A 57,671-nucleotide genomic window follows, 5' to 3' on the forward strand; every position below is an offset into this window, starting at 1 on the left:
TGCCGGCCGTTGCGCCTGCTGTGGTTGCGCCCTTGGCTGTGGACAACCTTGATATCCAACCGACCCAGACCTTTGCCGAATGGCAGGCTGGCTTTCGAGTGGAAGCCCTCAAAGCGGGTATCACCGCTGCCGTTTTTGATAACGCCTTCGCTAACGTCACCCCCGATATGGCGGTGATTCGCGCAGACCGCAGCCAACCGGAATTTTCCCGGCCAGTATGGGAATACCTCGACGGTGCCCTGTCGCCAGTGCGCGTGCGTAACGGCCAGGCCTTGCTGATCAAGTACGCCGATATCCTGCAAAGTATCGAGCAACGTTATGGCGTCGACCGCCAGGCGTTGGTGTCGGTGTGGGGTATGGAAAGCAACTTTGGCCAGTTCCAGGGCAATAATTCGGTGATTCGCTCCCTGGCGACCCTGGCTTATGAAGGCCGTCGCCCGGCGTTCGCCCAGGCACAACTGCTGGCGGCGCTGCAAATCATCCAGCATGGCGACATCCAGGCCGACCAGATGAAAGGCTCCTGGGCCGGTGCCATGGGCCAGACCCAGTTCATCCCGACCACCTACAACACCCACGCCGTCGACTTCGATGGCGACGGTCGTCGCGATATCTGGAACAGCCCAGCCGACGCCCTCGCCTCCACCGCGCACTACCTGCAAAGCTCCGGCTGGCAGAAAGGCCAGCCGTGGGGCTTTGAGGTGAAACAACTGCCGGCGAACTTCGATTACGCCCTCGCCGATGGCGGTATACGCAAAAGCGTTGGCGAGTGGATGAAGCTTGGCATCCAACTGCCACCGGGTGCGAGCATGCCGCCAAACGTCGACTCCTTGTCCGCCGCCCTGCTGCTGCCGGCAGGCTACCGTGGCCCGGCGTTCCTGGTGCTGGATAACTTCCGCGCAATCCTCAAGTACAACAACTCGTCGTCCTACGCGCTGGCCGTGGGCCTGTTGTCAGAGCGGTTTGGTGGCGCGGGTGTGATTCGTGGCGATTGGCCAAAAGATGAACTGCCGCTGAGTCGTTCCCAGCGCATTGATTTGCAGACGGCGCTCAGCGCCAATGGGTATGACGCTGGTAACCCGGACGGCATTATCGGCGCGAATACGCGTAAGGCGATCCGGGCAGCACAGCAGTCGTTGGGTTGGCCGGCGGATGGATATCCGACGGTGAAGCTGTTGGAGTCGTTGCAGAACCGTTAAATCGGCTTACGGCGACTGCCGCTTTCGCGAGCAAGCCCGCTCCCACATTAGACCGCACTCCAAAGTATGGACACGGTTGAATGTGGGAGCTGGCTTGCCTGCGAAGACGGCATGACAGGCGAAAATTACTTCAGAACAACATCCTGTTCCAGCCCCACCCGCTGCTCCACATTAGACTGCACTCCAACGTATGGACACGGTTGAATGTGGGAGCTGGCTTGCCTGCGATAGCGGCCTGACCAGCGACAAAAATCAGCAGCTGGACACGACATCCTGTTCCAACACCACCCGCTGCTCCCCGGCATCCAACCGCACCAACGCGCCCATTGGCAGCGTGAGGTTCGGATCGCAGTGGCCACTGCGCCAGCCGGACAACACCGGAATGCACAGCGGTTCGAAGGTCTGCTTCAGCAGTCGCGAAAGCGCAGCGTTATCCACACCCGACACATCCCCCACCAACACACCCGCCACTTGGGCCAGCTTGCCCGCCAGGCGCAAATGGGTCAGCAGGCGGTCAATCCGATAAATCGGCTCGTTGACGTCTTCGATAAACAGGATGATGCCTTCAGCGTCGATTTCGTAGGCTGTGCCCATCACCGCCGCGATCATCGACAGGTTCCCCCCGAGCAAACGCCCACACGCGATACCGGGCTCAATCGTCGTCAGCGGATAAGCCACCGGGTGCGCGAGCACACCACCGGCGCAGAGTTGGCCACGTAGCATGCTGAACAAGGACGACTCGGTAGGCTGCTGCTTGTCACCGAGCAGGTCGGCGTTAAGCATCGGCCCATGAAAGGTCACGAAACCCGCATAACGGTTGATGGCAAGGTGCAGAGCCGTGATATCGCTATAACCCACGAACGGTTTGGGATTGGCGCGAATCAGCTCGAAATCCAGCCGGTCGAGCAAGCGCGGTGTGCCGTAGCCGCCACGCAGACAGAAGATGGCATCGATTTCAGGATCGGAGAAAGCAGCATGCAAGTCACGCAGGCGCACGTCATCACTGCCGGCCAGGTAGCCGTCGCGCTCATACACACCCGAAAATATTCGCAGTTCGTGGCCACGGGCGCGCATCCATTGCCCGGCTTTTTCAACATCCAGTGCGGCAGGACCGGCAGGGGCGATCAGGCCGATCACACCTTCGGCACGTAAAGCAGGCACCGCCGCCGCGAGTTGAGTCTTCATCCATGCTCTCCCTCTATATAACAACGCAGAACGAAATGTGGGAGCGGGACCTTGTGGGAGCTGGCTTGCCTGCGAATGCATCACCTCGATAAACGGATAGATCGAGGTGTCTGTATCGCAGGCAAGCCAGCTCCCACACAAGCCCGCTCCCACATTGGATAAGCGGCGTTACGCAAACCCCTATCAGGAAACCAGGCTTGCCTTGACCAGCTTGGCCTGCTCATCAGCGTGGTACGAGGAACGTACCAGCGGGCCTGACGCCACGTTCTTGAAGCCCATCTTGTAACCTTCCTCGGCAAACCAGGCGAAGATGTCCGGGTGCACGAAACGCTGCACCGGCAAGTGGCTGCGGGACGGTTGCAGGTACTGGCCCAGGGTCAGCATGTCGATGTCGTGTTCGCGCATGCGCTTCATGACTTCGATCACTTCTTCGTCGGTTTCGCCCAGGCCCAGCATCAGGCCGGATTTGGTCGGGATGTGCGGCATCATCTGCTTGAATTTCTGCAGCAGGGTCAGCGACCACTGGTAGTCCGAACCCGGGCGCGCCGCCTTGTACAGGCGTGGCACGGTTTCCAGGTTGTGGTTGAACACATCCGGTGGCTCGGCCGCGGTGATTTCCAGCGCGACGTCCATGCGACCGCGATAGTCAGGAACCAGGGTTTCGAGCATCACGTTCGGCGACAGCTTGCGGATTTCGCGGATGCAGTCGGCAAAGTGCTGGGCACCGCCGTCACGCAGGTCGTCGCGGTCTACCGAGGTGATTACCACGTACTTGAGTTTCAGGTCGGCAATGGCGATGGCCAGGCTTTCCGGCTCGTTGACGTCCAGTGGCTTCGGCCGGCCATGGCCAACGTCGCAGAACGGGCAACGACGGGTGCAGATGTCACCCATGATCATGAAGGTGGCCGTGCCGCCGGAGAAGCACTCACCCAGGTTCGGGCAGGACGCTTCTTCGCACACGCTGTGCAGCTTGTGTTTGCGCAGCAGGGCCTTGATACGGTCGACTTCCGGCGAGACCGGGATGCGCACGCGAATCCAGTCCGGTTTTTTCGGCAGTTCGGTGGTCGGGATGATCTTGACCGGGATGCGTGCAACCTTCTCGGCGCCGCGCAGCTTGACGCCGGCTTCCACCTTGGCACGCGGGGCCGGGGCCGGACGTTCGGTAACATCCAGCGTCGGGATCATGGTTTGCACTGCATCAGTAGTCATAATCAGTCGATTCCGCCCGTGAGGGTCGTCTGCTCAGCATAGTCGAGGTGTTTGACGAGCTGCGCACGCAGCCGGGCACTTACCTCGGCAAATTTAATCGGTGTGGCGTGGTCGCTCAGTTGGGTCATCGCCAGCCCGGCGTAACCGCACGGATTGATCCGCCGAAACGGCGCCAGGTCCATGTCCACATTCAGGGCCAGGCCATGAAAGGAACAACCGTGGCGAATCCGCAAACCGAGTGAGGCGATTTTCGCGCCGTCCACGTACACACCGGGTGCATCGGGCTTGGCCGCAGCGCTCACGCCGTAACTGGCCAACAGCTCGATCAGGCAAGCCTCCATGCGGCTTACCAGGTCACGTACGCCAAACCCAAGCTTGCGCACGTCCAGCAATAGATACGCTACAAGCTGACCCGGCCCATGGTAAGTCACTTGACCGCCTCGGTCGACCTGCACCACCGGGATATCCCCCGGCAGCAGCAGGTGCTCGGCCTTGCCAGCCTGGCCCTGGGTGAACACCGGCGGGTGCTCCACCAGCCAGATCTCATCCGGTGCCGAACTGCCGCGCTCATTGGTGAAGCGCTGCATGGCGTGCCAGACGGGCTCGTAGGCCATCTGGCCGAGCTCGCGAAAGCCCAGGACCTGTGACATCACAGCACCATGTGCACGAAGCCGGTGGCCCGCAGTTCGCTGTTGATGTCGTAGAGCTGGTCTTGACCGGTCGCAACGATGTGCAACTGGATCGTGGTGTATTTACCGTTGGAGCTCAAACGCTCGTCCACCCGGTTGTCGTTGATCGTCGCGTGTTTACGCACAATCTCGAGAATCTTGTCTTTGTTGCCCACACCGGTATCGCTGATCACCTTGACGGGATAGTCCACGTTTGGGAATTCGATCTTTGGCGCCTTTACTTCTTTATCGGTCATGGCGTAACGGCCTCGTAAGCGTAAGCCGTGGCGACGGGCAAAGCCCCGTGTCGGATCAACACGGGGCTTTGCAGGTGCACACTTATCAGTTGAACAAGCTGTAGAAGAATAGACGGATGCTATCCCACACGCGGCGGAAGATACCACCTTCGTCGACGGCGTCCAGCGCGATCAGGTCGGCGCTGTGCACCACCTTGTCGTCCAGTTTCACTTCGACTTTACCGATAACGTCACCCTTGGCGATTGGCGCTACCAATTGCGGGTTCATGGTCATGCTGGCAGCGAGCTTTTTCAGCTGGCCTTTAGGCATGGTCAGGGTCAGGTCTTCAGCCAGGCCGGCTTTGACTTGATGGGTTGCGCCTTTCCATACCGGCGCCTGCGCCAGTTCAGTGCCCTTCTGGTAGAAGGTCTGGGTTTCGAAGAAGCGGAAGCCGTAGGTCAGCAGTTTTTGCGTTTCGGCCGCACGGGCCTGCTCGCTGTTGGTACCGAATACGACGGCGATCAGGCGCTGGCCATCACGTACGGCGGACGACACCATGCAGTAGCCGGCTTCGTCGGTGTGGCCGGTTTTCAGGCCGTCGACGGTCTTGTCGCGCCACAGCAGCAGGTTGCGGTTAGGCTGCTTGATGTTGTTCCAGAAGAATTCCTTCTGGGAGTAGATCGCGTAGTGCACCGGGTCGACACGAATAATCGCGCGAGCCAGCAGCGCCATGTCGTGAGCCGACGAATAGTGCTCCGGGTTCGGCAGACCCGTCGGGTTCATGAAGTGGCTGTTGGTCATGCCCAGGTCGCCAGCGGTTTTGTTCATCATGTCGGCGAACGCATCTTCGCTGCCGGCGATGTGCTCGGACAGGGCCACGCTGGCGTCGTTACCGGACTGGATGATGATGCCGTGCAGCAGGTCGCTCACGGTGACTTGCGAACCCACCTTGATGAACATCCGCGAACCGCCGGTGCGCCAGGCATTTTCGCTGACGGTGACCGGGTCGTTTTCGCCGATCTGCCCGCGACGGATTTCCAGGGTCGCGATGTAAGCCGTCATCAGCTTGGTCAGGCTGGCCGGTGGCAGGCGCTGGTCACCGTTGTTCTCGACCAGCACGTTGCCGCTGGCGGCATCCATGAGAACCCAGGCCTTGGCGGCCAGTTGCGGGGAAGCCGGCACCATTTCAACCGCCCAGGCGGCCGGAGTGATGATCAGCGAAAGAAGCAGGCACGTGCGTTTGGCTAAGGTGGTGATGTTCATCCGTCTCTCGAAATTGCTTATGGAAACTTGCCCTCGCGGGCAAAACTATTCAGACAGCCCGCTGCCAGACTGTCACGTGTTCGGTTGCCCGCTCACCCCTTGCCCCTGGGTTTTTATTGTTCAACGAGCCAACAACCAGGGCCCAGGCCCGCGTACGCGCCTGAGCCATCAATCTTTGTTATTCGGCGGTGACCACGCTGGGTTGCCCCAGATTGGCCAGGCGCACGCTGTTCTGAACCTGCGCCACTTCGCTTGGCGACCCGATCGGCCCCATGCGCACACGGTGCAAGGTCTGCTGGTTACGCACGATGGAGCTGATGAAAACCGGCGCGTTGACCATGCCGCTGAGCTTGGACCTTAACAGTTCTGCCGCATCCGGGTTGGCGAAAGCACCCACTTGCAGGTACTGACCGCCCACGGTAGAAGCCCCCGGAGCCGCGCGAGGCACGACAACGGTGTCCGGCGCGTGCTGCGCCGGAGGTGGCGTCCACTGTTCGATCTTGCCGGCGGAAGCAGTCACTTGCGGTTGCGGGGTTTGCGGCTCGTTGAGCATCAACGGTGCCGGTTTGCCACGCTGGGCCCAATACTGCGCCGGGTCGATGCCTTCTACTTTCACCCGCGCGGTGCCGATTTCGGCATAACCGAGTTTCTTGGCCGCGGCGTAGGACAAGTCGATGATCCGATCCGAATAGAACGGACCACGGTCGTTGACCCGCAGGATCACCGAGCGGTTGTTGTCCAGGTTGGTGACGCGTACGTAGCTGGGCAGCGGCAACGTCTTGTGGGCCGCGCTCATGCCGTACAGGTCATAGACTTCGCCGTTGGCGGTGTTCTGGCCATGGAACTTGGTGCCGTACCAGGACGCCGTGCCCGACTGGACATAGGTCTTGGAATCCTGCAGCGGAAAGTAGTTCTTGCCCAGCACGGTATAGGGGTTGGCCTTGTACGGGCCGGTGTGCAGGGTTGGCGTGGCATCCGGGATTTTCGAAACGTCGACATCCCACCACGGCGCGCCATCTTTGTGCGCGCGGTTGATGTCCAGCCCAGGCTTGGCACGGACGATAGCGCCGCCCTTTTGCGCTGGCGCGCGGCTGGTGGTGGTGGATGAGCAACTGACGACCAGCAAGGACAACGCGGCGAACGCCACCAGCTTGAGCGGTTTATTGAACGGCGGTACCCGCATTACTTGTTGCCCCGTGCTTGGACCAGCATGTCTGACAGCTGATGCACGGCCATGGCGTACATCACACTGCGGTTATAACGCGTGATTGCGTAAAAATTCTTCAGGCCCATCCAGTATTCCGGGCCGTTTTCGCCTTCAAGGCGGAACGCCGTCACCGGCATATCGTCGCGTGGCGCATTCTGACTCGACCAGCCCAGCGCTCGCAACTCCCCAACGGTCTTGACCGGCTCGATTCCCTGGGTCAGGCCCTCATCGGCGCGATCACCGGTGACATCGGCACGGATCACCACGGGCTCGCCAGCCACCCAGCCGTGGCGCTTGAAGTAGCTGGCCACGCTGCCAATGGCGTCGTCGGGGTTGCTCCAGATATTGATGTGGCCGTCGCCGTCGAAATCCACTGCATAAGCGCGAAAGCTGCTCGGCATGAACTGCGGCAAGCCCATCGCACCGGCGTAGGAGCCTTTGAGGGTCAGCGGGTCGACCTGCTCTTCGCGGGCCAGCAACAGGAATTCGCGCAGCTCCTTGCGGAAGAACTCGGCGCGCGGCGGGTAATCGAAGCCCAGGGTCGACAAGGCGTCGATCACCCGGTAGCTGCCGGTATTGCGCCCGTAAAAGGTTTCAATGCCGATGATCGCGACGATTACCTGAGCGGGCACGCCGTACTCCTGCTCGGCACGGGCCAACACGGCTTCGTGCTGGCGCCAGAAATCCACACCGCGGGCCACGCGGGCGTCGGTGAGGAACATCGGGCGATAGTCTTTCCACTGCTTTACGCGCTCGGCGGGACGCGAGATCGCGTCGAGGATCGCCTGCTTGCGCTGGGCTTCACGGAATATGCCCATCAACTGCTCACCGGCGAAACCGTAGTCGCGGGTCATTTCACCGACGAATTCGGCGACCTGGGGTGAGCCATCGTAGTCACCGGCCTGCACCTCTTGCGTCGCGCCCAGCAGCCCAATCAGGCCCATCCAGGACGCGTGCCGAGTCGCCCAGCCGCGCATTACTTGCATTGACATCTTCACCTTATTCAAACCTGCGCGATCCACTTGCGATGCGTATGAATCGACATCAAAACCCCAAACGCTGACAGCAATGTCACCAGCGAAGTTCCGCCGTAGCTAATGAACGGCAACGGCACCCCAACCACCGGCAACAGGCCACTGACCATACCGATGTTGACGAAAACGTAAACAAAAAAAGTCATGGTCAGGCTGCCGGCAAGCAATTTGCCGAACAGCGTCTGCGCTTGCGCGGTAATCACCAACCCGCGACCAATCAACAGCAAATAAATCAGCAACAGCGCGCAAATGCCCACCAGGCCGAACTCTTCGCCCATTACCGCAATGATGAAGTCCGTGTGGCTCTCGGGCAAAAAGTCGAGGTGCGACTGAGTGCCCAGTAACCAGCCCTTACCAAATACACCGCCAGAGCCGATGGCGGCTTTGGACTGGATGATGTTCCAGCCGGTGCCCAACGGGTCGCTCTCCGGGTCGAGGAACGTCAAGATCCGCTGCTTCTGGTAGTCGTGCATAAAGAAGAACCACATGGCCACGGCCACCGGGATCGCCGCAGCCAGCACGCTGAGGATCCAGCGCCAGCGCAAGCCGCCCATAAACAGCACGAACGCACCGCCCGCGAGGATCAGCAGCGAGGTGCCGAGGTCCGGTTGGCGCACGATCAGAATGAATGGCACGCCGATCAATATCAGGCTGATCCCCACGTGCTTGAGCTGTGGCGGCAAGGTGCGCTTGGACAGGTACCAGGCGATGGTCGCCGGCATCAGGATCTTCATGAATTCCGACGGCTGGAAGCGAATCACCCCCGGAATGTTGATCCAGCGCGTCGCCCCCATGGCGTTGTGGCCCATCACGTCCACCACCACCAACAGCAATACGCCGGCGACATAACCGAGTGGCACCCAGCGCGCCATGAAACGTGGCTCCAACTGGGCAATCACCACCATCGACAACAGACCCAGGCCGAACGACGAGGCCTGCTTGATCAACAGGTCCCAGTTCTTGCCGCTGGCCGAATAAAGAACGAACAGGCTGCCGGCTGCAAGGGTCAGCAGCAGGATCAGCAACGGGCCATCAATGTGCATGCGCTGCAGCAACGTCGCACGCCGACGCATCACATCTTCGCTGGAGAGGATGCGGTCAAAATTACTCTTCACGGGCCGTAACCTCGGTGCTTGAAGGGGGGCCGCCATATTCGGGCTTGAGCTTGCCGTCGTCGGCCAACAGCCAGGCGTCCATCACTTGGCGCACCACGGGCGCTGCGACGCCGGAGCCGGACTCGCCGTTTTCAACCATCACCGCCACCACGATTTTCGGGTCGTCGGCCGGAGCGAAGCCGACAAACAAGGCGTGGTCACGGTGGCGCTCTTGAACCTTGGAACGGTCATATTTCTCGCCCTGCTTGATCGCGACCACCTGAGCGGTACCGCTCTTGCCGGCAATGCGATACTGCGCGCCGACCGCGGCCTTGCGCGCGGTACCACGGGCGCCGTGCATCACCTGCTGCATGCCGTGGTTGACCTTGGTCCAGTCGGACGGGTCGCGCAGCACAATGTCGGGAATCGGGTTCTCATCCAAAGGCTTCTCGCCCTCAATGGTCTTGGCCAGGTGCGGGCGGTTCCAGATGCCTTTGTTGGCCACCAGCGCCGTGGCCTGGGCCAGTTGCAGCGGCGTCGCCTGCATGTAGCCCTGGCCGATCCCGAGAATCAGGGTTTCACCCGGGAACCACGCCTGGCGACGGGTCGCGCGCTTCCACTCCCGCGACGGCATCAAGCCGGGGGACTCTTCGAACATGTCCAGGGAGACTTTCTGACCAAGGCCGAACTTGCCCATATAGGCAGATAGCCGGTCGATCCCCAGCTTGTGGGCCAGGTCATAAAAATAGGTGTCGTTGGAGCGCATGATCGCGGTATCCAGGTCGACATAGCCGTCACCGGTGCGGTTCCAGTTACGGTATTTGTGATCGTAGTTGGGCAGCATGTAGTAGCCCGGGTCGAACACACGGCTCGATGCGGTCACGACGCCCGAATCCAGGCCGGCAATCGCCACCGCCGGCTTGATGGTCGAGCCTGGCGGATACAGCCCGCGCAGCACGCGGTTGAACAGCGGCCGGTCAACCGAATCACGCAGCTCGGCGTAGGCCTTGAAGCTGATCCCGGTCACAAACAGGTTAGGGTCGAAACTCGGTTGGCTGACCATCGCCAGCACTTCGCCGGTCTTGGGGTCCAGTGCCACCACGGCGCCACGCCGACCGCCGAGCGCCATCTCGGCCGCTTCCTGCAGCTTGATGTCCAGGCTCAGCACAATGTCCTTGCCCGGCACCGGGTCGGTGCGCTTGAGCACCCGCAGCACGCGGCCTCGGGCGTTGGTCTCGACTTCCTCGTAACCCACCTGGCCATGCAGCTCGGGCTCGTAGAAACGCTCGATGCCGGTTTTGCCGATGTGGTGGGTGCCGCTGTAATTCACCGGATCGAGGCTTTTCAGCTCTTTCTCGTTGATTCGGCCCATGTAGCCGACCGAATGCGCAAAATGCGCCCCTTGCGGGTAGTGCCGCACCAACTGCGCCACGACTTCCACACCGGGCAGGCGGAACTGGTTCACCGCGATCCGCGCGATCTGCTCTTCAGTCAGTTCAAACAGGATCGGCACCGGCTCGAAGGGCCGGCGCCCCTGCTTCATGCGTTTTTCGAAGATCACCCGGTCTTCCGGCGTCAGTTGCAGCACTTCGACGATGACATCGAGGATCTGCTGCCAGTCGCCGGAACGCTCACGGGTCATGCTCAGGCTGAAGCTGGGCCGGTTATCCGCGACCACCACGCCATTGCGGTCGAAAATCAGCCCACGGGTCGGCGGAATAGGCTGCACATGCACCCGATTGTTCTCCGACAGCGTGGAGTGATAGTCGTACTGGATCACCTGCAGGAAATACAGGCGCGCAATCAGCACCGCAATCAGACCCACCACCAAAAACGCGCCGAAAACGACCCGCGAGCGCACCAGACGTGCGTCTTTCTCGTGGTCCTTGATGCGGATCGGCTGGGTCATCGGGAGGGGCGCAGATTATTTGTGGTAAGGGTGCCCGGACAGAACTGTCCAGGCGCGATACAGCTGTTCACCGATCAGAATCCTTACCAACGGGTGCGGCAACGTGAGTGCCGACAGCGACCATCGCTGGTCCGCCCGCGCACACACTTCCGGCGCCAGCCCTTCGGGGCCGCCGACCATGAAGTTGACGGTGCGCGAATCCAGGCGCCAGCGGTCCAGTTCCACCGCCAACTGCTCGGTGCTCCAGGGCTTGCCGTGCACTTCAAGGGTGACGATACGCTCGTTGGGGCCGACCTTGGCCAACATGGCTTCGCCTTCCTGACGGATAAAGCGCGCCACGTCGGCATTCTTGCCCCGGGTGTTGAGCGGTATTTCCACCAGCTCCAGCGACAGCTCAGCGGGCAGACGCTTGGCATACTCGTGCCAGCCTTCTTCCACCCACTTGGGCATGCGTGAACCGACAGCGATCAGACGCAGGCGCACAGCCGTTCCTTATTCCTGGTCTTTGTTGAGCTTGTCGAAGTGCGCGTGGCCCACTTCCGGGCTGTGGTGCTTGCCATCCGCCGCACGGCTCTGCTCGGCGCCTTTCCACAGACGCTCCAGGTCGTAGAACTGACGGGCGTTGGAAGTCATCATGTGAACGATCACGTCGTCCATGTCCAGCAGCACCCAGTCGCTGTCGCCCTTGCCTTCTTCACCCAGCGGCTTCACGCCTTGGGCTTTGACGGCTTCGCGAACCTTGTCCAGCATCGCGCCGATCTGGCGGTTGGAGGTACCGGTGGCGATGATCATGAAGTCGGTGATGCTCTGCTTGTCGCGTACGTCCAGAACCTGGATGTCCTGGGCCTTAACATCTTCCAGGGCAGCTACGGCGACTTTTACCAGCTCTTCGCCAGCCAGCTCAGGGCCGGTGTGCGCTTCAACTGGCAGCGGGGCGCTTTTGAAAGTGCCTTTACGCTTAACTTTGCTTACGTCTTTGTTCGTCATATAAAACTCGTTTTGCTCGTATGTTCGGGCGCTCGCTGCACGATTGTTCGTGCGTTCAAGCGCGCCTTTTCAGTTCGACGCACGGTAAAGCCCGTGCGCATCGATGTAGGCCAGGACCGCGTCAGGCACCAGGAAACGTACCGACTTCCCGCTGGCCAGCAGTTGACGGATCTGGGTGGCAGACACCGCAAGCGGGGTCTGCCAGACGAATGCAATATTCCCGTTCGGCCCGGTCAGGGCCAAGGGGTCACTTACCGACCGCGCGGCCAGCAGGTTGCGCAAGGCATCCGGCGGTTCGCTGTCGGCATCCGGGCGTTGCAAAACCAGGATGTGGCAATGCTGGAGGAGTTCCTCCCAGCGATGCCAAGAGGGCAGGCCGCAAAATGCGTCCCAGCCCAAAAGCAGAAACAACTGGTCATCTGCGGCCAGCTCGGCACGCATCAGCTCCAGGGTATCGACAGTGTAGGACGGTTTATCGCGCTTGAGCTCGCGGTCGTCCACCACCAGCGGCGGTATGCCGTCTACGGCAAGGCGCACCATTTCCAGGCGCTGCTGCGCTGACACCTGCGGCGTATCGCGATGCGGCGGCCGGGCATTGGGTGCCAGGCGCAACTCATCCAGCGCGAGGGCATCCGCGACTTCCAGGGCACTGCGCAAATGGCCGATGTGCACGGGGTCGAAAGTACCGCCGAGCAGCCCGATGCGTTTAGCCATCAAGTGCGCACATGACCGTCGCCGAACACCACGTACTTCTCGCTGGTCAGGCCTTCCAGGCCAACCGGGCCGCGAGCGTGAAGCTTATCGGTGGAGATGCCGATCTCCGCCCCCAGGCCATACTCGAAGCCGTCGGCAAAACGCGTCGAGGCGTTGACCATCACCGAAGCGGAATCCACTTCGTTGAGGAAACGCCGGGCATCGCTGAAATGCTCGGAAACAATGGCGTCGGTGTGCTTGGAGCCATACTTGTTGATGTGTTCGATGGCCTGGTCCAGGTCATCGACGATGCGGATCGACAGGATCGGCGCCGTGTACTCGGTGTACCAGTCTTGTTCAGTCGCCTCGATCACGTCCGCGCCCAGCAGCGCACGGGTACGCTCGCAACCACGCAATTCCACACCCTTGTCCCGGTAGATGGCAGCCAGCGGCGGCAGCACGCGATCGGCAATGCCGACGTGCACCAGCAGGGTTTCCATGGTGTTGCACGGGGCGTAGCGGTGGGTCTTGGCGTTGTCGGCGATGCGGATCGCCTTGTCGATATCGGCGGCGACGTCGATGAACACGTGGCACACGCCGTCCAGGTGCTTGATCACTGGCACTTTGGCATCACGACTGACGCGCTCAATCAGGCCCTTGCCACCGCGCGGCACGATCACATCGACAAATTCCGGCATGGTGATCAGCGCGCCTACGGCGGCGCGGTCGGTGGTTTCCACCACTTGCACCACTTCGGCAGGCAACTCGGCCACCGCCAGGCCCTGCTGAATGCAGGCGGCAATGGCGCGGTTGGAATTGATCGCCTCGGAACCGCCACGCAGGATGGTCGCGTTGCCCGACTTGAGGCACAGGCTCGCGGCGTCGATGGTCACGTTCGGGCGCGACTCATAAATGATGCCGATGACGCCCAGGGGCACACGCATCTTGCCGACCTGAATGCCGGACGGCAGGTAGCGCATATCGCGGATTTCACCGATGGGGTCAGGCAGCTTGGCCACCTGACGCAGGCCTTCGATCATGTCGTCGATACGCGCGGGCGTCAGCGCCAGGCGGTCCAGCAGGGCTGGCTCGAGGCCATTGGCGCGGCCGTTGGCCAGGTCCAGTTCGTTGGCGACAGCCAGCTCGGAGCGCGAAGCATCCAGAGCATCGGCGGCGGCCAACAGGGCGCGGTTCTTCTGCGCAGTGCTCGCACGGGCGATCAACCGCGAGGCCTGCCGGGCAGCGCGACCCAGGCGGGTCATGTAGTCAAGAACGGACTCAGTCATGGTCAGGGAGTCTTGGCAAAGAGGAAAGCGACAGATTATAGCTGTGACGCCGCCCGACTGACAGCGGTGTGGGGCGGATGGTCGAAATGAACTGTAAAAACCTGGGGTTCAGCCGTAATTAAGGCGGGAGTTGTTATTATTCCGTCACATTTAGCCGTATTAACCCCAGACAACCATGCCCAGTTTTGCTCCGCAGCCCCCCGCCAGCGCCCTGCCCGACAGCTTCTTCGACCGTGACGCGCAAGTTCTTGCGCGAGAACTACTCGGAAAAGTCATACGCCATCGCGTCGGCGATTTGTGGCTTTGCGCGCGAATTATTGAAACCGAAGCCTATTACGTGGCCGAAAAAGGCAGCCATGCGTCGCTTGGCTACACAGAAAAGCGTAAAGCTTTGTTTCTGGATGGCGGCCACATCTACATGTATTACGCCCGTGGTGGTGACTCGCTGAACTTCAGCGCCCAAGGCCCCGGCAATGCCGTGCTGATCAAATCGGCCTATCCCTGGGTCGATGCCGTGTCTGGCCCGGCCAGCTTGGCGCAGATGCTGTTGAACAACCCGGACGCCAGCGGCCACCCTCGCCCATCGCAGAAACTCTGCGCCGGCCAGACCCTGTTGTGCAAAGCCCTGGGCCTGAAAGTGCCGATGTGGGATGCCAAGCGCTTTGACCCCGCGTTGCTTTATGTCGAAGACGTAGGCCAGGCCCCGACGCACATTATCCAGACCACCCGCCTGGGCATTCCCAGCGGCCGTGATGAACACCTGATGTACCGCTTCGTCGATGCTGGCTACGCGCCCTATTGCACTCGGAACCCGCTGCGCCGGGGCCAGGTCGAAGGGCGTGATTATTTTTTGATTTGAATTGAACATTGAGACCGGCCGCGCAGCGGATCGAATGTGGGAGCGGGCTTGCCCGCTCCCACAATTGATCTTCAGCGTCTCAGGTTATGTATTGAATAAAGGGAGTTGATTGTATGGGCCAATGGCTCGATAGCATTACCGGCTGGCTAACCCTGAACCCCGAATGGCTGGCCGTGGCGGTGTTTGTGGTCGCGTGCGTGGAATGCCTGGCCATTGCCGGGCTGATCGTGCCGGGCACGGTATTGCTGTTTGCCATTGCCGCACTGGCGGGCAGCGGTGCGTTATCCCTGAGTGAAACCTTGTTGTTGGGTTTCCTCGGCGGTTTGCTCGGTGACGGGGTTTCCTACTTCCTGGGCCGACACTTTCATCAGAACATTCGGCGGCTTCCAGGTTTGCGCCACCACCCTGAGTGGATGAATGGCGCAGAAACCTACTTCCATAAATACGGTATCGCCAGCCTACTTGTAGGGCGCTTTATCGGCCCGTTGCGTCCGATGCTGCCGATGGTGGCCGGGATGTGCGACATGCCCTTCCCGCGCTTTGCCGCCGTGAGCATTGTGGCCGCAGCCGGTTGGTCGGTGGCTTATCTGCTGCCGGGCTGGGCGACCGGTGCCGCGTTCCGCCTGCCGCTGCCGGAAGGTTTCTGGCCGGAGGCCGGAATAGTCACTGCCTGCCTGGCGGTGTTGCTGGGGCTGAGTTTGAACAGCAGCCTGCGCGGCCATCTTCGCGCCACGTTGTGGATTGGCTGCGCCAGCCTGACGTTGTTGATCGCGCTGTTTATCGGCTACCCGCACCTTCATAACTTCGATCAGGGCCTTAGCGCACTGGTGCAGGAACACCGCAGCCCATGGCTGGACGAGGTGATGGTGCGGATTACCCAATTGGGTGAGTTCAAGAAGATGTTTGTCGCCAGCGCGGTGTTTACTGGCGTGTTGCTGCTGGCACGGCAATGGCGGCACGCCGTGTTTGTCGGTGCCACCTTGGCCGGGGCGGCGGTGATCAACACCGGCACCAAACTGTTTTTTGCCCGTGGTCGACCGGAAATCCTCACAGACCCGCTGACCAGTTTCAGCATGCCCAGCGGTCACGCCTCCGGCGCCTTCGCGTTTTTCCTGGCTCTGGCCGTGCTGGCCGGTCGTGGGCAACCCACGCGCTTGCGCCTGACCTGGATGTTGCTGGGCTGTATTCCGGCCGCCTTTATTGCGCTGTCACGGGTTTACCTGGGGGCGCATTGGCCCACGGACATCCTCGCCGGCACGCTGCTGGCAATGACGGTGTGCGCATTCAGTTTGACCGTCATCCAGTATCGAAGCCCGCTGCCGGCCATGCCGCAAAAAACCTGGTGGCTGCTGCTCCCGGTGCTGGTCGCGGTGCTCAGCGTTATCGCCCTCACCGGCACACCTCACGCCCTGTTGCGCTACGCCTACTGAGGGAACAGTTCGCCCTGCAATTCGTCGAGCAACATCTGGATTGCATCCAGGCGTTGCTGCGGATCGTCGAGTTGCAGCAGGTCGATCTTGTCGGCCTCGGTGAACGGCAACAGATAAGCCAGCTGATTGCCCAGGGCTTGCTGGCCATCGGCGTGGGTGCCCATGTCCAGCGAGGCGACCATCGGGTGCTCGGCCAGGGCCTGCAGCAACGCCAGCAGGTCAGCGTCCTCTTCTTCCAGAGGCTGGTCCGGCACTTCTTCGAGCCATTGCACCTCGGCCACCAGCAACTGGTCCTTCTGCACCCCGGCGTCACGCACGCGAAACCGGCGCCCGCCTTCGACGCGAATCCCCAGCAGGCCGTTATCCTGCTGTTTGAAATCGCGAATCAGCGCTTCACAGCCGACCAATGCGTAGCCGTCCGGGGCCACGCCCACTTCCCTGCCGTCGAGGATGCACACCACGCCAAAGCTTTCGCCCTTTTTCATGCAGCGGCTGATCATGTCCAGGTAGCGCGCCTCGAACAGTTGCAAATCGAGGGTGCAGCCAGGGAACAGCACGGTATTGAGCGGGAACAGCGCCAGACTCATAAAGGTTTCCTTAAACCCGGTTTAAACGATCACGGACACGGCAAGCGGCAGAAAAACCGCCGTGGCCACGCCCATCAGACTCATGGCCAGCGCCGCAAAGGCGCCGCACTCTTCGCTTTCCTGCAAAGCCACCGAAGTGCCGACGGCGTGGGCGGTCATGCCCAGGGCCATGCCGCGCGCCTCGGGGCTGTGCACACCCAATCGTGACAAGTAAGCCGGGCCGATCATCGCACCGATCACTCCGGTAATCAGCACAAACACCGCCGCCAACGCGGCCACGCCGCCGATCTGCTCGGCCACCAGCATGGCAATCGGTGAGGTAACCGACTTGGGCGCCATGGTCATCAGCATCCTGTGTTCGGCGCCAAACCACCCGCCCAGCAAGACGCACAAGCCGGTAGCCACCACACCGCCTATCACCAGCGTAGTAAAAATCGGCCAGAACAATTGGCGAATCCGCCGCAGGTTCAAAAAGAGCGGCACCGCCAGGGCCACGGTCGCGGGGCCGAGCAGGATGCCCATGATCTCGGTGCTCTTGCGGTACTCGGCGTAAGTCAGGCCGCAGGAGAGCAACACGCCGATGACCAGCAGCATCGACACCAGTACCGGTTGCAGGAAGATCCAGCGGGTTTTCTCGAACGCCGCCAGCACCAGTTGATAGGCTCCAAGGGTGATACCGATGCCGAACAGCGGGTGATGAATCACTGCCGTCCACGCGCCCTGCCAGTCGACGGTCATTGATCCTTCTCCTTGCGCTTGACCATGGACTGCATGAGTACGCCGACAAAGCCCATGGCAATCACCAGCGACAACACCAGTGCGCCGACAATGGCCCAGAAGTCCGCGGCGATGTCCTTGGCATACACCATCACGCCCACCGCCGGCGGCACCAGCAGCAACGGCAAATAACGCAACAGGCTGCTGGCGGCCAGGCTCAAGGGCTCGCCGACTTCACCGCGCCAGATCAGAAAACCGAGCATCAGCAGCAAGCCGATGATCGGCCCCGGCAGCACCGGCAACAGCAAATGATTGATGGCGGTGCCAATCAATTGAAACAGCACCAGCCATGTCAGGCCACGTAACAGCATGCGTTCTCTCCCCCTCGACGCTCGCCCGCATTATAAGCACGCCGGCCCTATGCTCCGGCATTCGCCAAAAGCATGGTGGGTTGACCGGGCTGGTTGCCCATGATGATCTAAGATGGATTTCGCACACCTATAAAAAACGATGAACCAAGGAGAGTCGCAATGCCCTATGTACCTGTAGCGCAACTCAAAGATTATGTCGGCAAGGAACTGGGACGTTCCGAATGGCTCACCATCGACCAGGCGCGTATCAACCTGTTCGCAGAGGCCACCGGCGATCATCAGTTCATCCACGTCGACCCGGTCAAGGCCGCCAAGACGCCATTCGGCAGCACCATCGCCCACGGTTTCCTGTCGCTGTCGCTGATGCCCAAGCTCATGGAAGACATCCTGATCATGCCCGAAGGCCTGAAGATGGCCGTCAACTACGGGCTGGACAGCGTGCGTTTCATCCAGCCGGTGAAGGTTGACTCCAAGGTCCGGCTAAACGTGACCCTCAACGACGTTACCGAGAAAAAACCGGGCCAATGGCTGCTGAAGGCCACCGCCACCCTGGAAATCGAAGGCCAGGAAAAGCCTGCTTACGTCGCCGAGTCGTTGTCACTCTACTTCGTATAAGGCTATGCCTGTGGCGAGGTGAGAAACCTTGCCACAGTGTATGTAAATTTATGTATGAAACTCGCAGCTGCGGCATACTCGGCGCTTAATTATCCGGATCCCGCTATGCGCCCACTCGCTCCCCTTGCCCTTGCCCTGTTGCTCACCGCTTGCGGAGACGGCGAATCGCTGTTGCCGCCCGATGCGCGCCTGCCCGACGGCGGCCGCTACCGTGGCGATGTGGTCAATGGTTTGCTGCAAGGCCAGGGCCGCGTGGACTACCCCAACGGCAGTTGGTACGCCGGCCAGTTCGACAAAGGCCAGTGGCACGGCCAGGGCGAATGGCATGGCAGCAACGGCGAGGTTTATAAAGGCCAGTTCCAGCAAGGCCTGTTCGACGGCCAGGGCAGCCTGACCACGGCGGGCAGCAGCTACGTCGGCGGTTTCAAGAACGGTCGACGCAATGGCGAAGGTACCCTCAAAGAGGGGCAAATGACCTATCGCGGCGAATTCAAAGACGACCAGTACTCCGGCCTCGGCCGCCTGGAATTGGCCGACGGCAGCCAATACCAGGGCCAGTTCGCCCACGGCAAACCGAATGGCGAAGGCCAGCGCAACGACGACAGTGGCAACCAGTTCAGCGGCCACTTTGTCGACGGCCAGCTCGAAGGCAACGGCACCTTCAACAGCGCCGACGGCGATATCTATGTCGGCCAGTTCAAACAGAACCAACTCAATGGCAAAGGCCGTTATGAAAACGCCGACGGCGACGTGTGGATCGGCCAGTTCAAGGAAGGCGCACTCAGTGGCAAAGGCGAGCTGATTGGCGTCGATGGCAGCCACTATGTCGGCCAGTTCAGTGAATGGCGCTTCTCTGGCCAAGGCCGTCTGAACCTCACCGATGGCAGCTTCTATATCGGCGGCTTCGACAGCGACAGCTATCAAGGCATCGGCACCCTCGTACTCAGCGACGGCACGGTACAGGCCGGCACCTGGGTCAACGGCATGCGCGTGCGCGATGCCGACGGCAAGCTGCTGCCCGACCCGCTGGAAATCGGCGTACTGGCCCAAGGCCGCTTGCTCGATGCCGCCCTCGCCGCCGTGCCGCCCTCAACGGGCGCCGTCGAGTTGTACACCCTGGCGCTGGCCGGTGATGGCAAGCAAAGCGTGTTCCTGCGTGAAGCCGATTACGTCAGCAACATGCTCGCCACCCGCTTCGGTGCGCGCGGGCAGATTCGCCTGGTCAACCACCGCGACCACATCGCCGACCGCCCCCTGGCCACCCGCGAAAGCCTGCGCCGTGCCGTGCAAACCCTGGCCGAGCGCACCGGGCCGCAAGACCTGGTGTTTATCTACATGACCAGCCACGGCACCCACGAGCACGAACTGGTGCTGGACCAACCGCGCATGGAACTCGCCGACCTGCCCGCCGATGAACTGGCAGCCGTGCTCGCGCCGCTGAAGAACCGCGACAAAATCATCGTGATTTCCGCCTGCTACTCGGGCGGGTTTATCCCGGCACTGAAGGATGAGCGCACGCTGATCATGACGGCCTCCCGTGCCGACCGCGTGTCGTTCGGTTGCTCGGAAGAGGCGGACTTCACCTACTTTGGCGATGCCCTTTTCGCGCAAGCCTTCAACCAGACCGATGACTTGCAGCAAGCCTTCAAACTGGCCCAACTGCATGTAGCCGAACGCGAACAGGCGGACAACTTCGAAGCCTCCGAACCGCAGATCTGGGCCCCCAAAGGGGTGATCGCCCATTGGCAACTATTACGTAAACAGCAGGCACGAAAGGCGCTCGAAAGCGTCTCAATGAATAGCAAGGAAGCCAAAGGCAACTAAGCTGTAACGTGTAACAAGGGGGAAACACCATGTACCTGACACCTCAGCATATTTTGCTTGCCGGGGCCTCCGGGCTGACGGGCGAGCACCTGCTGGACCGCCTGCTCAATGAGCCCACGGTGACCCGCGTACTCGCGCCGAGCCGCAAACCACTGGCCGAACACCCACGCCTGGAAAACCCCGTGGGTGACCCGGCGGTGTTCCTGCCGCAACTGAGCGGCCAGGTGGACATCGCCTTCTGCTGCCTGGGCACGACCATCAAGCAGGCGGGTTCCGAAGCCGCCTTCAGCGCTGTCGACCTGGACATGGTGGTGGCCTTCGCCAAGCGCGCACGGGAAATGGGCGCACGGCACCTGATCGTCATCAGCGCCATTGGCGCCGACCCGAAATCCTCAATCTTCTACAACCGAGTCAAAGGCGAGATGGAACAGGCGTTGAGGGCGCAGGACTGGCCACAACTGACCATCGTGCGACCTTCATTACTGCTGGGCGAACGACTGGAACCGCGCTTGGCCGAGCAGGTGGTCGGGACATTGTCGCGCTTGATTCCGGGCAAGTATCACGGCATTGAAGTCTGCGAACTGGCCCGTGCCATGTGGCGCCTGGCGCTGGAAGAGCAGGACGGCGTGCGGGTGGTGGAGTCGGATGAGTTGCGTAAGCTCGGTAAATAACCGCGCGCTGCGCGTGCCGGCGTCATCGCAGGCAAGCCAGCTCGCGCATTTACAATGCGTTGTCCGGTGGGAGCCGGGCTTGCCCGCGATGGGGCCAGCACGAGCGCCCTCGGCTACAGACCGCCCGTTGCGTTAAACCCCACACCCAACACCGTCAACGCCGAGAGCGGCAACAGCAAGGTGTCGAGCACCGCACTGGCCGGCAGATCGACATGTGGATAGCTCGGTGCCTCAGCGCCAAAGCGATCTTTGGCGCAGCAGCCGCCGTTAATAGCATACAAATCCAGGCGCGTACCGGCATACACCACCGGTGCGCCAGGCTGCGCGGCATCCAGTGTGCGCGCCGTGGCGCAGCCCGTCAGTTGCAACGCCAACACCACCAGCAGCACCTTATTCATCACTGCTCAAATGGTGCTCGCCCCAACGCGGCAGCATGTCCTGAGGAATATTCAGCAGGTTGAGAATCCGCGCCACGACGAAGTCCACCAAGTCATCGATGGTCTGTGGCTGATGATAGAACCCGGGCGATGCCGGCAAAATGGTCACGCCCATGTTCGACAACTTGAGCATGTGCTCCAGGTGGATACTCGAATACGGCGCTTCGCGCGGCACCAGGATCAACTGGCGACGCTCCTTCAAGGTCACGTCCGCCGCACGCTCGATCAGGTTGTTGCAGGCACCGGTGGCAATCGCCGACAAGGTGCCGGTGGAACAGGGCACCACCACCATCGCCGCCGGTGCGCCCGAGCCGGAGGCCACTGGCGACATCCAGTCCTCTTTACCATAAACCTTGATCTGACCCGCCGCCGCACCGGTGTATTCGGTGAGGAACGCCTGCATCATCTGCACCTTGGGCGGCAGCGCAACATCGGTCTCGGTGGCCAGCACCAGTTGCGCGGCCTTGGAGATCAAAAAGTGCACCTCGCGGTCTTCGCGCACCAGGCAATCGAGCAAGCGCAGGCCGTAGGGCGCGCCGGAAGCACCGGTCATCGCCAGGGTGACGCGTTCCGGGCCACTCATTTCAATGCCTCGGCCAGCTTGCCGTGCAGGCCGCCGAAACCGCCGTTGCTCATGACCACCACATGGGTGCCGGGCCTGGCCTGATGCTTGACGTGTTCAATGATGCCCTCGATGGAATCGCAGACGGTTGATGGCACCGTGCAAAGCGCGGCGATGGCCGGCAGGTCCCAGCCGAGGTTGGCCGGTGCGTACCAGACCACCTGGTCGGCGTCATTGACGCTTTCCGGCAGGCCATCACGGTGTGCGCCAAGCTTCATGGAATTGGAACGCGGCTCGACAATCGCGATGATATTGGCCTCCCCGACACGCTTGCGCAGGCCATCCAGCGTGGTGGCAATCGCCGTCGGGTGGTGGGCAAAGTCGTCGTAGATGGTAATCCCATTCACGTCGGCGACTTTTTCCATACGCCGCTTCACGCTCTTGAACGCGCTCAACGCGGCGATGCCCATGGCAGGCACCACGCCCACGTGCCGCGCGGCTGCCAGGGTCACCAAGGCATTCGCGACGTTGTGCTGGCCGGTCATGCCCCACTCGACAATGCCCTGTGCTTCGCCTTCGAACAGCACTTCAAACCTGGAGCCGTCTTCGCTGAGCAACTTGACCTGCCACTGCCCGCCCGCACCGGTCGTTTGCACGGGGGTCCAGCAGCCCATCTCGATCACCCGCTGCAAGGCAGGCTCGGTGGTCGGATGGATGACCAGGCCTTCACTCGGGATGGTGCGCACCAAGTGGTGGAACTGGCGCTCGATGGCCGACAAATCGGGGAAGATGTCAGCGTGATCGAACTCGAGGTTGTTCAGGATCGCGGTGCGCGGGCGGTAATGGACGAACTTGGAGCGCTTGTCGAAGAAAGCGCTGTCGTATTCATCCGCCTCAATCACGAAAAACGGTGTATCGCCCAAACGCGCCGACACCGAGAAGTTTTGCGGCACACCGCCAATCAGAAAGCCCGGGCTCATGCCGGCGTGTTCCAGCACCCAGGCCAGCATGCTGCTGGTGGTTGTCTTGCCGTGAGTACCGGCCACCGCGAGCACCCAACGGCCTTGCAGTACATGGTCCGCCAGCCACTGGGGGCCGGAGACATAAGGCAAACCTTTATTCAGTACGTACTCGACCGCCGGGTTGCCACGCACCATGGCGTTGCCGATCACCACCAGGTCCGGGACCGGGTCGAATTGCGAAGGATCGTAGCCTTGGGTCAACTCAATACCCTGGGCTTGTAGTTGCGTGCTCATGGGCGGGTAAACGTTGGCATCGGAGCCGGTGACGTGATGGCCCAATTCTTTGGCCAGAACCGCCATCGAGCCCATGAATGTGCCGCAAATACCGAGAATATGAATATGCATGGTTGACCTCGTAAAACATCGAGGCAGGTTAGCGCAGGGAGGGGCAAATCGCACTATTTATAGGGCCTGTCGGCAGCGAGGCGCATCCCTGCACTTCGTTTGGTCGCATTCACGTCAGGCGATGGCCATGAATATCTGGCGTGGACAGGGTTGCGAGTGGCCTGACAGCAGCAGGCTTGCTGCCAAACCTGGAAAAGAACCTCGCAGCCCTGCCAGATTGATCATCACCCTCAGGCAGTACGGGTTGTCTTACCAGCGCCTATCGGGCTGCCTGCAGGTGAGAAGGCTGCTCGGGCGGAGTCGGACCCGATTCGTTCTCCTGAAACTCTCCGACCGTCTCAACAGGTCCAGAACCATCCTTTATAGAAGTACCCATGTCATAACGAAGATTACGCAACTCTTTCACCGTAATGGGCGTGAAGTCTTTCAACACAGGGCCATAGGGCTTCAGTGTCTGGGGATCTAAGGCGTACCAGTTGTTGCCTTGTTTCCCCGCAACGACGGGCGTGTTGCTACTCCTTTCACCTGGCCGCCGATAAGTGCCTTCGGCGATGCTCTGTTTGGAACCACCGTGAGGGATGCTCCAACCACGCCCAGAGATGCGAAGTTTATTCGCAAACGAGGACAAGGTGGCAGGGACCCCCGCATTCAAAGCAGTCTTGCCCAATTTGAATAAACCACTCCCCACATCATAAACAGCCCCTAACGGGTTTGCAGCCTTGAGCCCTGACTTGGCAGCCCCTTTGAGAAACGTCAAGGATGAACTTACCCCTTTGGCACCGACGCTAACCGCTTTGAAGCCGCCTTTAGCAGCAGGATTAAACAAACCGATAAAGTCAAAAACCCCGCTAACAGCGGCATCATGTTTATTGCCTTCGATTATATTTTTCACCAGGTCGTGAAAGGGAAGAAGGCTCAGGATGAAGTTATTGAAAATTTTTGCTCGAGCGCTGCTTTTTTCGGAGTCGCTCATGCCATTGGCCGCGTCTTTAAGCTGACCGACAGCATGTTTATAAAGATGACTTATCTGCCTGGCAAACATGCCGGACCTCTCCGATGAAGTATTCCTCGGCTTAAGCGTATGGGGCTCTTCCAGTTCGTTAGCACCGCCCGTACTCCAGATAGTTGTTAAGCCGTAACGCTCCGCCCCAACATTCAAACTGAAAAAAGGTGCACGGCGACTGGACTTTACACTCCACCCCTCAGGGACGCCAGGCAGAGGATCGCCCTCCTTGATGATCCCGCCTGACTGTGGCGAGTAAATATACTTAACCGTTTCACCTTTCAGTGCAGTGGTGATGAGAAACGCACCACTTCCGAACATCTGAAATAACTCATTACTCTCACTGTCTTTAGGAAAATCAGACGCTTCCACCTGGCTCAAATACCTCGTTTCTACACCCCCGAACTCAAATCGCTTCCGATCTTCATCCCGCAACTGCGATACGTGATACTGGAACATCTCACCTGCCGTCTTGCTGAAGCTGTCGGTGTACGCATCAAACTTCTCAAAGAAATCTTTCTTGATATCAGGCAGCGCTTTCATGCCTGGATGTAAAATCTCATTAGGAAAGGTTGAAATAGTAGAATTCCAGCTGGCGTCAAGTGTTCCAGACATATAAAGATTCAACAGAGAGTCTGTGAGTCTACTTATCCCCGATTGGCGGGTGAGTATTTGTTTTTCAAACAGGTGCGCGTGTTCTTCGCCGTATACCCGCGTTAATTCCGCCCGCGCCAACTCCCGGCGAGTCGGCAGTGAAGCCGTAATACCTTTCAGAGTCGCCGCCAGGCGATTGGCCTCTGCTTCCATGGCAGCCGTTACGCTCGCGATGGTTTCAGCGGAATAGCCCTCACTGTTTTGCTTGATAATGCCTTTAGCTATACCCCAGTCGACCACTGCCTGCACGGCAGCCGCTTTCGACTGATACTCTTGCTCCAGTGCAACGGGCTCCAGAGCCCCATGCTCCCTGATCTGATCATAGCGCTTGCCCGCCGACGATCCCGGGGTGCTCTGCTCGCGGCGAAATACTTCAGCGCTGAACATTACCCATTGCAGGGAGCCAAAAACCACTGATGGCGGCACATCCTTGACCAAAAACTCCGGAGCCGACATAGCCAGCAATTGGTAGGCAGCTACTTTCGCCATCTCGGGGCCGACGATACTTTCCATATGGGTTTCAAAACGCTTGACGATCTCAGCTGGCGTACGCCCCACGTTGTCTTGTTGCCGCAAGTTATACCCGGCTAAATGATCGCGCTCCACCCCCGCTGATGACCGGTTGGCTTCCAGCCCTAACGCCGTGAGCAGTGCTTCATGGCCACTGGTAGCGGTGGGCAATGCGCCAATCGCTTCCTGCAGCTGCTTACCCAATGCACGGGCTTGATGGGTGTCGATCAAGGCGTTGAGAAACGCTTCTGGATGGGTAGCGGCCAGCGCCCTCACAGACTCTGGAACTGCACGTTTCAAATACTCGAAAAGACTGGGGGCCTTACCCTCTGCGTCCAGCGGAACCTGAGTTTGAAGCGCCTTCCAGGCACTGACGGTTTCGACTATCTTTTCCTGAGCATCCTCGCCCAGTGGCACACTTTTAGTCAGCAACCCGCCACAATTACCTTCACGTGGCGCACTTAATGGCGGTGCAAACAATACGCGCTCCAAATTGGCAAGTGCTTCCAGTGTGGTTGGCACGTGCAAACCGTAAGCGGCCATCAATTGCTTGAGGTTCATCGTGACAGGCTGCGGCTGGTCTTCGCGCCAAAAGACAGAGTGCGGTGCGATCTCTACGACGATGGATTCCAGATCCGGCTTCGCGCCGGGCGCCTCAATCTGTTCTTTCAAAGCGGCGAGCAGGTTGTGCTGCGTTTCGGCTTCACCCGTTTTATTTAAAATTTCGGCAGGCACATGATGGTCGGGCAACGCTTTCGGACGTTGGCCATAAATAAATTGACGAACAACGTTTGAATCGACCGTGTTCGGAGTGTGTCCTGGCCAGTCACGTTGATAAACGTCACGGCGGCTCAAGGTGCCATAAGGCGCCAATTTTTTAGCGATGACCATCAAGTTATCAAACAACGCTTTACCGCCCGGAATATCATTGAGCTCAGGGGAATCTCTATTTATTTTATTGAGCCCGTCGTCAAACCAGATTTCAGCTTTGTTAGGTTCAATATGGGTAAACGCACCATACCCACCAAACATGTCCTCCAGTTGCTTGAACGCAGAAGAATGGGTCGCACACTTCAGTGCTTCAACCCAGCGGCCCAAGGTCGACTCGGGTGGAACCGTTACGCGCGATCCGGCTGAAGACTGCTTCAAAGAATCTTGCTCGACACGCGCATCGGCCGCCGCTCGGGCCGCCTCAGGGTCACCCGACGAAGTGTGCTCACTCATCGTCGACGGTGCACTGCCCACGTTACGGTTCAGTTGAGGAAAACCATTCTTTGGCAAGCCAAAGGGTGCAACATTTATAGTAGGCACAGTCATATTTTCATCTCTCTTTCAGGCATTCGATGAACGGCTCGCAAACGCACCTGAATCAACAGCACGCATCGCGAAAACTTTTTATAAGGCCAGCCACGTTTAAGGCTTACTTAATAAGCGCCAACCTTCAAAGTCAATCATTCGAACAGCCCAAACTGGCGAGCTATTTTAATTCCCTATACCCTGAGCGCAGACCCACTGACCAGAAAACCAACCAGACAGTGCTTGACATTGAAGAGCGGCTTCCCCGGCACTCGAACATTAAGTGGCCCACACCACCCAATAAGTTCCAGAACAACTAAGCCATGAGACAGTTATATCGATTGAATATAACTAACAACCCCATAGAGCCTACCTATTAACGGAAAACTGCTCTTTGAGAATAGTTCAACGGGTGAAGGCGGTCGTCCGGCGTATCCATTGCTGGCCATGTTGCAGGCTCATCGGATGCAGAGCGGGTTCGGTTACAGCGATCCGGCGTTGGAAGAAGCACCTTACGAGACCACGATCCTGCGCCAGCTTTCGGGGCTGCATCTGGATCGGATTCCCGATGAAACCACGACCCTCAACGTCCCGCGCCCACTGGAGAAACATGTGTTGGCGAGCGGGAGTTTGCAGGCCATCAATGGCTATCTGGGTGATCGTGGTTTGCTGCTGCGTCGCGACACGCTGGTCGATGCGACGATCAGTTACTGCACGGCGAGGAAACTTATGTGTGCGGGGATGCGCAGGTACGGGCCAAGGTTGAACATCCGTTTCGCATGATCAAGCGCCGGTTTGGCTATACGAAAGTGCGCTTTCGTGGCTTGTCGAAAAACATCGCTCAACAGACAACCTTGTTCGCTTTGTCGAATCTGTGGAGGGTGCCAAAACGGTTGATGGGTACAGGCGAGGTGCGTCTGTAATGCGGGCTGATCGCCTTGAAACAGCGCGACCAGAGGAAAGAATTATGAATTAAGGGCAAGAACGTTCTGTTGTTCGCCGGACCTTTGATTTTTAAGCCTCAAGTAGCGAGGGCATGAAAAATCGGTGGTTACTTCAGAACTTTCCTAAAGGCTGATCAACCGCCTCAGCCCCCTATGACTCAGGTTGGGCGGTGGACTCTTCGGCGAGCACAAGTAATGAGGAAAGACAGAAACAGGCAACGTCAGAATAATCAAAGTATTCACCCGCGCGAGGGTTGCTGTATGAAAACACGGTAAGCAGTTGCCCCTATTACGCGAGCAACTGCTTACGCAGTGGATCTGTCGGAACAACCCACTACAACGGGTACAACGCTGGCATTATCTATAGCTTGGCTTTGATAGCGTTCATCAGCCCGGTGATATATGCCATTCTGGATTCCATGCCAATAGCCCGGCTCTTGATATCATCTTCTTGCGCACCGGGTGTCGGGTCCTCAACTTTAACATTCAGCGCTTTCGCTTCTTTAGCAAATTCTACTTCAAGGAAGTCAAGCATCTCATCAAGATAGTCCATCCGCTCTTCATTTGTCTTGGCCAACCATTCCACGCTTGGTTTGACACCCTCCTCTGAGCGAAGGCCACCCAACGTATTGGCTAATAGGAATACGCCCTTCTGAGCATCATCGACCAGCCGCGACTCCATAACATGTTGCTCTGTGGCCGGAGTTTTCGGTGGATTGATTATGGGTTTAAGAAATTCAATAGCGACGTTGGCGGCGAGTGTCCCGGTAACTGTTAAGGGTACTGTGATCGCTGCCGTAATTCCGGCGACCTTGGCAATATTTCGCATTTCAAGCGGAAGTGCTCGATCCGCCTTCGCAGCTTTAGCCTTCACCACCGCCTTGGCGCTTTCTTCCAGGTTACTCTGCGAAAAAGGCTCCACCTCCTTTCCGTCTACTCGACCTGCCGTCGGCTGATCAAATAGCTTATCCCGGGCGTCAGCATCTTTTTGAGCTTGCCACTTCTTCCTGTTGGCTTCTCTGTGTTGAGCCACTTCCGGAGTAACTGGGGCCTCTGTATCAGGGGCATCCCCAGTCTGGCGATGACCCGTGGCTTGCCCCGGCCCGTCGAAACCCACTTTTTTATCAACAAAACCCTGATCAAAATTGTTATTGCTACCGTCTGCCGGCTTGGACCCTCCCGGGACTTCTACCTTAGGTGCTTCACCTGTCCTTATAGAACCAGGCGTTTCGGTCCTGGTGAATCCACCACTGAAAAACTCCCCAATCTTTGAGAATACTACCGGCCTTGCCGCTGCATTTGAAAACATCATAATGATCTACCTAATGATTGATGTGCATTAGAAAGCCATCCATTTCTTCCACTTACTGTGTAACAGATAGGCCGCAAGCAGTTCCAAGCTACAAAACAAATAGTTCAGCCCTATGACAAATACGCAATAATCCTGGAGAATACTTTCCAGGCGCGCAGGCACACTTTACCAGCCAGCCTGACACTAATCAGCCTGCTAAATTGCTCAAAGATGCACATCGCTTATAAAGCACTCACACTGATGCGGGGAGCGCTCGCCAATCCACCCGACTGAACATCATTACGTTTTATTCGACGGTGCCAGTGCGCTCAGCACACCAAATTGCGCTAACTGAGGACCAAACGGTGTATTCATGAGGGAACTGTACGCATACCAAGCCCCCTTTTTTAAGACAGCGACTATTGGCCTACGCACACCCTCTGATTCCACCTGATAGAAGCCCTTGACGACATCACCGTCCTTATAAGTCCTTGTCACTTCATAAGACCTATAGTTGCCTTTGAGTCGAGGAAGCACCTCATCTGCATGCTTGTACACCCTCTTTATATCTTTACTTACAGCCAGCACCCCCCGCTTAATATTTCTCGGAAGGTTAATAACATCGGTAACGCCCACCGAAGCGCCGAGACCCGCAAAAAAAGAGCGCTTGAGTACTTTGCCTGCTGACTTGCCCAGTTTCATCGCCTTGTTCGCGGCACTTGCCCCGGGAAGAAAGAACCCCAAAATATCAAACCCGATATTAAAAACTGCGCCCGCAACATTCCCCGATATTGCATCCTTAATACCGTCGTAGAAAGGAATAAGCGAAAGGAGAAAATCATTGACGGCATGAATACCTGCTGTATTTTTTTCAATCCTCGTTTCACCGACAGCCTTGGCTTTCAAATACCCATAATCTTTAGTGAAAAACTTACCCACCACGGTAGCCAGCGAACCGTTGCGTCGAGAAAAATAAGGAACTCGTCCTTCACCGGTGACCTCCGGCAAATCACGGTCCTGATGGGTGACATCAAATTTCGTAAAAACATTATACGTGCCGGGTACGCGAGCTTTGGAATCCGGGGAAAAATACTTGCTGTCGTCAAAATGTGACTGTTCTTCAGCCCCCCCCTTTTCCTTAACGATTTTTCCTAGGCCTGGGAAGTAACTATAGTACTCGACCTTACTATCAGCTCCCTCCACTTTCATCAGTACACCTTGCCCCCCTTCCAACTCTTTGAGTTCATGAGGGGTCGGCGTTCGTGGTCGGCGCCCGGGGTACAGTTGGCTGCTGTTCGTTTCTTCTGTACCCAAAAAAGGGCGAGACACGCTCATGAACGTGACATCCGCTTGGTTTATACGCTCTTGTTCGACTCTAGGCAGCAGAGAAACCTGGTACTTGAACTGGATAGCCCAGGCCGCCGCTTGAGTCTTTGTATAGTCTTCAAACGTTTCAGAAAATGTTTTATTGATGTCTGGATCAAGCTCGGAAAAGCGAGATTTAATCGTTGTCCAAGGTAACTCCTTTTCATTTAGCGGCGCCCACCATTCCAGATTAATGGGCGTCGTCATGTAGACTTCAAGTGGCGATACAAGGTACGTGTCATCCCGAGTACTTCTTAATGTTTTCTTCGTCGGGTCAACACCCGGGAACACCCGCTTGAATTCAGCCAGCGCCAACGCCTCCCGAGTGGGCGCTGGCTTCATCAGCTCAGCGCGTGCCCACGCCAATTCCTTTTTCTGCTTTTTTAACACCGTTAGTGATTGCTCAACGTCTTCGAACGCATACTGACCTTGGGGGTTGCTTTTAATCACCTGATTAGCGAGGCCCCACGCAATAAGCGAATCGGCTGACGCGGCAGCTAACTCGTCCCCACCGTCAAGAATACTAAGCTGCGCATCCGCATAGTTCATGACTTGACTGAGCGTCATGTTCCCTGAGGCGCCGGGCGCTTCTTGCTCTACCAGGGCAACCGCTATAGAAAAATCCGCCCAGGTATGAGACCCATAAACAAGTGCAGCAGGAATGCTTTTTACCAGGAGTTCAGGGGCGACGGCTGACAGTAATAGTTGCGCAGCAAGAGGCGCCGCTTCAACACCCACCTTAGTTTCAAGGTAAGCGGTAAAACGTTTGACGATTTCAGCAGCGGAGGCACCCACATTGTCGCTTTTATAGAGGTTATAGCCCGCCAAGTTGAAAGGTGATTTTCCTGGGTTAGGGTCAAGCTCTTGCAAAAGCGCCGCAGTCAAGGCCTCAGTTGCACCGGTCGGCGACGCTGCTGATTTGATTCTAGCTTGTATAGTTTTGCCCAACGCCTGCGCCTCGGGCGACCGAATGAGTTGGTCCAATGCTAATGAAGGGTTGTCCGCAATCACCTTCTTTGTAGACGTCGCAAGTGTGCTGATCAGGCCGCGTAACAAACTGCCTGCCCCAACCCCTGCCTGCGGATCAGGAGCCTGACTTGCATGCTTCAACTTCCACTGGTCCACCACCGCTTTCATCTTGCGTAATTCAGTTGTGTTCAGCAGCGCACCAATATGCCTGACGCCCCCAGCGTCAGCCCCAGGCACCCTGTGCGCAAGGTCAAAGGTCAGTGCGTTAGCCAGGCCATGCGCCTCCGTGCTGTTGACGGGTAGTTTATGCCCTTGCCTTTCGAGCAGTTGTGCAGCACTTATCTCCCGGCGCTGATCGGTAAGAAATAAACTTGAACGTCGGTCAATCGGGACCCTAACGTTATTCAGGTCGATCTTCCCTTCGGCATCGTCTACCGGGGACCTCAGTGCAGCGATAAGTGCATGACGGTTAGCGTCATCACCCTGCGCCTTGCCCTGCTCCGCTAATGCTTCTACCGATCGCTGCGACGCATGCCCCACAGGTGCAAACTCAAACGCGGCGCCATCTTTTAATTTCTTACGGTGCGAGGCAGCTTGCGAAGGGGAGAGATCGATAGGCTCTCCGTAAAATCGCCCCACCGTGTACAACGGCACCTTACCGTCCGGCCAGGGGTAATTGAACGCCTGCCCGGGCATTGGAGCGATCCCCCTGGCAATCGACAACAGCACGCGAGAAACATCTGACCAGCCCGAATCATCTTTTAGGGAAAACGTTTGCATCTTGCCATTTACAATGCCGGTCAACTCCCCGAGGAAGGGATCCAGTTTGAGGCTCCTGGTATCAAGCCCCTGTTCTTTCGCCCACGATAAAAATCCAGGGCTTTTGAAAGCACTGTCCAATGGGTTCCGCCAACGCCCGAGTGTGGACTCAGGGGTAACTTGAACGTCAGGCGGCGCTATTGAGGTGTGATAGGAGCGCGTCGCTAATGCGATCGCGTAGGGCTTCGCCAACTGAGCGTCAGCCATTGCACGCGCTTCGGGGGTGTCAGGCATTTGCGCGTGTGTGTTGCTGTGAACGACTGCATTATTGATGCTCACCCTGGCGGCAGCCGCAGGAGGTTCGCCTACCACGTTGCCTGATAAGGTAGGCGTGACTCTAACGCCTTCAAAATTTGTCATTTCCACACTCGCGCACGATTCAAATGAATAACTGTTCGTACGCTGAGTGGTGCAATGCCTTACAAATCATACAAAAAAAATTCGGAAAAATTTATCCAGATATTTCAGCTATAAACACTGCCCTCATCAGTGACTAATAGTCAGGTTTCATACGTGCTGCGGTAACAACGAGCAGATCACGCTTGTGGACACCGTTCGATTCCATGCTTGCGTAACTTCCGGTAAAGCGTATTCCGGCTCACTCCCAAACTCTCTGCTGTGTGGGACATGTGCCAATGTTGATGCTTCAGTGCGTTGAGCAACACTACGCGCTCTGCATCGTCCAGAGCGCCCCCCTGCCGGGGCTCGATAACCATCGCCGCTCGCGCCTGGCGAATGAGGGGCGGCAAATCGTCTAACCTGATTCGCCCGTTCTCGCACAAGGCCGCCAAGGTGCGAAGTACGTTGCGCAATTGCCGGACGTTGCCCGGCCAGGCGTAGTCGAGCAACGCGTGGTGCGCCTTCTCTTCAAGCAACACAACCTGCCCTGCTGCTTCTTCCGCCAGCAAAAACGCCAGTAATTGCGCTTTGTCGCTACGCTCACGCAAGGGCGGCACGGCAATTTCAAGACCGTTGAGACGATAGTAAAGATCTTCGCGGAAGCTACCATTGGCAACACGTGCTAACAGGTCACGATGGGTGGCGCTGATGATTCTGACGTCTACCGCCTGCGGCGCACCGCCGATGGGCACCACCACGCGATCTTCCAGCACCCTTAAAAGACGGGTTTGCAACGCGAAAGGCATGTCCCCAATCTCATCGAGAAACAGCGTGCCGCCGTCGGCTTGCTGTAATTTGCCGCGCATACCTTCTTTCAACGCGCCGGTAAAGCTGCCGCCGCGGTAACCGAACAACTCACTTTCAATCAGGTTTTCCGGGATGGCGGCACAGTTGAGAGCGACGAAGGCGTTGTCGGCACGCGAGCTGGCCTGATGCACGGCCTTGGCGAACGCCTCTTTACCGCAGCCGGTTTCGCCGTTGATCAGCAGCGGCACGTCGCGTTCGAACACCCTCAGCGCCTTGTTAAAATCACTCTGCAACGCAGGGTCACCCAGGCAGATACCCGGCAGGCGTGGCGCCTCGGGCTTGGGCAGCGACGCGGGCAAACTCCGCGCCTGCCCGCGCAGCGCGGCGAATAACTGCCGGCCATCCCGCGTACGCAACGGCCAGCTGGCCGTGGCATTGGCGCTGGCACGGCCGAGCAGTTGGTCCAGCGAACACTCGAAAAACGCCTCGACCGGCTGCCCCAACAAGCCGCCGCGAACCTGCCCCAACAGGTTCAGCGCGCTCTGGTTGACCGCACAGATCCGGCCTTCCCCATCAAATGCCAGCAACCCTTCGCTGAACAGCCCCACAGATTCTGCCTGCAGGTGAAAACGCAGCAGCCAGTGGTTCTCAAAATGACGCAGGAAGTAACAACTCTCGATCATCTTCGCCGACAGGTTCACCAGCGCCATGGTGTGGAACTGGCTCTGGCGCGACACCGCCTCACGCGCCGACGACACGTCCAGCACCGCCAGCAACTCACCCTGGGGATCGAACACCGGGCTTGCCGAACAGGTCAGCCCCGTATGGCGGCCACGAAAGTGCTCATCGCGGTGAATCGTCAGGGACTGGCGCTCGACCAGGCAGGTGCCGATGCCGTTGGTGCCTTCGCACGCCTCGCTCCAGTCCGCACCCAGCCACAGCCCGGCGCGCTCGAAAATCTTGCGCTCGGACGGCGCGGTGACGCAGTTGAGGATCACCCCGCGCGCATCGGTGAGCAGCACCGCATGGCCAGCGCCGGAGAGCTGTTGATGCAGGCTGTTCATCTCACTGCCGGCGATGCTCAGCACTTGTTGCAGGCGTTCGCGGCTTTCCAGCAGGCGGCCGTGCTCAAGCACGGTGGGGGCGATGCTCAGCGCGGGGTCGAGGTGATAATCCTCCAGGCAGCGCAGCCAGGAGCGGGCGATAGACGGGTCGCTGCCGGGGCCTTGGGCAAGGTCTTGCCCGCGGGTGACGGTCAGGACTTGCTGGGCATGGCGACTGAAATGATCGTTGTGCATGTTCTTATTATTCTCTCTGCGTGAGAACAGCCAGCATCCCCCAGCCATCCGACCATTGCAATCCCGGGCAGACCCACCGGTCACAGGCTGTACCGTTTATGGCACAAACTGTCACCCCGCCTGTACCACGACTGTCACAGCAACGCCTTGCGACAAACCCCAACCCCTTGATTTACCTGGCCTGCAAAGCAGTGGCCCAACCTTTGCTCTACGCTTTATCAAGCGCAACACCGCTGTACTCCAATAAACATAAAAGTCAGGAGATACCCACCATGCGTTATGCACATCCCGGTACTGAAGGCGCGATCGTTTCGTTCAAGGCCAAGTACGGTAACTACATCGGCGGCGAATTCGTTGCGCCGATGGATGGCAACTACTTCACCAACACCTCGCCGGTCAACGGCAAGCCCATCGCCGAATTCCCGCGTTCCACTGCCAAAGACATCGACAAAGCCCTCGACGCCGCCCATGCCGCCGCGGATGCCTGGGGCAAGACCTCGGCCCAGGACCGTTCGCTGGTGCTGCTGAAAATTGCCGACCGCATCGAACAGAACCTCGAACTGCTGGCCATCACCGAAACCTGGGACAACGGCAAGGCCGTGCGTGAAACCCTCAACGCCGACATCCCGCTGGCCGCCGACCACTTCCGCTACTTCGCCGGTTGCATCCGCGCCCAGGAAGGCACCAGCGCCGAGATCAACGAACTCACCGCCTCCTATCACTTCCACGAACCGCTGGGCGTGGTCGGCCAGATCATCCCGTGGAACTTCCCACTGCTGATGGCCGCATGGAAACTGGCGCCGGCCCTGGCCGCCGGTAACTGCGTGGTGCTCAAGCCGGCCGAGCAAACCCCGCTGGGCATCAACGTGTTGATGGAGCTGATCGGCGACCTGCTGCCGCCAGGCGTGCTGAACGTGGTGCACGGTTACGGCAAAGAAGCCGGCGAAGCCCTGGCCACCAGCAAACGCATCGCCAAAATCGCCTTCACCGGCTCGACCCCGGTGGGCTCGCACATCATGCACGCGGCGGCCGAGAACATTATTCCGTCCACCGTCGAGCTGGGCGGCAAGTCGCCGAACATCTTCTTCGCCGACATCATGAAAGCCGAACCTTCGTTCATCGAAAAGGCTGCCGAAGGCCTGGTGCTGGCGTTCTTCAACCAGGGCGAAGTGTGCACCTGCCCATCGCGCGCACTGGTGGAAGAGTCGATCTACGACGACTTCATGAAAGTGGTGATGAAAAAGGTCGAGCAGATCAAACGCGGCGACCCGCTGGACACCGACACCATGGTCGGTGCCCAGGCGTCCGAGCAGCAATTCGACAAGATCCTCTCCTACCTGGAAATCGCCAAGGGCGAAGGCGCGCAACTGCTGACCGGCGGCAAGGTCGAGAAGCTCAGCGGCGACATGGCCGGTGGTTATTACATCCAGCCGACCCTGCTCAAGGGCACCAACGAAATGCGCGTGTTCCAGGAAGAAATCTTTGGCCCGGTGGTGAGCATCACCACGTTCAAGGACGAAGCCGAAGCCCTGGCGATCGCCAACGACACCGAGTTCGGCCTGGGCGCCGGCGTGTGGACCCGCGACATCAACCGCGCCTACCGCATGGGCCGTGCGATCAAGGCGGGCCGCGTGTGGACTAACTGCTACCACCTGTACCCGGCGCATGCCGCGTTTGGCGGTTACAAGAAGTCCGGCGTGGGCCGTGAGACGCACAAGATGATGTTGGACCACTACCAGCAGACCAAAAACTTGCTGGTGAGCTACGACATTAATCCGTTGGGCTTCTTCTAACTAAACCCTGTAACAGGCGCCCAGTTCTCAACTTGAAATGCAATCAAGTGTGGGAGATGGCTTGCCTGCGATGCAGGCACCTCGGTGTGTCAGGCACAGCGAGGTGATGCTATCGCAGGCAAGCCAGCTCCCACACAAGCCTGCTCCCCTATTGAATCTCCACATGTCCTTGCAACTCGCATTCGGCACAAAGATGCCGAATTAGAACAATAACAATGGAAGGTACTTCCTCATGCCTAGCGAACATACTGGCTCTTCCGTCGACTTCGAAAAAGTCGGCAGCGACTACTTCCAACAACGCGAACTTAAAAAAGGCGCCGCCGGCTGGGTGCTGTTAGTCGGCCTTGGCGTTGCCTATGTTATCTCCGGCGACTATGCCGGCTGGAACTTCGGCCTGGCCCAGGGTGGCTGGGGCGGCATGTTCCTCGCCACCTTGCTCATGGCCACCATGTACCTGTGCATGTGCTTTTCCCTGGCTGAACTGTCTTCGATGATCCCCACCGCCGGCGGCGGCTACGGTTTTGCCCGCAGCGCTTTTGGCCCTTGGGGCGGGTTCCTCACGGGCACCGCCATCCTGATCGAATACGCCATCGCCCCCGCCGCCATCGCGGTGTTTATCGGTGCTTATTGCGAGTCGCTGTTCGGCATTGGCGGCTGGATGATTTACCTGGCGTTCTACATCATCTTTATCGGCATCCACATCTTTGGTGTGGGCGAAGCCTTGAAGTTGATGTTTGTGATTACCGCCGTCGCCGCGATTGCCTTGGGTGTGTTCCTGGTGTCAATGGTGCCGCACTTCAACGTCGCCAACTTGCTGGATATCCCGGTGACCGAGGCCAAGGGCGCCAGCACGTTCCTGCCGTTCGGCTACGTCGGTGTGTGGGCGGCGATTCCCTATGCAATCTGGTTTTTCCTTGCAGTCGAAGGCGTGCCATTGGCCGCTGAAGAAACCAAAAACCCTAAACGCGACCTGCCACGCGGCCTGATTGGCGCCATTGTGGTGCTGACCAGTTTTGCCCTGCTGATTCTGGTGATTGCACCGGGTGGCGCGGGGACTTACGCGCTGATCAAATCAGGCAACCCGCTGGTTGAAGCACTGGCACTCTCCTACGGCGGTTCAACCTGGATGGGCGGCTTCGTCAACCTGGTCGGCCTGGCGGGATTGATCGCGAGCTTTTTCTCGATTATCTACGCCTATTCGCGGCAGATCTTCGCCTTGTCCCGTGCCGGTTACCTGCCGCGCAAACTGTCCCAAACCAACAAAAGCAAAGCGCCAGTGCTCGCGTTGGTGATCCCCGGCATCATCGGTTTTGGCTTGTCGCTGACCGGCCAGGGTGACTTGCTGATCCTGGTGGCGGTGTTTGGCGCAACCATTTCCTACGTGCTGATGATGGCCGCGCACATCACGTTGCGCATCCGTCGCCCCAAAATGGACCGTCCGTACCGCACACCGGGCGGCATTTTCACTTCCGGCGTGGCGCTGGTGCTGGCGTGCGTGGCCGTGGTGGCGGGCTTTCTGGTGGATCCACGGGTGGTGATTGGCGCTGCGATCATCTATGGAGTATTAATTGCTTACTTTGCTTTCTACAGCCGGCATCACTTGGTAGCAGGCACGCCGGAAGAGGAATTCGCGGCGATCCAGGCCGCAGAGGCCGCCTTGCACTAACTGCCGTAAACCTCGACGCGGGCGCTTTACTCACAGCCTGCCCGCGTCGCCAAGGAGACACTGTATGGCAAGCTTTTCCCACGCGGTGGGTGCTCAAACCTACCGCTTTGACAGCCTCAAGGACGTGATGGCCAAGGCCAGCCCCGCACGTTCCGGAGACTTCCTGGCCGGTGTGGCCGCGCAGAACGACGGCGAGCGGGTGGCCGCGCAGATGGCGCTGGCGAACATTGCGTTGAAACACTTCCTGGAAGAAGCGCTGATCCCCTACGAAAGCGACGAAGTCACGCGGCTGATCATCGACACCCACGATAAACAGGCGTTTAGCGTGGTCAGCCACCTGACCGTCGGCGGCCTGCGTGACTGGCTGCTCAGTGACGCGGCCGACGAACAAAGCCTACGCGCCCTGGCGCCCGGGCTGACACCGGAAATGGCCGCCGCCGTCTCCAAGATCATGCGCGTGCAGGACCTGGTATTGGTCGCGCAGAAGATCCGCGTGGTCACTCAGTTTCGCGGCACCATGGGCCTGCGCGGGCGCCTGTCGACCCGCCTGCAACCCAACCATCCTACGGACGAACCGGCGGGCATCGCCGCGAGCATTCTCGACGGCCTGCTCTACGGCAACGGCGACGCCATGATCGGCATCAACCCGGCCACCGACAGCATCGCCTCGATCTGCGCCATGCTGGAGATGCTCGACGCGATCATCCAGCGCTACGAAATCCCGACCCAGGCCTGCGTGCTGACCCACGTCACCACCTCCATCGAAGCCATCAACCGTGGCGTGCCGCTGGACCTGGTGTTTCAGTCGATTGCCGGCACCGAGGCCGCCAACGCCAGTTTCGGCATCAGCCTGAGCGTGCTGCAGGAAGGTTACGAGGCGGGCTTGAGCCTGAATCGCGGCACCTTGGGCCAGAACCTGATGTATTTCGAAACCGGACAGGGAAGCGCCTTGTCGGCCAACGCGCACTTTGGCGTTGACCAGCAAACCTGCGAAACCCGTGCCTACGCCGTGGCGCGGCATTTCAAACCGTTCCTGGTGAACACCGTCGTAGGGTTTATCGGCCCCGAGTACCTGTACAACGGCAAGCAGATTATCCGCGCCGGCCTCGAAGACCACTTCTGCGGCAAGCTGCTCGGCGTGCCGATGGGGTGCGACATTTGCTACACCAACCACGCCGAAGCCGACCAGGACGACATGGACACCCTGCTGACCCTGCTGGGCGTGGCCGGGATCAACTTCATCATGGGCATCCCCGGCTCCGACGACATCATGCTCAACTACCAGACCACCTCGTTCCACGACGCCCTGTACGCCCGTCAAACATTGGGTTTAAAGCCGGCACCGGAATTTGAACAGTGGCTGGCGAAAATGGGCATCTTCACGCAAGCCGACGGCAAAGTGCACTTCGGCAACAGCCTGCCACCGGCGTTTCGCCACGCCTTGAAGCAATTGGGATGAAGGAGCCGCCCGTGCAAGTAGAACTGCCTGATAATCCGTGGCTGGAACTGCGCCGCCTGACCCCGGCGCGCATTGCCCTGGGCCGCACCGGCACCAGCATCCCCACCAGCGCGCAGCTGGACTTCCAGTTCGCCCACGCCCAGGCGCGCGACGCGGTGCACCTGCCCTTCGACGCTGCGGGCCTGAGCAGCCAAATGGCCGAACGCGGGCGTGAGAGCCTGTTGCTGCACAGCGCTGCGGTTGACCGCCATATGTACCTGCAACGCCCGGACCTGGGGCGGCGCTTGAGCGATGAGTCGGCGCAACGCCTGCGCGACTACGCCGCTGCCAACCCTGGCGGCGTAGACCTGGCGATCGTGGTGGCCGATGGCCTGTCGGCACTGGCTGTGCATAAACATACGTTGCCGTTTCTTACACGCATGGAGGAACAGACCCACGCCGAAGGCTGGTCCTTGTCGCCCGTGATTCTGGTGGAACAAGGCCGTGTGGCGGTCGCCGATGAAGTCGCCCAGTTACTCGGCGCCAAGATGGTGGTGATCCTGATCGGCGAACGCCCGGGGCTCAGTTCGCCGGACAGCCTGGGCCTGTATTTCACCTATAACCCCAAGGTCGGCCTGACCGACGCCTATCGCAACTGCATCTCCAATGTGCGCCTTGAGGGGTTGAGCTACGGCATGGCCGCGCATCGCCTGCTGTACTTGATGAAAGAGGCGTGTCGTCGGCAGCTGTCGGGGGTCAATCTCAAGGACGAGGCGCAGGTTATGACCCTCGAATCCGATGATCCCGACCTGATGAAAGGCAATTTCCTACTCAGCCCACCGGATGACCAATAGCAGCGCGATTGCACTTTTTTTCACCATTAGGCAGCATCCAGTCACGGCCGCTTGTGTGGTCATACCCCTTTGGAAGTTGAGGCCTGGCATGCGGATTACTCAAGCGACCCTGGAACACCTGGACCTGTTGACGCCACTGTTCGTCAAATACCGCGAGTTCTACGGGGCTTTGCCCTTCCCGGACTCGTCGCGGGCCTTTCTGGAAAAGCGCCTGCGCCGAAAGGAGTCGGTGATCTACCTGGCGCTGGCCGATGACGACGACAAGCGACTGCTTGGGTTTTGCCAGCTGTACCCGAGCTTTTCGTCGCTGTCGCTGAAACGGGTATGGATCCTCAACGACATCTACGTGGCTGAAGACGCCCGCCGGCAGTTGGTGGCGGATAACCTGATGCGCACGGCGAAAAAAATGGCCAAGGAAACCCATGCGGTGCGGCTGCGGGTGTCGACCAGCAGTAACAATGACGTGGCGCAGAAGACTTACGAGTCGATCGGGTTTCGTGAGGACACGGAGTTCAAGAACTACGTGTTGCCGATCAGCGAAGACTGAGAGAACGCAGCTGATCCCTTGTGGGAGCTGGCTTGCCTGCGATAGCGGTGGGCCAGCCAGCACTGTGTTGACTGACACTCTGCTATCGCAGGCAAGCCAGCTCCCACATTTAGACCTGAGTCATCTTTAAGAGCGAGCATGCCCGGAATACCCACGACATCCCCCGCTACAAAACCAACACGCTTTTCACCTCTCAATCCGTATAATGCCGACCCTTCAAGGTCGTAAGAAATACGGCATACACTTGTAGCCTTACTTACCCGTAGCCCCCGCACTGGCCTGCTGAGCCGGGCCATTCACACAGGTGCCATCCATGGATTTCAACCCGCTCGACCTGATCCTGCATCTCGACGTGTACCTCGACATGCTGGTGAGAAACTACGGAGTGTGGATCTACGCCATTCTGTTCCTGGTCATTTTTTGCGAAACCGGGCTGGTGGTCATGCCCTTCCTGCCGGGTGATTCCTTGCTGTTCATCGCCGGCGCTGTCGCAGCAGGCGGCGGCATGGACCCGATATTGCTGGGCGGCTTGCTGATGCTGGCGGCGATCCTCGGCGACAGCACCAACTACGTCATTGGGCGAACGGCCGGGGAACGCTTGTTCAGCAACCCGAACTCGAAAATCTTCCGCCGCGACTACCTGCAAAAAACCCACGACTTCTACGACAAGCACGGCGGCAAAACCGTGACCCTGGCGCGCTTCCTGCCGATCCTGCGCACCTTTGCGCCGTTCGTCGCCGGTATCGCCAAAATGCCCTATCCGCGCTTCTTCGGCTTCAGCGTGTTCGGCACCATCCTGTGGGTCGGCGGCCTGGTAACCCTGGGCTACTTCTTCGGCAACGTGCCGTTTATCAAGAAAAACCTGTCGCTGTTGGTGGTGTTCATCATCCTGCTGTCGCTGGTGCCGATGATCATTGGCGTATTCCGCAGCCGCTTTGGCCGCAACTCCTCCGAAGCCAAGCCGCAGTAACCCGCGATGTGGTCCCTCAGCGCCTGGCGTCGCCGGCGCCTGCTGGCCAAGCACCCGATTGCCGATGACACCTGGCAACGGGTGCGCCACCACCTGACCTTCCTCGACGGCATCAGCGCCGAGCAAGACCAGTGGCTGCGTGAAGCCTGCGTGGTGTTCCTCAGCGAAAAACACCTCACCGCCCTGCCCGGCGTCGACCTGCACCAGGAACAACGCCTGCTGCTCGCCGCCCAGGCGCAATTGCCGCTGATGAACCTCGGCGACCTCGATTGGTACCAGGGTTTCCACGAAATCGTGCTGTACCCCGACGACTTCCTCAGCCCGCAGCGCCATCGCGATGCCAGCGGCGTCGAGCACGAATGGGATGGCGAACACAGCGGCGAAGCCTGGCAACAGGGCCCGGTGATCCTCGCCTGGCCCGGCGTGTTGGCCAGCGGCCAGTGGGAAGGCTACAACCTGGTGATCCACGAGCTGGCGCACAAGCTCGATATGCTCAACGGCGACGCCAACGGCCTGCCACCGCTGCACCACGACATGCGCGTGCAGGAATGGGCCAGCGTGATGCAAAGCGCCTTTGACGACCTCAACCGTCAGCTGGATGCCAACCCGCACGCCGACACCGAGATCGACCCCTACGCCGCCGAAAACCCGGCGGAGTTCTTTGCGGTCACCAGCGAGTATTTTTTCAGCGCCCCGGATTTACTGGTCAGCACGTATCCCCAGGTGTACGCGCAACTGAGCCGCTTCTATCGCCAGGACCCGTTGGCCCGCCTGACCCAACTGCAAGCCAGCGACGCCCGCTATCAGACTGAACGCCACGCGCCACACGACGTCTGACGCATAGCGTCGGCGTCAGAATATGCCTATAATCGCCGCCACTTTTAGGCCAATCCGGCCATGTTCCATGGCCAACTACGGGGGCAACGCCCAATGAGCTACAGCAAGATTCCGGCTGGCAAAGACCTGCCGAACGACATCTACGTCGCCATCGAAATTCCGGCCAACCACGCGCCGATCAAATACGAAATCGACAAAGACAGCGACTGCCTGTTCGTTGACCGTTTCATGGCCACCCCGATGTTCTACCCGGCCAACTACGGTTTCATCCCGAACACCCTGGCTGACGACGGTGACCCCCTCGACGTGCTGGTTGTAACCCCTTACCCGGTTACCCCAGGCTCGGTGATTCGCGCACGCCCAGTCGGCATCCTGAACATGACCGACGACGGCGGCGGCGATGCCAAAGTTATCGCGGTACCCCACGACAAGCTGTCCCAGCTGTACGTGGACGTGAAGGAATACACTGACCTGCCGCCACTGCTGCTGGAACAGATCAAGCACTTCTTCGAGAACTACAAAGACCTCGAAAAAGGCAAATGGGTGAAGATCGACGGTTGGGGCAACGCAGACGCCGCCCGCGCCGAGATCATGAAGTCGGTCGCTGCCTACAAAGGCTGATACCCGCTCCTCATTGCCCCGGCAATCAAAAAAGCCCCGACTATTCGGGGCTTTTTTTGTGGGAAAAATTAAACTCCAAGTTCAATGTTTAATGCGCAGCGTTTAAAAAAGTTAGATGACTGAAATATCGGACTACAACTAAGCAAATCCCTACACGCGCAATTCAACGCATGGTTTATTTGATGTATTTTTCCGGCCAGTAAACTCTGCGTTTATGAATACATCAGGTGATCGACTAAAAGCGTTATTACGGGAAGTTCATCTTTCCGCCTCCGACTTCGCCAAGAACCGCGGTGTCACGCCTCAACACGTGAACAACTGGTTCAAACGCGGCGTGCCCATGGGCCGACTCAACGAGATCGCAGAACTGCTCTGCGTCTCCAGCCGTTGGCTACGCACCGGCGAAGGCCTCAAACACCCACCGGCCAACTTCCTGCTGGAAGGCCCAGACACCGCCAAAGGATTGCGCACCCGCGAAGACAGCGGCAAATACCTCACAGGCCCCGCCTGCCTCCCGGAAAAAATCGACGTGGAGATCGCCCTCCACCCCACCTTCACCTCCACCGAGCGCATCCGCGTCTCCCTGCACACCCTCGAAACCCTCAACGTAAACCCCGACCGCGCCGTAGGCGCCTACATGGTCGACAACAGCATGATCGACATCATCCAACAAGGCGCCACCCTCGCCATCGACCGCGGCCGCAGCCAAATCACCGACGGCGAAATCTACGCCGTCGAACACGACGGCATGCTGCGCATCAAATACCTCTACAACCGCCCCGGCGGTGGCCTGCGCATGCGCAGCCACAACGCCAGCGAACACCCCGACGAATACCTCACCCACGAGCAACGCTTCGAACAGAACTTCGAGATCGTGGGCTGGGTGTTCTGGTGGTCCACCCTCAACAACCGCCGCCCGGTGCCACTGGACGAACACCTGCTGGGCTGGGAAGGCTCTAAATCGGACCCGGAGGTAGGCATTTGAAATGAATGTGGGTATCATGCGCCGCACATTTGGCAGGGGGTGGCTTTGCGCTATCCATCCTGCTCGGCGATGCGGAGGAGTTCCCGCTGATGCCCCTACTATTCAGCCAGACGTGATGTGGGCTGAGCGATTTGAAGGCTGGTGAGGTTTGTCAAAAACAAGCTGAGGCAGTCCCCGAGAAGCCGGCCACAAGCCGGCTTTTTAATGTCTGGAATTCCCCAATCAGCACGGCCTGCTAAATCAACTAGCCTCACGCCTAACACCATTCTCCAATGCCTGAATGGCGCCCAAAAAAACTGACCTTACGCTCAGACTGCAAAAAGCTCCCACCCAGAACGAATTCTCTTACAATCCCTGTCTAGTTTTCCAAATCCACTTACGGATGCGATAACGATTGGCGATCAAGAGGCGAGCCTGTGAGCAAAGTAGGTAGCACATCCGAGCACCTGGTGAACGTTGAAAATCTTTCTGCTTCATTGCAGCGCTTTGCTGATGATCGTGACTGGCGACAATTTCATTCTCCGAAAAACCTTCTCTTGGCACTGACGGGTGAAGTGGGCGAACTCTGCGAAATTTTCCAGTGGATGAGTGAGGCCGAATCAATGGACGCAGCAAAACGTCCCGAAACAGCCCAAGCCGTAAAAGACGAACTCGCAGACGTCCTCATGTACTTGGTCCGCTTGGCCAGCGTGCTGGACGTCGACCTCAACGAAGCCACCAAAAGCAAACTCGCACTTAACGGTTTGAAGTACCCCGTCGATAAAGCTAAAAGCACCAGCAAAAAATACGACCAACTCTGACATCCCACGCCTAAGGACTTCTCGTGATCGTTTACGCTGCGACCAAACAGCAATTCCTCAAAGACAACGATAACGACGACATCGAAGAGGTCATTCTCAGGCACTACAAAGAAGCTACAGGCAAGCGAGTTGGAGCGTCGGAAATTAAATCCTGGCAAGGCTCACTGACGTACATGGCGAAGGTGCTTCGAGATGAGGGGCTACCGAATGACGCCGGATTGGCTATTGAGCTACATATTCCCCAATCCTCAAAGCGTATCGACTTTTTGATGACTGGCAGGGATGCAAATCAGGGTAAAAACGCTGTCCTGATTGAGTTAAAGCAGTGGAGTAAATCGACTGCTACCACCAAGGACGCGATAGTCAAAACCGCCTTGGGTGGCGGCATAGTGGAAACCATCCACCCTTCTTACCAAGTCTGGTCGTACGCCGCATTGCTGGAAGGCTTCAACGAGGCTGTCTATGACAAAAGCATTGAGGTTCGCCCCTGCGCTTATCTTCACAACTATGTCAGTGATGGGGTCATAAATTCGGCGCATTACGAGACGTACATCAGCAAAGCTCCGCTCTTCCTCAAAGGACCGGATGAGCTAGAAAAGCTGCGCGCTTTTCTCAAGACACACATCCTTCACGGCGATAACAAGGAAATACTCTATGAGCTTTCCAATGGAAAAATTCGCCCGTCGAAGGCTTTGGCTGACGCACTTAAAGGGCTTCTGAAAGGCCAGCCTGAATTCATATTGATCGACGATCAAAAAGCGACGTTTGAATCCGCACTTGCAGCGGCGAGCACCGCCTCTGAGGCTGCGCCGAAGGTGATTATCATCGAGGGCGGCCCAGGGACTGGCAAAACAGTCCTGGCAATCAACTTGCTCGTGAGGCTTACAAGCCTTGGATTACTCAGCAAGTACGTCTCAAAAAATGCTGCACCGAGAAAAGTTTATGAAAGCAAATTGGTGGGTACGGTCAAACGGAGTCACTTCTCGAATCTATTCTCAGGCTCAGGCGCCTTCATCGATACCGCCCCCAACACCTTTGATGCGCTCATCATCGACGAAGCCCATCGGCTGAACGAAAAAAGCGGGCTTTACGCCAATTTGGGTGAAAACCAAATCAAGGAATTGATCGAGTCGGCCAAGTGCTCAGTCTTTTTCATCGATGAAGATCAACGAGTCACCCTGAATGACATTGGCAGCAAACAAGCCATCCGCGCCTTTGCAAAAGCAAAAGGCGCGGAGGTCGAGGAATACACGCTGTCATCACAGTTTCGTTGCAGTGGGTCCGATGGCTACTTGGCTTGGCTGGACGACGTGCTGGATATCCGTGCAACTGCCAACCCACTGCTTGATAACAGCGAATATGAATTCAAAATATTCGACACGCCTCAAGCCATGCATACGGCCATCGAGCAAAAGAACCACGGCAACAAAGCCCGAGTGGTAGCCGGTTATTGCTGGCCGTGGCGCAGCAAGAAAGATGCTCGAGAGTCCGACATCGTCATAGGCAGCAACTACGAACGCCAATGGAATCTGGATCAGGATGGCAGTTTGTGGATCATTGCGGAGAATTCGGTTGATCAGGTCGGGTGTATCCATACTTGCCAGGGCCTGGAAGTCGATTACATCGGCGTGATTATCGGCCCGGATCTCATCGTACGGGATGGACGCGTTCTTACCTCGGCTCTTGAGCGAGATAAAAATGACAAGTCCATTCGAGGATGGAAAAAGATGATGAAGGAGCAACCCGACCTGGCCAAACGGGAAACGGACCTGATCATTAAGAACACGTACCGGACCTTGATGACTCGAGGAATGAAGGGCTGCTACCTCTACTGCACAGATCCTGAAACTGCTCAGTACTTTGCTGGCCGGCTTACAAATCAAAACCAAGATTGATAGCTCGTTGGCGCTTGCTTCGATTACACGAAGCAAGCGCCTCGCATCACCTCGGCTGCAAACACTCCACAGCCCGATCCGCAACCAGCTTCGCCATCTCCACCAAATGCATCACAGCCCTATGCGGCGCCCCCAGCGGTTCACCAAGCACTTGCGACGTAGCCACCGCACACTGCAGCAACTCAGCCACCCGCACCCAGGCATCCTCGAAGCTCAGCTGTTCATTAACTGTAAATGGCTCAGTCGCAGCCGACGTCAGCGAATTCGAAACAACGTTATCCATAGCAAAGCTCCAATCGATAATTTGGAGCTGCCACTACCCGCGACTAAACGAAAGGCGGCAGCCGTACGCAGGTTAGTCGACCGGTCGATTGGGAACCCGGCGCACCCGGAGGTGCCCTGCGCACAGCCACCATAAGATGCAGGCGAAGGGGTGCCTGACTCATGAATTGCTTATGCGCCAATCGAATCCGGGCGACTAAACCCGATCACTGAATAGGCAGTGACGGTCCGCAGCCTAGTCGCGGGATTTTGCTGGCGCAAGCCGCTGGGATTCTCTAGGAAACGTCCTGCAAATGAAAGGGACCGGTACTGCTGGCCCTCCCAACATTGTCATCCCTGAGTTGACAGTCTTACCCCTCCCACCCGATTTATCCCCCCACGCTCCACCCATTAATCTGTGCCCACGTTGAACGCAACGCCAAACCAACCTAAACAAAAAAGGATTTCAACCATGAGCATTCCAACTCTCAGCCGCTTGAACAAAGACGACGCCGTAGTCCTGCTGGTCGACCACCAAACCGGTCTGATCTCGCTGGTGCAGGACTTCTCCCCCAACGAGTTCAAGAACAACGTGCTGGCCCTGGCTGACTTGGCCAAGTTCTTCAACTTGCCGACGATCCTCACCACCAGTTTCGAGCAGGGCCCTAATGGCCCGTTGGTGCCGGAGTTGAAGGAGATGTTTCCGGAGGCGCCGTATATCGCTCGTCCTGGTCAAATTAATGCGTGGGATAACGAGGATTTCGTTAAGGCGGTCAAGGCGACTGGGCGTAAGCAGATCATCATTGCGGGTGTGGTGACGGATGTGTGCGTGGCGTTCCCGACGTTGTCGGCGCTGGCGGAGGGGTTTGAGGTGTTTGTGGTGACGGATGCGTCGGGCACGTTTAATACCACGGTGCAGCAGGCGGCGTGGAGCCGGATGACGCAGGCGGGGGCGCAGTTGATGAATTGGTTTTCGGTGGCGTGTGAGTTGCAGGGTGACTGGCGCAATGACATGGAAGGGTTGGGGAATTTGTTGTCTCAGCGGATTCCTAACTATCGGAATTTGATGAATGGGTATGCGGCGGTGACGGCGCGTCAGGGCTGAGGTTGAGGGGCTGTGTGGCCGGCAAAAAACTGTCGGAGTGGGCTTGCCCGCGATGGCGGTGGGTCAGTCAATCTATTCGGTGACTGACACACCGTCTTCGCGGGCAAGTCGAATCGTCGCACCGCCGCTCCCACATTTGATCTTGGCTGCTTTGAGCATTGCGTTGGTGTTTACCGCTAACTCACTCAGTCGAGGATCAGGTGCGGCAAGAACCGGCTTGAGTCCTTGGTGATCAAGCTATTGTCTTCGCGCACGCCAATGCCGGCGGCCTGATCGCCAATCACCCACGACCCAATCAGCGTGTAGCTGTCGCCAAAGCGCGGCAGCGGTGCAAACTCCTGGAGGATAAACGGCGCATCCGTGTAGGGGCCGTCTTCTTTTACGATCAGGCCGTCGGCGGTTTGCAGTTCGATGTTGGCGCCCTCGCGGGAGAAGAACGGTTTGCGCACCCAGCCCTTTGGCACGGCTTTGCCGGGGTCGGTATCCAGGTGGGACGCGAGCAGGTTGGGGTGGCCTCGGTTGAATTCCCACAACAGCGGCAGGATGCCTTTGTTGGAGAGGATGGCTTTCCAGGCGGGCTCAAAAAACTGCGTATCGCACTGGGCAATCGCGGTGCCGAAGGGCTCGTGGAAGATGAATTCCCAGGCGTGCAGTTTGAACAGGTGCGGAATCCAGCGATCTTCGAGGTCGACGAAACGGCCGTCGCTGGTCAGGCCGATGTCTTCGATGTCGATGTGGCGTGATTCGATGCCAACCTTTTCCGCGACGAGGCGCAGGTAGTCGGTGGTGCCTTTGTCTTCGACCGAGTCTTTCATCGAGGCGAAGTAGAACGGCTGGTTGACCTGCAATTGGGCGAAGGCCTGGTGCAGTTTGGTGTCGATGCTGTTGAACTGGTCGGCATGCTTGGGCAGCAAGCCGCGTTCGATGCATTGTTCCAGCCAGCCCCATTGAAACGCCGCGGCCTCATAGAGGCTGGTCGGCGTGTCGTAGTTGAGTTCGAGGAGCTTGGCGGGCCCGCTGCCGTTGTAGGAGAAGTCCATGCGCCCGTACAGGTGCGGGTGGCCTTCGAGCCATGAGGTTCGAATCATGTCAAAGAAGGGCGCGGGAATGCTCAGGCGTTCCAGCAGCTCTTCGCTCTGAACCACGCGGGCCACGAGGTCCATGCACATGTCATGGATCTCGGTGGTCGGGTCTTCGAGGTCGCGCTCGATTTGCTGGAGCGTGAATTGGTAGTACGCGCGCTCGTCCCAGTAGGGTTCGCCGTCAATGGTGTGGAACAGAAAGCCGAGGCTGTCGGCAGTCTGTTTCCAGTCATGACGTTCTGCGCATTGGATTTTTTTCATGGCCCGGTTTCCTTAGCTGCTCGACCCGCCGCCGCCCCAGCCGCTGCGGGCGCTGGCTTTGCTGCCGAAGCCGCCGCGGGAGGTAGAGGACGCCACGGACACCGGCTTGCTGGAGGAGCGCAGCGTGTTGGTGTAATTGCTGCTGCCGTACCGGGACTGGTTGGAACGGCCGAATGTCGCGCCATTCGAGACCCGCTGGTTAAGCGTCGAGTTGCCGTAATTGCCGCGATCATCGCGATAGCGATACACCGGCTCGGAGCGGTAGCTGTTGCGATTGTTGCTGAGCATGTTGCCGATCAGCAGGCCGGTCAGCAGGCTGCTGGTGGAGAAGCCTGAGCCGCCATTGTTCGCTTGAGAACCGCCGGCTTGCGCATTGGCCGCATCGACCTGGGATTGGGTCACCTGGCCGGCGGCGGTCAGTTCGAAACCGCCCAGCTTGGGGATGAACTTGCCGGTGGAGTCCTGCTGGCACCAGTTGGCGACAAAGTCGGCATCGCAATCGGCCTGGCTGTCGTACACCGGGGCAATGCGGCGATGCTCGGCCATGGCCGTCATGTAGGCGTCCGAGCACACGTCGACCGGCAGCTTTTCATCGGCGCATTGCTGAACAGACTGGAAGTTGTACTTCTTCTGCAAATCGTAGGTTTTTTCGGTCGGCCCACAGCCGGATATCGCCATGGCGACCGACGCTGCCAGCGACAGCTGGACGTACTTGCTTCGTTTCATCGGGAGCTCCGTGCGCGATCAGTTCTGGGTAGGCGTCATGCACGCGGCATTCAACATGCCGACGCTGATGGCCACGGCGGCCACGTAGATACCGGCCGCGAGTTCGCCATTCTTGATGCGCTCGGACGTGCCTTTGAGCACCAGGCTGGTCAGCAGAAAGGCCAAAAGTTGGACGCCGGCAGCGATCACCGCCCAGACGACGAAGTCGAGGATGCTGATCGAGTAGGCAATCACGTTGCTGGCCGGAATGGCGAAACCGATGATGGCACCGCCCAGGGCGACCGCCGCCGACACGTTGCCCGCACGGATCAGTTCGAACTCCTTGTGCGGTGTGACGCGGGTGTAGATGAACTGGAACAGCGCGAAGATGACGGCAGCCCCCAGGATGTAAGTGACAAACCCGAACACGGCCGCTTTGTTCAGGGAGATGGAGAGAGCTTCTAGCATGGACTTCTTCCTTTTTTAGAGCGCATTCAGGTCGGTTGTGTACAGCGAAATGCCCAGCGAGGTGCTCAGGCTGATGGTGCCTTCTGCGTCTTCTTCGACGGAAAACAGCAAAAACTCTCGACGATCGGTCAGGCCTGTGTCGCGGGCGTACAGCATCGAACGGTGCTCGACGGTGTAGGCGGTCTCGGGGTTGATGACCTGTTCGGTCATCGCCACCAGTTCTGTCTGGCCAGCCTCGCTGCCCCACACACGGGCGTATTCAACGCCGTCGTGGGTGTAGGTCGGCAGCCCGATCAGGCTTTGTGGCCCGGCCAGCCGGCGCAGTTCCGCTTCACTGCTGAGGGTGACGACGCTCAGGTAGTTGAACAGGATCACCGACTCGACCTGCCCGGCGATCTCGCCGGTGGTGTGCACCTGCAGCCAGTAATCTTCGTCGTTCATGTAGTAGCGCGACAGCCAGGTCGATTGCCCGAGGTCAACGGTGCCGTTGGCCCAGATCTCCTGGGAGCCGGGGATCACCACCGTGGTTTTCTCATCGAGCAGCAGTTTCAGGCTGGTGTCGAACATCACGCCTTTGCCCGGCGCCAGGCCCAACGGGCCCGTAACCGGCAGGGTTTGGCCTGCGGTCCATTTCGATTCTGTATTCGCTTGCGGGGCCTCAAGCCCCATCAACTGTTTAAACCATCCCATTGGAGATTTCCTTGAGGCGGGTGGAGGCGATGTAGAAGAGTTCGCCGCCTTCAACGCGCGTGGCGCCAGGCGGGTTGATTGACGGTTGTTGAGCACCTTTGGCGCGATAGCCGATGAGGGTGGCGTTGTGCTGTTCTTTCATCCGGGTGTACAGGTCGCCGAACGTTGCCTCAAAGGCCTCGGGCAATTTCATCAGGTATTGGGTGGCGCCTTGCCCCACGCACAGCAGCTCATTAATGACCACTGACGAGCCCGGATCCTGAGAGGCGCGCACCAACATTTCGATGGCCATGCTTGAGGTGCATTCCAGGCTGGGGGCGTAGGAGCTGGCGAGTGCGGCAATTTCACTTTCATTAAAGTGGGCGACCACATGCCCCACAGGGCTCAATTGATTCACCGCCAGCACGGTGGCCAGCGTCAGGTCATCAGAGGGGGTTCGCACCAGCACCCGCTCGGCACCGGGAACACCTGCGCGCCGCAGTAACGCGGTGGAGGACAGGCTTTCGCCTCTGACGAACGCCGCTTTGCCCGGCATCGGGTTTTCGTCCAGCGTGCAATCGCAAATGACGATCAGGTTGTCGTTCGAGGTTTCGTCTTGAAGCAACAACTCAATGACCCGTTCGCTGGTCGCGCCTTCCCAGCCGATGAGCACGGTGTGGCCGACCTTGCCGGTGAAATCGCCTTTGCCCTTCATGCCTTTTCTCCATGCATCAATAACACTGCTGGTGGTTTTGCCGATGGCTGCGGTCAGCAGCGCAATGCCCCCGAGCATGACCCAGGTGGCGACAAAAACTCGCCCCGCCGAGGTCTGCGGTGCGAGGTCGCCATAGCCGACAGTGAGCGTGGTGGTGAGATAGAAGTAAATAAACGTGGCGGGCGCGGTGAGGTGGTGTTCGCCCAGAAACACCAGGCCCAGATACGCCGTGCTCAGGTGTACGCCCAAGGCAATGACCAGCCCTGCCCAGCCGAAGCGGTGAAAGAGGGAGGCGGCGTAAAGGCGCAACAAAAGAAAAATCGACATGTCGTCCCTGATTCCCTGGGTACTTGATTCCTGATGACGTCAGCGCCCCGGCGTCTGGATGCTCAAGTGCGTTCACCCGGCATTAAACCTGCTGCGCGGCGCAGAGAGAAGTACCTTGGCCGCAATAAACCCGGCGAGTGCACCAAACAGATGGCCTTCGAAGGAAATCCCCTGGCGCGGCAGGAAGCCAAGGATCAGCCCGCCATACAGCAGCGCCACGACAGCGGCGGTGATCAGGTTGCTCCAGCTCCGGTGGAACCAGGCGCGAGACAGCAGGTAGGCCCATAGCCCGAATACCCAGCCGCTGGCACCGACGTGTACGCCGTTAAAACCGAACAGCCAGACCAGCGAGCCGCCCAGCAGAATAATGATCGCGCTGACGGCGATGAACCGGTTGAGCCCTTCGACAATGACCAGGGTGCCCAGTACCAAAAAGGCAATCAGGTTGGCGCTCAGGTGCGCGAAGGACGCGTGTAAAAAAGGTGAGGCGAGGATGCCGAACAGCCCCTGCACCGTTCTCGGGACCAGGCCGAATGCCATGAGGCTGTAACCGGTGGCTACATTGAGCAGTTGCAGCGCGACCATAAAGACGGCCAGGCCTGCGATTGTCTTGAAACCCTTCAGGGTATCCATCCTGACCTCGACGTAAAAAAAGGAAGGGCAGACCTTAATGCCGGTCAGTTAAGTGCAAGCCCCTTGTGGGAGCAGCGGTGCGACGACTCGACCGGCTCGCGAAAGCGGTGGGTCAGTCAACATCAATGCTTGCCGGGCCGACGCATTCGCGAGCAAGTCGAATCGTCGCACCGCCGCTCCCACATTTGATCTTCACTGCTTTGAGCATTTCGTCCACTTAACTGACCTGCCCTTCCTGCTGCGGCGTTATTTACTCAGCCGACTTTTGCTTCAGGCGTTCCAGAATCGCATTGGCGCTGCCTGTGTCCGGCGTGATGCCGGCTTCGCGCAGCTTGCGCTCCAGGTCGGTGCCCGTGGATGCCTCAGCCAGCTCATCCTGGGCTTGCAGTTCAGCGGCGCGTTGCTGCTGCTTGGCTTGCAAGCGGTTCAGCGTACCGACGGCGGTTTCCAGCTTGCCGTTGGCGCCGCCACTGGCGATGGACGCACTGACCTGGGCCTTTTGTACGCTTTCGCGCGCCTTGGCCATGTCCACTTGCTGGCGCAGGCTTTTGATCCGGCTTTCGGCTTTGGTGATGTCTTTGCGCATGCTCTCTGCATACCCGCCGAACTCGGTGGTCTGCTTTTGCTCGACGTCACGTTCGTTGGTCAGGCTCGAAATGGCTTCGGCGACTTCCATGGCCAGGTCTTCGCGATTGGCCTGGATAGCTGCCATCGCCTTGGACTCCAGGTCCTTGATCTTGGCGTCGTACTCGCCCACGCGATCAGCCGCCAGCTTGTGCTTGGCCATGATGCTGACCAGCTCACGCTTGGCGTTGGCCAGCGCCGTGTCGGCGTCGCGAATTTCCTGGTCGAGGATGCGCAGGGCTTGTTGGTCAACGATCGATTCGCCGACTTCGCTGGCACCGCCACGCAGCGCGGTGAACAATTTGCTCCAGATGGACTGAGTCATTGGATACTCCCGAATAATTAATTGAAGAAACGTTCGAAGGCTTCGCTGGCGCGCTGCACGTTATCAACCAGGGTTTTCACCTCGGTCACGATGTTGGTCAGGCTGGAGTCGGAACTCAGTGCACCGAACATGTTGTAAACAACTTGCCCGTTAGGCATGGACTCGATACCGATCGAAGACAACGGGAACATTTCCCGGCTGCGCAGCACCGCGTCATTGAATGCGGTTACGTCGTTGATGGACTCGACGTCGACCAGCACGGTGTCCACGATGATCTGCTCGCCCACTACCGCGATGTAAATCGGCAAGCCCCCGAAGTCGTTCATTTCCAGCTTGATGCTGGACTCGGAGCCTTGAACCAGAGAAAGCGTAATGTCGTTGGACACCACTTCGTCCAACGCCTGAAAAGCCGTGAAGAGGCGATCGATATTCCAGTTAGTACCTGCGCTCATGAAATTCTCCGACATGAATGAGCCAGCCAGAATCGGCTGGCGAAGCTGTTTCTCCATCTGCTTGAGCAGGCTTCGGTTTTCGGGAAGCACCCAAGTCTCGTGTTTCACATAACCGGCGGCTGCCAGGCCCGCGCGCATCTGCTTCATGTAAAAGCTAGACGGCTTTTTCGCGGGCGACTTCAAGCGCTCTCCCTTGCGGCTTGCTGAATCGGTATCGGGCCCTGCTGGCGGGCTCGATGGAGAGCTGCTTTTCATGGTACTGACCTCGTTGTGAAAAACTCACGCGTGAGAAAATCTACAGGTAAATCTCGGCTTGCTCAATAGCTCACGCGTGAGATTTTTTCCCGGCGTTTCCGCTCGATCCAAACGCACCCTTGCCCAAGGGTGGCACGACTGCATCGCAATCTGATGAACGGTTATTCGGCACTGACAGCGCATCAACACTTCGCTTGCCGCGCTCTAGGATAAGCCTGCCTTTAACGACGAGCTTTTTTGCAGGTGCCGGCCCCTACTCTCTGAATGTTCAAAATTAGCCTTGGCGTTGTGAATTGTTGTGAAGGCCGGGCAAGTGGGCCAATTCGTCATGCTAAGTTGCGTGACGTTGTCATTCGCAGCACTTACGCACAGCGGCCGACCCACTAAGTCCGCCCTCTTGTTATTCAATAAACAGCCTCGGGTAGTTATCCAGGAAGTTGGGCGCCCCTGCGCGTCTTAAAAGACGCCGGCGCAATAATTACATCAGGAGAAGAACCATGGTAGCGAAGGTAGAAACGACCCCAAAGGACGCCGCGGTCACCCCTGAAAGCTCCGTCGCTGCCTGGGAAAAATCCTTAAAAAAAGCTTCTGCACCGAAGGATGAGTTGGGCAAAGGCCAGAAACGCCCCGAAGGTGATACCCGCTCGGCCCAGCAAATCATTGATGACACGCCGCTGCTCGCCCAGCTCGGCAACCAAAGTGGGGTCAAGGACAACCTTAAAAAGCAGGTCGGCGATTTTGAGAAAGATGCGGACGCGGCCTATCGCGCCTCCAAGGTGCTGGAGCATGTCGAATACATTGATGAAGACGGCAAGCTGACCGATGGCAAGAATGTCGGCAACACCAGCATCGACGGGTTCACCAAGGACGGCGAGGCTCGGCACGGCACCGAGGCCGGCCGCCTGCAGGATTTCGGCAAGTATGGCTATTCGAGCCTGCGCGGCGAGGTGGTGAAGTCGGACTTGGGCGACCAGCAGAAGCGCCCTGACGGTGACACGCGCTCGGCCAAGGAGATTATCGACGCCACGCCGCTGTTGAAAAACCTGGGTAACCAGAGCGATGTGAAGGAAAACCTCAAGAAACAGGTGGGGGATTTCGAGAACGATGCCGACGCCGCGTACCGCGCCACCCAGGTGCTGGAGCATGTGGTCAGCCTCGATGAAAACGGCAAGTTGCTGACCGGCATCGACGCCAGGAATAAAGACAACGACAGCATTGATGGCTTCACCAAAGACAAAGAGGCCCGCCACGGCACCGAGGCGGGCCGCTTGCAGGATTTCGGCAAGTACGGCTACTCAAGCCTCAAGGGCGACCTGATGCACGTCAAAGACGCGACGCATACCGACAAGGCCGCGCCGCCCGATGAGCCGCAGGACGTGCAGGCCCTGCGCGACAAGTACAACATCCCGACCTTCGGCGCCGAAGGGTTGATGGACATGGAGTTGCCCAACGACAAGACCGTGGGCGGCCAGACGGCCGAGAACTTTGTGCAGGGCATCCGCGATGACATCAAGAGCGGCAAGCTAAGCGAAGACTCGGATGAAGCCAAGATCGTCAAGCTGATGGACGCCCAGGCTGCACTGGACAGTGGCTACGACCTGTACGGCTATGCCGAGAGCATCAACCTGGGCAGCGGCACTTACCGGGAAACGGATAAGACCCCGACCAAGTTGAACGGCAAAGACGTAAAGGAGATGGTCGACGAGGACAAACTTGCCAAAGAAATTTCCACGTTGATGGGCAAGGAAGGGATTAAGGATCGTTACGACGCAGAACTAAAGAAAAGTGTCGGTAGTTTGTCGGAAGATCGCTTGAATGAAGTGCGCGAACAAGTGTTCCCGGCCCTGTTCAAAGATGGCACCCGTGATGCCAACTTGAACTTCGAAGAATATGTAATCGCCATGAATGACTCGGGCGATCCAAAAAAATCGGAAATGGCCGAGTTGGACGTGGACCGCTATTTCGAGTCGCTGCGTATTCTCGAACCGGACAGCTACACCGCGCGCCGTCAGACCTTCGACCAGAACATGATGACGCACCAGCTCAACACCTACATGGAAAACCCCGACAAGGTGTCGCCGGAAAATGCCGAAAGTGGGTTGAAGGCCTCGTTCACCATGATCAAGGGCGGCATCAACGCCGCCCTGGGTGGGCTGGACAAGGGCGACAAAGCCTACGACATGTACAAAAAAATGAAGGATGAGATCGACATCCTCGACGGCCATATCAAAGGGCTGACCCCGGCAGAAAACAAACAGATCGCAGCGGCGATTCGTCTCGCTGCCGCCAGCGGCGACCCGAAAGCCATCGACAAGGTGGTCGACACCCAATTAAAGGGCCTGGGCGCCAATCGCGAGGCGGCCGCCGGTTCCTTGAAGACGGTGCTGCACACCGCCAGTTCCACGGGCGGGCTCAGTGCCATGGCGGGCACCATGAACCTGGTCAGCGGCGCCCTGCAACTCGCCAATGGCGGCGGCAACATGACCGACGACCAGAAAATCGCCGCCGCGAAAGACCTGGTCGCCGGCTTGAGCTTTACCAACGACTTCCTCAAGTTCGGTTCGAACATTGTGGAAACCCTGGGTGGCTCTAAAACCTATGACCCTGCGGTGGACAAAGACGGTAAAGGCCCGCCCAAAATCAAAGCCACTGAATGGCTCGGCCTGATCGATGAGAACCT

At 58.6% G+C, this 57,671-nt stretch carries 51 protein-coding genes and 1 pseudogene (2 of these 52 only partly in view); 20 read left to right on the plus strand and 32 right to left on the minus strand.

Annotation, left to right across the window (positions count from 1 at the left end):
* A protein-coding gene (locus ACDZ94_RS04395) for a lytic murein transglycosylase (RefSeq protein ID WP_262666331.1) crosses the window boundary here: on the plus strand, positions 1–1,196 show its 3' portion. It extends 130 nt beyond the left edge of the window; the window shows 1,196 of its 1,326 coding nt (coding positions 131–1,326); its start codon lies beyond the left edge, outside the window; it ends in the stop codon at positions 1,194–1,196.
* Between the two features lie 252 nt (positions 1,197–1,448).
* Here ACDZ94_RS04395 and ACDZ94_RS04400 read toward each other — a convergent pair whose 3' ends face one another.
* The 13 genes from ACDZ94_RS04400 to ACDZ94_RS04460 form a co-directional block, all read right to left on the minus strand.
* Complete coding sequence (locus tag ACDZ94_RS04400; protein WP_262666332.1) at positions 1,449–2,381, minus strand: S66 peptidase family protein; 933 nt, start codon at positions 2,379–2,381, stop codon at positions 1,449–1,451.
* A gap of 183 nt (positions 2,382–2,564) precedes the next feature.
* Entirely contained in the window at positions 2,565–3,566 is a 1,002-nt protein-coding gene (gene lipA / locus ACDZ94_RS04405) for a lipoyl synthase (protein ID WP_167353740.1), read from the minus strand.
* Between the two features lie 26 nt (positions 3,567–3,592).
* Positions 3,593–4,240 carry a lipoyl(octanoyl) transferase LipB gene (lipB, locus tag ACDZ94_RS04410; RefSeq protein WP_064454278.1) on the minus strand — a complete coding sequence of 216 codons (648 nt, stop codon included), beginning with the start codon at positions 4,238–4,240 and terminating at the stop codon, positions 3,593–3,595.
* Positions 4,240–4,515 (minus strand): DUF493 domain-containing protein, encoded by a 276-nt coding sequence (locus tag ACDZ94_RS04415; RefSeq protein ID WP_064454279.1) that lies wholly within the window; start codon positions 4,513–4,515, stop codon positions 4,240–4,242. The genes lipB and ACDZ94_RS04415 overlap by 1 nt, the downstream gene beginning before the upstream one ends.
* Positions 4,516–4,600: 85 nt before the next feature.
* Positions 4,601–5,758: a D-alanyl-D-alanine carboxypeptidase family protein gene (locus ACDZ94_RS04420; protein ID WP_064454280.1), complete on the minus strand. Its 1,158-nt coding sequence runs from the start codon at positions 5,756–5,758 to the stop codon at positions 4,601–4,603.
* Between the two features lie 178 nt (positions 5,759–5,936).
* Positions 5,937–6,941 carry a septal ring lytic transglycosylase RlpA family protein gene (locus tag ACDZ94_RS04425; RefSeq protein ID WP_262666334.1) on the minus strand — a complete coding sequence of 335 codons (1,005 nt, stop codon included), beginning with the start codon at positions 6,939–6,941 and terminating at the stop codon, positions 5,937–5,939.
* On the minus strand, positions 6,941–7,951 hold the full coding sequence (mltB, locus tag ACDZ94_RS04430; RefSeq protein WP_064454282.1) for a lytic murein transglycosylase B: 1,011 nt from the start codon (positions 7,949–7,951) through the stop codon (positions 6,941–6,943). Before mltB ends, ACDZ94_RS04425 begins: the two co-directional genes overlap by 1 nt.
* Before the next feature lie 17 nt (positions 7,952–7,968).
* On the minus strand, positions 7,969–9,072 hold the full coding sequence (gene rodA / locus ACDZ94_RS04435; RefSeq protein ID WP_057703348.1) for a rod shape-determining protein RodA: 1,104 nt from the start codon (positions 9,070–9,072) through the stop codon (positions 7,969–7,971).
* 31 nt (positions 9,073–9,103) lie between these two features.
* A complete protein-coding gene (gene mrdA / locus ACDZ94_RS04440) occupies positions 9,104–11,002 on the minus strand; it encodes a penicillin-binding protein 2 (RefSeq protein ID WP_064454283.1) in 1,899 nt (632 codons plus the stop codon).
* A 15-nt stretch (positions 11,003–11,017) separates the two neighbouring features.
* The gene (rlmH, locus tag ACDZ94_RS04445) at positions 11,018–11,485 is read right to left on the minus strand and encodes a 23S rRNA (pseudouridine(1915)-N(3))-methyltransferase RlmH (RefSeq protein WP_003176297.1); all 468 of its coding nucleotides are present in this window, start codon (positions 11,483–11,485) and stop codon (positions 11,018–11,020) included.
* A 9-nt stretch (positions 11,486–11,494) separates the two neighbouring features.
* Positions 11,495–11,989: a ribosome silencing factor gene (gene rsfS / locus ACDZ94_RS04450; RefSeq protein ID WP_003215432.1), complete on the minus strand. Its 495-nt coding sequence runs from the start codon at positions 11,987–11,989 to the stop codon at positions 11,495–11,497.
* A gap of 69 nt (positions 11,990–12,058) precedes the next feature.
* Positions 12,059–12,703: a nicotinate-nucleotide adenylyltransferase gene (gene nadD, locus ACDZ94_RS04455; protein WP_048724668.1), complete on the minus strand. Its 645-nt coding sequence runs from the start codon at positions 12,701–12,703 to the stop codon at positions 12,059–12,061.
* Complete coding sequence (locus ACDZ94_RS04460; protein ID WP_064454285.1) at positions 12,703–13,968, minus strand: glutamate-5-semialdehyde dehydrogenase; 1,266 nt, start codon at positions 13,966–13,968, stop codon at positions 12,703–12,705. Before ACDZ94_RS04460 ends, nadD begins: the two co-directional genes overlap by 1 nt.
* Positions 13,969–14,143: 175 nt before the next feature.
* Here ACDZ94_RS04460 and ACDZ94_RS04465 point away from each other — a divergent pair, with 175 nt between their 5' ends.
* Both ACDZ94_RS04465 and ACDZ94_RS04470 read left to right on the plus strand, forming a co-directional pair.
* Positions 14,144–14,827 (plus strand): DNA-3-methyladenine glycosylase, encoded by a 684-nt coding sequence (locus tag ACDZ94_RS04465; RefSeq protein ID WP_064454286.1) that lies wholly within the window; start codon positions 14,144–14,146, stop codon positions 14,825–14,827.
* Between the two features lie 113 nt (positions 14,828–14,940).
* Positions 14,941–16,257: a bifunctional DedA family/phosphatase PAP2 family protein gene (locus ACDZ94_RS04470; RefSeq protein ID WP_221295715.1), complete on the plus strand. Its 1,317-nt coding sequence runs from the start codon at positions 14,941–14,943 to the stop codon at positions 16,255–16,257.
* On the opposite strand, the gene ACDZ94_RS04475 is transcribed toward ACDZ94_RS04470, so the two are convergent.
* From ACDZ94_RS04475 to ACDZ94_RS04485, 3 genes are read right to left on the minus strand one after another with little or no spacing between them, the layout of a single operon-like run.
* Positions 16,251–16,844: an LON peptidase substrate-binding domain-containing protein gene (locus ACDZ94_RS04475; protein ID WP_064454288.1), complete on the minus strand. Its 594-nt coding sequence runs from the start codon at positions 16,842–16,844 to the stop codon at positions 16,251–16,253. The genes ACDZ94_RS04470 and ACDZ94_RS04475 overlap by 7 nt on opposite strands.
* Positions 16,845–16,865: 21 nt before the next feature.
* On the minus strand, positions 16,866–17,582 hold the full coding sequence (locus tag ACDZ94_RS04480; protein ID WP_432751134.1) for an LrgB family protein: 717 nt from the start codon (positions 17,580–17,582) through the stop codon (positions 16,866–16,868).
* Positions 17,579–17,932, minus strand: a complete 354-nt coding sequence (locus ACDZ94_RS04485; RefSeq protein WP_064454290.1) for a CidA/LrgA family protein — start codon at positions 17,930–17,932, stop codon at positions 17,579–17,581. Before ACDZ94_RS04485 ends, ACDZ94_RS04480 begins: the two co-directional genes overlap by 4 nt.
* Before the next feature lie 159 nt (positions 17,933–18,091).
* Between ACDZ94_RS04485 and ACDZ94_RS04490 the strand changes: the two genes are divergently transcribed.
* The 3 genes from ACDZ94_RS04490 to ACDZ94_RS04500 all read left to right on the plus strand — a co-directional run bounded on the left by ACDZ94_RS04490 (position 18,092) and on the right by ACDZ94_RS04500 (position 21,042).
* Positions 18,092–18,547 (plus strand): MaoC family dehydratase, encoded by a 456-nt coding sequence (locus tag ACDZ94_RS04490; protein WP_128587790.1) that lies wholly within the window; start codon positions 18,092–18,094, stop codon positions 18,545–18,547.
* Positions 18,548–18,652: 105 nt separating this feature from the next.
* The gene (locus ACDZ94_RS04495; protein ID WP_064454292.1) at positions 18,653–20,371 is read left to right on the plus strand and encodes a C13 family peptidase; all 1,719 of its coding nucleotides are present in this window, start codon (positions 18,653–18,655) and stop codon (positions 20,369–20,371) included.
* Between the two features lie 29 nt (positions 20,372–20,400).
* The gene (locus tag ACDZ94_RS04500; RefSeq protein WP_064454293.1) at positions 20,401–21,042 is read left to right on the plus strand and encodes an oxidoreductase; all 642 of its coding nucleotides are present in this window, start codon (positions 20,401–20,403) and stop codon (positions 21,040–21,042) included.
* Between the two features lie 113 nt (positions 21,043–21,155).
* On the opposite strand, the gene ACDZ94_RS04505 is transcribed toward ACDZ94_RS04500, so the two are convergent.
* The 4 genes from ACDZ94_RS04505 to ACDZ94_RS04520 all read right to left on the minus strand — a co-directional run bounded on the left by ACDZ94_RS04505 (position 21,156) and on the right by ACDZ94_RS04520 (position 26,892).
* Positions 21,156–21,440, minus strand: coding sequence for a YceK/YidQ family lipoprotein (locus ACDZ94_RS04505; protein ID WP_064454294.1), 285 nt, complete (start codon positions 21,438–21,440; stop codon positions 21,156–21,158).
* Complete coding sequence (gene ubiX, locus ACDZ94_RS04510; RefSeq protein ID WP_003219402.1) at positions 21,433–22,062, minus strand: flavin prenyltransferase UbiX; 630 nt, start codon at positions 22,060–22,062, stop codon at positions 21,433–21,435. Before ubiX ends, ACDZ94_RS04505 begins: the two co-directional genes overlap by 8 nt.
* On the minus strand, positions 22,059–23,408 hold the full coding sequence (gene mpl, locus ACDZ94_RS04515; protein ID WP_262666336.1) for a UDP-N-acetylmuramate:L-alanyl-gamma-D-glutamyl-meso-diaminopimelate ligase: 1,350 nt from the start codon (positions 23,406–23,408) through the stop codon (positions 22,059–22,061). Before mpl ends, ubiX begins: the two co-directional genes overlap by 4 nt.
* A 259-nt stretch (positions 23,409–23,667) precedes the next feature.
* Entirely contained in the window at positions 23,668–26,892 is a 3,225-nt protein-coding gene (locus ACDZ94_RS04520; protein ID WP_432751135.1) for a hypothetical protein, read from the minus strand.
* Between the two features lie 390 nt (positions 26,893–27,282).
* Between ACDZ94_RS04520 and ACDZ94_RS04525 the strand changes: the two are divergent.
* Positions 27,283–27,794: pseudogene (locus ACDZ94_RS04525) on the plus strand (transposase); the annotation flags it as partial.
* A gap of 382 nt (positions 27,795–28,176) precedes the next feature.
* Here ACDZ94_RS04525 and ACDZ94_RS04530 read toward each other — a convergent pair.
* The 3 genes from ACDZ94_RS04530 to ACDZ94_RS04540 all read right to left on the minus strand — a co-directional run bounded on the left by ACDZ94_RS04530 (position 28,177) and on the right by ACDZ94_RS04540 (position 34,703).
* A complete protein-coding gene (locus tag ACDZ94_RS04530; protein WP_432751136.1) occupies positions 28,177–29,127 on the minus strand; it encodes a hypothetical protein in 951 nt (316 codons plus the stop codon).
* 279 nt (positions 29,128–29,406) lie between these two features.
* The gene (locus ACDZ94_RS04535) at positions 29,407–32,619 is read right to left on the minus strand and encodes a hypothetical protein (RefSeq protein WP_432751137.1); all 3,213 of its coding nucleotides are present in this window, start codon (positions 32,617–32,619) and stop codon (positions 29,407–29,409) included.
* 176 nt (positions 32,620–32,795) lie between these two features.
* Positions 32,796–34,703 (minus strand): sigma-54-dependent Fis family transcriptional regulator, encoded by a 1,908-nt coding sequence (locus ACDZ94_RS04540; RefSeq protein WP_432751138.1) that lies wholly within the window; start codon positions 34,701–34,703, stop codon positions 32,796–32,798.
* A 272-nt stretch (positions 34,704–34,975) separates the two neighbouring features.
* Between ACDZ94_RS04540 and exaC the strand changes: the two genes are divergently transcribed.
* The 11 genes from exaC to ACDZ94_RS04595 all read left to right on the plus strand — a co-directional run bounded on the left by exaC (position 34,976) and on the right by ACDZ94_RS04595 (position 47,109).
* Positions 34,976–36,496, plus strand: a complete 1,521-nt coding sequence (exaC, locus tag ACDZ94_RS04545) for an acetaldehyde dehydrogenase ExaC (protein ID WP_432751139.1) — start codon at positions 34,976–34,978, stop codon at positions 36,494–36,496.
* Between the two features lie 232 nt (positions 36,497–36,728).
* Positions 36,729–38,162: an ethanolamine permease gene (eat, locus tag ACDZ94_RS04550; protein WP_432751140.1), complete on the plus strand. Its 1,434-nt coding sequence runs from the start codon at positions 36,729–36,731 to the stop codon at positions 38,160–38,162.
* Between the two features lie 64 nt (positions 38,163–38,226).
* Positions 38,227–39,621 carry an ethanolamine ammonia-lyase subunit EutB gene (locus ACDZ94_RS04555; protein ID WP_064454302.1) on the plus strand — a complete coding sequence of 465 codons (1,395 nt, stop codon included), beginning with the start codon at positions 38,227–38,229 and terminating at the stop codon, positions 39,619–39,621.
* The gene (eutC, locus tag ACDZ94_RS04560) at positions 39,618–40,454 is read left to right on the plus strand and encodes an ethanolamine ammonia-lyase subunit EutC (protein ID WP_262666341.1); all 837 of its coding nucleotides are present in this window, start codon (positions 39,618–39,620) and stop codon (positions 40,452–40,454) included. Before ACDZ94_RS04555 ends, eutC begins: the two co-directional genes overlap by 4 nt.
* A gap of 88 nt (positions 40,455–40,542) precedes the next feature.
* Positions 40,543–41,001: a GNAT family N-acetyltransferase gene (locus ACDZ94_RS04565; protein ID WP_053258200.1), complete on the plus strand. Its 459-nt coding sequence runs from the start codon at positions 40,543–40,545 to the stop codon at positions 40,999–41,001.
* Between the two features lie 313 nt (positions 41,002–41,314).
* A complete protein-coding gene (locus ACDZ94_RS04570; RefSeq protein ID WP_064454304.1) occupies positions 41,315–41,971 on the plus strand; it encodes a DedA family protein in 657 nt (218 codons plus the stop codon).
* 6 nt (positions 41,972–41,977) lie between these two features.
* Positions 41,978–42,808 (plus strand): zinc-dependent peptidase, encoded by an 831-nt coding sequence (locus tag ACDZ94_RS04575; RefSeq protein ID WP_128587813.1) that lies wholly within the window; start codon positions 41,978–41,980, stop codon positions 42,806–42,808.
* Positions 42,809–42,901: 93 nt separating this feature from the next.
* A complete protein-coding gene (gene ppa / locus ACDZ94_RS04580; RefSeq protein ID WP_003176323.1) occupies positions 42,902–43,429 on the plus strand; it encodes an inorganic diphosphatase in 528 nt (175 codons plus the stop codon).
* A gap of 214 nt (positions 43,430–43,643) precedes the next feature.
* Positions 43,644–44,414: a LexA family transcriptional regulator gene (locus tag ACDZ94_RS04585; protein WP_064454306.1), complete on the plus strand. Its 771-nt coding sequence runs from the start codon at positions 43,644–43,646 to the stop codon at positions 44,412–44,414.
* A 416-nt stretch (positions 44,415–44,830) separates the two neighbouring features.
* Complete coding sequence (locus ACDZ94_RS04590; RefSeq protein ID WP_432751141.1) at positions 44,831–45,214, plus strand: nucleotide pyrophosphohydrolase; 384 nt, start codon at positions 44,831–44,833, stop codon at positions 45,212–45,214.
* A gap of 23 nt (positions 45,215–45,237) precedes the next feature.
* Positions 45,238–47,109: a DNA/RNA helicase domain-containing protein gene (locus ACDZ94_RS04595; protein WP_432751142.1), complete on the plus strand. Its 1,872-nt coding sequence runs from the start codon at positions 45,238–45,240 to the stop codon at positions 47,107–47,109.
* A gap of 46 nt (positions 47,110–47,155) precedes the next feature.
* Here ACDZ94_RS04595 and ACDZ94_RS04600 read toward each other — a convergent pair whose 3' ends face one another.
* A complete protein-coding gene (locus ACDZ94_RS04600) occupies positions 47,156–47,392 on the minus strand; it encodes a DUF6124 family protein (RefSeq protein WP_432751143.1) in 237 nt (78 codons plus the stop codon).
* Positions 47,393–47,842: 450 nt separating this feature from the next.
* Between ACDZ94_RS04600 and ycaC the strand changes: the two genes are divergently transcribed.
* Positions 47,843–48,475 (plus strand): isochorismate family cysteine hydrolase YcaC, encoded by a 633-nt coding sequence (gene ycaC / locus ACDZ94_RS04605; protein WP_262666347.1) that lies wholly within the window; start codon positions 47,843–47,845, stop codon positions 48,473–48,475.
* A gap of 185 nt (positions 48,476–48,660) precedes the next feature.
* Here ycaC and ACDZ94_RS04610 read toward each other — a convergent pair whose 3' ends face one another.
* The 8 genes from ACDZ94_RS04610 to ACDZ94_RS04645 all read right to left on the minus strand — a co-directional run bounded on the left by ACDZ94_RS04610 (position 48,661) and on the right by ACDZ94_RS04645 (position 54,883).
* Positions 48,661–49,818, minus strand: coding sequence for a glutathionylspermidine synthase family protein (locus ACDZ94_RS04610; protein WP_221295727.1), 1,158 nt, complete (start codon positions 49,816–49,818; stop codon positions 48,661–48,663).
* 12 nt (positions 49,819–49,830) lie between these two features.
* Positions 49,831–50,544 carry a DUF1190 domain-containing protein gene (locus ACDZ94_RS04615; RefSeq protein ID WP_221295728.1) on the minus strand — a complete coding sequence of 238 codons (714 nt, stop codon included), beginning with the start codon at positions 50,542–50,544 and terminating at the stop codon, positions 49,831–49,833.
* A gap of 18 nt (positions 50,545–50,562) precedes the next feature.
* Complete coding sequence (locus ACDZ94_RS04620) at positions 50,563–50,991, minus strand: DUF350 domain-containing protein (protein WP_064454311.1); 429 nt, start codon at positions 50,989–50,991, stop codon at positions 50,563–50,565.
* A gap of 15 nt (positions 50,992–51,006) precedes the next feature.
* A complete protein-coding gene (locus ACDZ94_RS04625; protein WP_221295729.1) occupies positions 51,007–51,681 on the minus strand; it encodes a DUF2491 family protein in 675 nt (224 codons plus the stop codon).
* Positions 51,668–52,702, minus strand: coding sequence for an ion channel (locus ACDZ94_RS04630; protein ID WP_064454313.1), 1,035 nt, complete (start codon positions 52,700–52,702; stop codon positions 51,668–51,670). The genes ACDZ94_RS04625 and ACDZ94_RS04630 overlap by 14 nt, the downstream gene beginning before the upstream one ends.
* A 72-nt stretch (positions 52,703–52,774) precedes the next feature.
* Positions 52,775–53,335 carry a rhomboid family intramembrane serine protease gene (locus ACDZ94_RS04635; RefSeq protein ID WP_432751144.1) on the minus strand — a complete coding sequence of 187 codons (561 nt, stop codon included), beginning with the start codon at positions 53,333–53,335 and terminating at the stop codon, positions 52,775–52,777.
* Between the two features lie 250 nt (positions 53,336–53,585).
* Positions 53,586–54,284 carry a PspA/IM30 family protein gene (locus ACDZ94_RS04640; RefSeq protein WP_259763390.1) on the minus strand — a complete coding sequence of 233 codons (699 nt, stop codon included), beginning with the start codon at positions 54,282–54,284 and terminating at the stop codon, positions 53,586–53,588.
* Positions 54,285–54,301: 17 nt separating this feature from the next.
* Positions 54,302–54,883, minus strand: a complete 582-nt coding sequence (locus ACDZ94_RS04645) for a YjfI family protein (protein ID WP_094470401.1) — start codon at positions 54,881–54,883, stop codon at positions 54,302–54,304.
* 605 nt (positions 54,884–55,488) lie between these two features.
* Here ACDZ94_RS04645 and ACDZ94_RS04650 point away from each other — a divergent pair.
* Positions 55,489–57,671, plus strand: partial view of a hypothetical protein gene (locus ACDZ94_RS04650; RefSeq protein WP_432751145.1) — the 5' portion only. Its footprint extends 985 nt past the window's final position; only the first 2,183 of its 3,168 coding nucleotides appear in the window; its start codon is at positions 55,489–55,491; the stop codon falls past the right edge of the window.

Origin of the sequence: Pseudomonas sp. UBT, from assembly GCF_050915955.1 — a bacterium.
Taxonomy (GTDB): Bacteria; Pseudomonadota; Gammaproteobacteria; order Pseudomonadales; family Pseudomonadaceae; genus Aquipseudomonas; species Aquipseudomonas antarctica_A.

Bases quoted from the DNA above. Each gene is read 5' to 3' on its own strand.
- ACDZ94_RS04415 (WP_064454279.1), bottom strand. From the start codon at position 4,515: ATGACCGATAAAGAAGTAAAGGCGCCAAAGATCGAATTCCCAAACGTG.
- rsfS (WP_003215432.1), bottom strand. From the start codon at position 11,989: ATGACGAACAAAGACGTAAGCAAAGTTAAGCGTAAAGGCACTTTCAAA.
- ACDZ94_RS04585 (WP_064454306.1), top strand. From the start codon at position 43,644: ATGAATACATCAGGTGATCGACTAAAAGCGTTATTACGGGAAGTTCAT.
- ACDZ94_RS04570 (WP_064454304.1), top strand. From the start codon at position 41,315: ATGGATTTCAACCCGCTCGACCTGATCCTGCATCTCGACGTGTACCTC.
- ACDZ94_RS04565 (WP_053258200.1), top strand. From the start codon at position 40,543: ATGCGGATTACTCAAGCGACCCTGGAACACCTGGACCTGTTGACGCCA.
- rodA (WP_057703348.1), bottom strand. From the start codon at position 9,072: ATGCGTCGGCGTGCGACGTTGCTGCAGCGCATGCACATTGATGGCCCG.
- ACDZ94_RS04495 (WP_064454292.1), top strand. From the start codon at position 18,653: ATGCGCCCACTCGCTCCCCTTGCCCTTGCCCTGTTGCTCACCGCTTGC.
- ACDZ94_RS04540 (WP_432751138.1), bottom strand. From the start codon at position 34,703: ATGCACAACGATCATTTCAGTCGCCATGCCCAGCAAGTCCTGACCGTC.
- mltB (WP_064454282.1), bottom strand. From the start codon at position 7,951: ATGCAAGTAATGCGCGGCTGGGCGACTCGGCACGCGTCCTGGATGGGC.
- ACDZ94_RS04615 (WP_221295728.1), bottom strand. From the start codon at position 50,544: ATGAAACGAAGCAAGTACGTCCAGCTGTCGCTGGCAGCGTCGGTCGCC.
- ACDZ94_RS04500 (WP_064454293.1), top strand. From the start codon at position 20,401: ATGTACCTGACACCTCAGCATATTTTGCTTGCCGGGGCCTCCGGGCTG.
- mpl (WP_262666336.1), bottom strand. From the start codon at position 23,408: ATGCATATTCATATTCTCGGTATTTGCGGCACATTCATGGGCTCGATG.
- ACDZ94_RS04600 (WP_432751143.1), bottom strand. From the start codon at position 47,392: ATGGATAACGTTGTTTCGAATTCGCTGACGTCGGCTGCGACTGAGCCA.
- ACDZ94_RS04645 (WP_094470401.1), bottom strand. From the start codon at position 54,883: ATGAAGCAGATGCGCGCGGGCCTGGCAGCCGCCGGTTATGTGAAACAC.
- eat (WP_432751140.1), top strand. From the start codon at position 36,729: ATGCCTAGCGAACATACTGGCTCTTCCGTCGACTTCGAAAAAGTCGGC.
- ACDZ94_RS04640 (WP_259763390.1), bottom strand. From the start codon at position 54,284: ATGACTCAGTCCATCTGGAGCAAATTGTTCACCGCGCTGCGTGGCGGT.
- ACDZ94_RS04630 (WP_064454313.1), bottom strand. From the start codon at position 52,702: ATGTCGATTTTTCTTTTGTTGCGCCTTTACGCCGCCTCCCTCTTTCAC.
- ACDZ94_RS04490 (WP_128587790.1), top strand. From the start codon at position 18,092: ATGCCCTATGTACCTGTAGCGCAACTCAAAGATTATGTCGGCAAGGAA.
- ACDZ94_RS04460 (WP_064454285.1), bottom strand. From the start codon at position 13,968: ATGACTGAGTCCGTTCTTGACTACATGACCCGCCTGGGTCGCGCTGCC.
- eutC (WP_262666341.1), top strand. From the start codon at position 39,618: ATGAAGGAGCCGCCCGTGCAAGTAGAACTGCCTGATAATCCGTGGCTG.
- nadD (WP_048724668.1), bottom strand. From the start codon at position 12,703: ATGGCTAAACGCATCGGGCTGCTCGGCGGTACTTTCGACCCCGTGCAC.
- ACDZ94_RS04480 (WP_432751134.1), bottom strand. From the start codon at position 17,582: ATGACCGTCGACTGGCAGGGCGCGTGGACGGCAGTGATTCATCACCCG.
- ubiX (WP_003219402.1), bottom strand. From the start codon at position 22,062: ATGAGTGGCCCGGAACGCGTCACCCTGGCGATGACCGGTGCTTCCGGC.
- lipB (WP_064454278.1), bottom strand. From the start codon at position 4,240: ATGTCACAGGTCCTGGGCTTTCGCGAGCTCGGCCAGATGGCCTACGAG.
- ACDZ94_RS04635 (WP_432751144.1), bottom strand. From the start codon at position 53,335: ATGGATACCCTGAAGGGTTTCAAGACAATCGCAGGCCTGGCCGTCTTT.
- ppa (WP_003176323.1), top strand. From the start codon at position 42,902: ATGAGCTACAGCAAGATTCCGGCTGGCAAAGACCTGCCGAACGACATC.
- ACDZ94_RS04575 (WP_128587813.1), top strand. From the start codon at position 41,978: ATGTGGTCCCTCAGCGCCTGGCGTCGCCGGCGCCTGCTGGCCAAGCAC.
- lipA (WP_167353740.1), bottom strand. From the start codon at position 3,566: ATGATCCCGACGCTGGATGTTACCGAACGTCCGGCCCCGGCCCCGCGT.
- ACDZ94_RS04425 (WP_262666334.1), bottom strand. From the start codon at position 6,941: ATGCGGGTACCGCCGTTCAATAAACCGCTCAAGCTGGTGGCGTTCGCC.
- ycaC (WP_262666347.1), top strand. From the start codon at position 47,843: ATGAGCATTCCAACTCTCAGCCGCTTGAACAAAGACGACGCCGTAGTC.
- ACDZ94_RS04530 (WP_432751136.1), bottom strand. From the start codon at position 29,127: ATGATGTTTTCAAATGCAGCGGCAAGGCCGGTAGTATTCTCAAAGATT.
- ACDZ94_RS04420 (WP_064454280.1), bottom strand. From the start codon at position 5,758: ATGAACATCACCACCTTAGCCAAACGCACGTGCCTGCTTCTTTCGCTG.
- ACDZ94_RS04505 (WP_064454294.1), bottom strand. From the start codon at position 21,440: ATGAATAAGGTGCTGCTGGTGGTGTTGGCGTTGCAACTGACGGGCTGC.
- ACDZ94_RS04475 (WP_064454288.1), bottom strand. From the start codon at position 16,844: ATGAGTCTGGCGCTGTTCCCGCTCAATACCGTGCTGTTCCCTGGCTGC.
- ACDZ94_RS04555 (WP_064454302.1), top strand. From the start codon at position 38,227: ATGGCAAGCTTTTCCCACGCGGTGGGTGCTCAAACCTACCGCTTTGAC.
- ACDZ94_RS04620 (WP_064454311.1), bottom strand. From the start codon at position 50,991: ATGCTAGAAGCTCTCTCCATCTCCCTGAACAAAGCGGCCGTGTTCGGG.
- ACDZ94_RS04485 (WP_064454290.1), bottom strand. From the start codon at position 17,932: ATGCTGTTACGTGGCCTGACATGGCTGGTGCTGTTTCAATTGATTGGC.
- ACDZ94_RS04520 (WP_432751135.1), bottom strand. From the start codon at position 26,892: ATGACTGTGCCTACTATAAATGTTGCACCCTTTGGCTTGCCAAAGAAT.
- exaC (WP_432751139.1), top strand. From the start codon at position 34,976: ATGCGTTATGCACATCCCGGTACTGAAGGCGCGATCGTTTCGTTCAAG.
- ACDZ94_RS04535 (WP_432751137.1), bottom strand. From the start codon at position 32,619: ATGACAAATTTTGAAGGCGTTAGAGTCACGCCTACCTTATCAGGCAAC.
- ACDZ94_RS04465 (WP_064454286.1), top strand. From the start codon at position 14,144: ATGCCCAGTTTTGCTCCGCAGCCCCCCGCCAGCGCCCTGCCCGACAGC.
- ACDZ94_RS04400 (WP_262666332.1), bottom strand. From the start codon at position 2,381: ATGAAGACTCAACTCGCGGCGGCGGTGCCTGCTTTACGTGCCGAAGGT.
- mrdA (WP_064454283.1), bottom strand. From the start codon at position 11,002: ATGACCCAGCCGATCCGCATCAAGGACCACGAGAAAGACGCACGTCTG.
- ACDZ94_RS04470 (WP_221295715.1), top strand. From the start codon at position 14,941: ATGGGCCAATGGCTCGATAGCATTACCGGCTGGCTAACCCTGAACCCC.
- ACDZ94_RS04625 (WP_221295729.1), bottom strand. From the start codon at position 51,681: ATGGGATGGTTTAAACAGTTGATGGGGCTTGAGGCCCCGCAAGCGAAT.
- ACDZ94_RS04610 (WP_221295727.1), bottom strand. From the start codon at position 49,818: ATGAAAAAAATCCAATGCGCAGAACGTCATGACTGGAAACAGACTGCC.